Genomic DNA, 50,436 nt, shown 5'->3' with positions numbered 1-50,436 from the left:
CCAATGATTTGCGGGTGAGCCCATATACATCCTGTGGCAATTATACCCATAGGTTATTATAGTTCGGAACTCAAATCTCAAACTCGGAAATCAATTGAGGAAATTGCAAAAACAATATAATGAGGAATGAGGAAAAGGAAGTATGGTATTCATTAGGAAACGAGTAATGCTACTTTGGTCAGCAAAAGGATCCTATTCGGGCATTTACTATTTTATTCTGTTGTTCATTTACTATTTTATTTTGCAGATATATGATATTACCCCACGAAATTTGGTACGCGTGCGTGCATTTTGGAAATCCGCTGACCCGGAAAAGTATGCCGGACTTCGACAATATATAAAGAAGAATCCTGATAGTTATATAACTATCAGGATTCTCTCAAGAGCGGAAGACGGGGCTCAAACCCGCGACCCTCAGCTTGGAAGGCTAATGCTCTATCAACTGAGCTACTTCCGCAATTTTAGTGGGCAAAGATGGATTCGAACCACCGAAGGCGTAAGCCAGCAGATTTACAGTCTGCCCCATTTGGCCACTCTGGTATTTGCCCTTTTTGCTTTTGAGTAACCGGTTTAAACTTTGTTTTCTCAATTGCGGTGCAAAGATATGACTATTTTTGTAAACTCCAAGCGAAATCAACCATTTTTATTGCAGTAATTGCACATTCGTCGCCTTTATTGCCCAACTTCCCGCCGGCACGCTCCTCAGCTTGCTCCATAGTGTTGGTGGTAATTAATCCATAAATCACTGGTATATTGCCGGTTGCGTTTAATTGAGAGAGTCCTTGAGTGGTTCCCATGCAGACATAGTCGAAATGCGGCGTGTCTCCTTTAACTACGCAACCTATTGCAATCACTGCATCCACATCGCTATATTCTATGAATTGATTGGCGCCAAAAATCAGTTCAAAACTTCCCGGAACAGTTTTTACCAGGATATTTTCATCTCCGACTCCATGTTTCTTTAGGGTATTCAGTGCTCCTTCTAAAAGTTTGCCGGTGATGTTGAAGTTCCATTCGGATACGACAATGCCGAATTTCATCTCTTTCGCATCGGGAACCGAGTTGAAATCGTATTCTGAAAGGTTGTGATAAGCTGTTGCCATGGCGAAATAATTATGGATTATGAATTACGTAAAGAAGCACGGGTTACACTGATTTCACGGTTCTTTCCTTTATCCGTGTAAAATCTGTGTAACCCGTGCCTGATATATGCTATATAAATAAGGTGATAAATTACTTCTTCATCAATTGAGCTTGCTCAATGTACTTATCAATGTTCATGGCTTGATAAGAACGGAAGTATTTATCCTTAATCTTGGTATATGCTTTGATAGCATCGTCGTACTTGCCTTGCTTAACCAGGATTTCTCCGGCTTGTTGCAGATAGATGGGGCTGAGTGAATTATTGTCGGCCATATCAGCAGCTTTCAGCAATGTAGAAGCAGCCTTGTCCAGTTGATCAAGCTTTGCGTAGCAGTTGCCGATGGCGCCTTGCAGGGCGGGAGCTACCATTTGGTCTTTGCCGCTGAAGCTATCCAATGCTTTGATAGCGTTTTCGTATTGTCCCAGGTGAGTGTAGCAAATACCCATGTATGCTTTTGCCAGGTTGGCAGCCTTTGTACCGCTGTATTCGTCGGCGATTTTGGCAAAACCTACAAATCCGATGCTGTCACCGTTCAGAGCTTGTTCGTAAGCATCGGCTTCAAAGTACTCCTGCCCCTTGAATAAAGCGTTCTGTGCTTTTTCTTCACGAGGTTCTACGTAGTAGTTCTTGTACATCACTATACCGGCTATGATAACGATTATAGCTACTACAGTACCAATAATTGCTTTTTGGTTTTTAATGAGAAATGCCTCCGACTGTGTCAGTGCTTCTTCCACGTTCAAGGCTTCGTTCGGTTTCTTTTTTTCTGCCATTTTATATATTCTTTTTATTATTATGCAAAATCCGAGTAATTTCTTAGCTATTTCGACCCGCAAAAGTAACTTTTTTATGGGTATCAACGAAATTTAGCGGCATCTTTTTTTGTTTTACATCAGAAAAGCCCGAAATTCTTCCTACTTTTGTATCTGAATTTACTGTTGTTATATGATACTGAAGCGTATATCCATACTCAATTATAAGAATCTGGAGCAAGCAGAACTCTCCTTTTCGCGGAAGTTGAACTGCTTTTTCGGACAGAACGGCATGGGGAAAACTAATTTGCTTGATGCCATTTATTTCCTTTCATTTTGTAAGAGTTCAGGTAACCCTATCGACTCTCAGAATATTCACCATAATCAGGATTTTTTTGTTATCCAGGGCTTTTATGAGGCACCCGACGGCACACCGGAGGAGGTTTATTGCGGTATGAAACGCAGGCAAAAGAAACAGTTCAAGAGGAACAAGAAAGAATATACGCGCCTGTCGGATCATATTGGCTTTTTGCCGTTGGTAATGGTATCTCCTGCCGACTCGGAATTGATTTCCGGAGGAAGTGACGAACGCCGCCGCTTTATGGATGTTGTAATCTCGCAGTACGATAAAGAGTATCTGGATGCGTTGATTCGCTATAATAAGGCTATGGCACAGCGGAATACATTGCTGAAGAGCGAACAACCCGTGGAAGAAGAACTGTTTCTGGTCTGGGAAGAAATGATGGCGCAGGCGGGTGAGGTGGTTTTCCGCAAGCGGGAAGCTTTTATCAGGGAGTTCATTCCTATTTTCCAGTCGTTTTATTCTTTTATCTCACAGGATAAGGAACAGGTAGGACTGACCTATGATTCGCACGCCTGCAATGCGTCTTTGCTCGAAGTTATAAAGGGGAGCCGTGTGCGCGATCAGATTATGGGATATTCCCTGCATGGTATTCATAAGGATGAGCTGAATATGCTTTTGGGTGATTTTCCTATCAAGCGCGAAGGTTCGCAGGGACAGAACAAAACTTATCTGGTTGCCCTGAAACTGGCTCAATTTGATTTCTTGAAACGTACGGGGAGTACCGTCCCTTTGCTTTTGCTGGATGATATCTTTGATAAGCTGGATGCTTCGCGCGTGGAACAAATAATCAAGCTTGTGGCAGGTGATAACTTCGGGCAGATCTTCATCACTGATACCAACCGTGAACATTTAGACCGGATTCTTTATAAAGTGGGCAGTGACTACAAGATGTTCCGGGTTGAGCAAGGCGTTGTTACCGAACGGACAGGTGATGAAACATGAAGCATCACAGGCAGGGTCTGAAATTTGAAACATTGCATAACGGAAGAAATATATGAAACGCAACGATGCCGAACAGATTGGTAAGTTAATCCGCAACTATCTTCGTCAGGAAAGTTTGGAATCGCCGCTGAATGAACGGCGGCTTATCAACTCGTGGGCGGAAGTGCTGGGCCCCGTCATTGCATCTTATACCCGCGATGTCTATATCCGTAACCAGGTTTTATACGTGCACCTAACTTCTGCCGCCCTTCGCCAGGAGCTGATGATGGGGCGTGATTTGTTGGTTCGTAACCTGAATCGCCATGTCGGCGCACAGGTCATTACTAATATTATCTTCAGATAACGAGAAAATTCGTCTCGTGAGACAAAAAAAACCGTCCCACGAGATGAATTTTTTCGTCTCGTGAGATGAATTTTCTCGTCTCACGGGACGGATTTTTTTGTCTCATGGGATGATTTTTTGTCCCTGAAGATTCGTTCTTATCTGATTGTGATCACTGTATCCATACGGATGTCGAATGGCTCGGCAGGCACCTCTTCCATTAATTGAAACGGGAAACAAATGCCGGCTTTGAATGCCGGGAGCAGGGGAAGTAAGCGGTCGTAATACCCCTTGCCCCGTCCCAGACGGTTGCCTGCAAGGTCGAAAGCCACGCCGGGAATCACGGCGAAATCGATGGCTTGATAGTCGGTGAAACGTTCTCCGGTAGGCTCTTCAATATGATACGAACCCGTTGTAAGGTCTTGAGGCCCGGTATAAAAGCGTAGTTCCAGTTCGTTTCCTACGACAACCGGAAGCAGTATTTGTTTCTTGCGGCTCCATTTCCGGATGAACTCGTGAGTGTTCACTTCATCATTCAGAGAATAGTAGAGCAGCACGATGCGCGCTGCCCTGAAAGCCGGATGCGCTTCCAAGGCAGCGAGTATTTCAGCTGATTGATGCGTAAATGAATCCCTGTTCAGGGTCTTTAACGATGCTATATGCTTCCGCAGTTCTTTTTTCCTTTCCTTCATCTTTCGTTTCTTCCTTAGGAGTTTCCTCCGGAGCTTTGGGGAATGCTTCTCCGTTCTCCAGAATTTCCAATGCTTTCTGAACGGTAGGATCGCTTTGGTTGGCAAACTTGATGTAAGGTTCCCTACCTAACATATTATAGATGATATTGCCATACAGGTTCCTCTCAAGTAACTTGTATGATTTGTTAATCAAAATATTACGTCTCTTCACTCCCTTGCTGTCCGCAAAGCGGATGAACTGATCCACAATGCCCTGCCGGCGCAGATATTTCAGCATATCCTCTTCGTTGTCGAACTCGTTCAGTTGAGCGCGGTTACGGTCGGTGTACTGGAAACTGAATTGCAAGGTCAGTCCTTTGTTGAGCGCTTCGATCAGGTAAGAAGAAGTCCCCGTCGTGTCCTGTGGCACAAAGACATCGGGCATGATGCCGCCGCCGCCGTAAACCGGACGTCCCAAACGGGTAGAATAACGCAGGTTTTCGTCCAGCTTGATGCTGTCTTTGGAGAAAAACTCGCCATGTTCGTAGCGGGTCAGCCAGTCCATTTCATATTGGCTGTCCTTTCCGTTCTGGTAGGGCCGTTGTATGCAACGCCCGGAAGGTGTATAGTAGCGAGCAATGGTCAGGCGGATGGCGGAACCGTCGCTGAAGTCAATAGGTTGCTGTACCAACCCTTTGCCGAAGGAACGGCGTCCTACGATAGTACCCCGGTCATTATCTTGAATGGCGCCGGCAAAAATCTCGCTTGCCGAAGCCGAACCCTCGTTGGTCAGCACCACTAACGGCATCTTCTGGCAACTGCCCGTTCCGTTGGCATACTCTTCATAACGCTCGTATTTGCGTCCTTGCGCATAGACAATGAGCTGGCCTTCGGGTAAGAATTCGTTCACCATGCGTACGGCAGCCTCCATGTATCCGCCGGTATTGTCGCGAAGGTCAATAATGATTCCTTTGCAGTTCTGGTGGCTCAATTGGGCAATCGCATTCAACAGTTCTACGTGAGTGGTGCGTCCGAACTTACTGATCTGAACATACCCGAAGTCATTGTCGACCATGTATGCCGCATCAATGGTGTTTTGCGGAATATCTCCCCGGGTGATGACGAAATCAAGCAAATCTTTCTCGGTGGCGCGCTTGACACTTAACTTCACTTTCGTGCCTTTCGGACCTTTCAGCGTGCGCATAGCCTTTTCATTGGTCAGCTTGATGCCGGCGAAGAGACTGTCGTCGACCATAATGATGCGGTCGCCCGCCATCAGTCCCACTTTCTCGGAAGGACCGCCTTGGATAACGCTGTTCACATGGATTGTATCCTCTTGAATGGTAAACTGTATGCCGATACCGCTGAAACTCCCTTCCAGTTCGGAGTTTACTTCCTCCAGTTTCTGGGCGGGAATATAGGTGGAATGCGGGTCTAACTCTGCCAGTATTTGCGGCATTGCCTTTTCCACCAGACCCGTCATGTTGACGGTGTCCACGTATTGGTCTTCAATCACCCGTAACAACGCATTGAGCTTGTTGGACGAACCGTTGATGATGCCCAGCGTATTTCCTGCAAAATGTCTGGCATAAAAAGTCCCGATCAGGATACCCATCACTACGCTCACAGCAATAATGAGCGGGGTAAAACGGGAAGAGTTCTTTGTACTCATATCTATTCTTTGTTAGTAGCTATATATATTACTTCAATACCTGCGCGCGTCAATAGTTCGATGCCTTCTTCCAAGCGGTACTTCTCGGAGTAAACTACCCGCTTGATGCCTGCCTGGATAATCAGCTTGGCACATTCAATGCAGGGCGAAGCCGTGACGTACATGGTGGCACCGTCGCTGCTGTTGTTGGAGCGGGCTATCTTGGTGATAGCATTGGCTTCGGCGTGCAGCACGTAAGGTTTGGTCTGATTGTTATCATCTTCGCATACATTTTCGAAGCCGGCGGGCGTTCCATTATATCCGTCGGAGATTATCATTTTTTCCTTGACGATAAGTGCACCCACCTGGCGACGTTTGCAATACGAGTTTTCCGCCCAGATGCTTGCCATACGGATGTAACGTTTATCTAATGCCTCTTGTTTCTCTTTAGCGGAAATTGTATCCATGATTCCCTATTTTTTCACAGAGGAGTAAACCCCATGATTCTTGTTTGTTGCCCCTCGTGGTAGTAAAGAGTCAATGTATTCACATCTCCTTCATACTTATAAACATTCTCTATTGCGGCAATAAATGCTCTTGCCAGCGGGTCTGTCTCTGAACCGTTGACTCTTGCACTGATAGTCAAACTCCTGGTTTTCCCGTCTACATGCCATGTCCCGCTGGTAGTAGCCCTTATTCCTGTGGCTTCCGCCAATGTGCCTATAATTTCTCCATTCACTTCAGTACCCGTAAAAGTGAGCGTGAAAGTACCTTCCCGATTCAGTGCTTCTATACTGTTGTTGTAATCGGTTTCGTTATTCCACAAGTTGGGAAGGAATGGCTCACTGCTGTTTTCCGTGGTGAGACGGCTGAGTTTCCATGTCTTTCCGGTAAATATTTCTATCACGTCATCCTCCTGATTGCACCCGTTAAGTATGGGGAATAAGGAAAGCACCATCAATAAGTAACTGATATTTCTTATTCTTCTATTCATTTCCTGATACCGTTTCTGATTAATAATGCGTCGATGGTCGGTTCTTGTCCGCGGAAACGCTTATAGAGTACCATAGGATGCTCCGTACCACCTTTTGAAAGAATATTCTCACGGAAAGAGGCTGCCACGTCAGGGTTGAAAATGCCTTTTTGCCTGAACAATGAGAAAGCATCCGCATCCAACACCTCAGACCACTTGTAGCTGTAATATCCGGCGGAATAGCCTCCCGCGAAGATATGCGAGAATTGGGTACTCATGCAGGCATCTTCCACCACGGGGAGGATTTGGGCCTTTGCCCATGCTTTTCTTTCATACGCTTTCACGTCACCGTTGAACGGAGTTTTGCGGGTGTACCATGCCATATCCAATAGCCCGAAGCTCACTTGACGCAAGCAGGCATAAGCTGCGTTGAAGTTGGATGAGTCGACAATGCGTTGTACTAATTCGTCGGGGATTAATTCTCCGGTCTGGTAATGTCTGGCAAAGGTATGGAGGAATTCTTTTTCCGTGGCGAAGTTTTCCATGAATTGAGAGGGAAGTTCCACAAAATCCCGATACACATTGGTGCCGCTCAAGCTTTCATATACCGAGTTGGCAAATATGCCGTGCAGTCCATGCCCGAATTCGTGCAAGAATGTTTCCAGTTCATCAAACGTCAGCAAGGCGGGCGTGTCCCGGGTTGGTTTGGTAAAGTTCATAACGATGGATATGTGCGGGCGACTGTTTTCACCTGTGTTTTCGTCTATCCATTGCTCTTTGTAGGAAGTCATCCATGCGCCCGAGCGCTTGCTTTCCCTGGGGTGGAAGTCGGTGTAAAGCACGGACAGGAAACTGCCGTCCTTATCGAACACCTCGTATGCATCTGCGTCTTTGTGATACACCGGAATGTCGGTATTCTTCCTGAATGTTATGCCATACAGGCGGTTAGCGAGTCCGAAGACACCTTCCTTTACCTTGCTTAATTCAAAGTAGGGACGCAGCACTTCGTCGTCGATACTGTATGTTTGGTCTTTCAGTTTCTGGGAATAGTACGCCCAATCCCAGGGCATCACCGTGAAGTCATAGCCTTGCGTCCGGTGCGCCAATGCTTCCACTGCTGCATACTCCTGGCGGGCAGTGGGGGTGTAGGCGTCCAGCAATTGGTTCAGCAGTGTATATACGGCGTCGCTGTTTTGCGCCATCCGTTCTTTCAAGCTATATGCGGCGAGGTTGTCGTATCCCAGAAGTTGCGCGATGGCCATGCGGGTATTGACAATCTTCTTCACAATCTCCTGGTTGTTGGTTTCGTTTTCATGGCTGCATTTGGTGTTGGACGCCATGTAGAGTTCACAACGCAGGTCGCGATTGTCGGCATACATCATGAATGGAACATAGCTGGGTGCTTGCAGGGTAAATACCCATCCTTCCACGCCTTTCTCCCGGGCGGTTTCGGCAGCGGCGTCGGTGGCGCTTTGAGGCAGTCCGGCAAGCTGCGTTGTTTCTTTCAGCACCAGTTTGTATTCGTTGGTTTCTTTCAGGTTGTTTTCACCGAATTGCAGGGTAAGCAGGCTGAGGTCACGGCTCAGTTCGCGGTATTTCTGTTTGGCATCTCCTTCCAGGTTGGCGCCGTTGCGGACAAAGCCGTTATAAATCTTTTCCAATAGCTTGTTTTGTTCGGGCGTCAGATTTATCCGGTCTTTCTGCTCGTACACTGTTTTGATGCGTGCAAACAGTTTCTCGTTCAGAGAAAGGTTGTTGGAGTGTTCACTCAGTAACGGCATCAAGGTCTTGGCAAGCTCCTGCATTTCGTTGTTCGTTTGGGCGCTGAGCAGGTTGCCGAATACGTTAGTCGCCCTGTTCAGCAGTTCGCCCGATTTTTCATAAGCCTGCACTGTGTTGGCGAATGTCGGCGCTTCCGGATTGTTTGTGATGGCGTCAATCTCGGTATTCTGGCGGCTGATGCCTTCGCGGATGGCTGGCTCGTAATGTTCTGTTTTTATTTTATCAAACGGAGTTGTACCGTGCGGAGTAGAGTATTTCTCGAAAAAAGGGTTCTGAGCCTGTATCATATTCATAAGGCAAAGTGATATTAACGTTAATCTAATTTTTATCATACTTGGGTATCAGTAAAATATTTAGTTGCAAAAATGCAAAAAAATAGCTGATTCGACGAAGAACCAGCTATATTTTAACAAAGTATATTATAATTATGTTAGCCTACATTATTCATAGTGTAAGTACTTCGTAATAATTATTTTTACTATAAATGAGAATTTAGCGGTGGGAATGATCAATAGAGATACTACTATTAATCATTCCCACCGCTAAATTCTCATTTATGACGAGACACTTATGAATAATGCAAGTTAGAGCGGATTAGGACGATTACATGAAAAAAAAGCTGCACTATTGTACTGATAGATAATGAACGTAAAAAAAAGCAGGCAATCTCTCCGAAAGAGATTGCCTGCTTTAAAAGGTATATAAACTTTAATTATCCGTTTACTGAAGCCATGTGAGCAACGAGGTCAAGCACTTTGTTAGAGTAACCGATTTCGTTGTCATACCAAGATACAACCTTCACGAAAGTGTCAGTCAAAGCGATACCTGCTTTGGCGTCGAAGATAGAAGTGCGAGCATCACCCAGGAAGTCAGAAGAAACTACTGCATCTTCAGTGTAACCCAAAATACCTTTCAATTCGCCTTCAGCAGCTTCTTTCATAGCAGCGCAAATCTCAGCATAAGTAGCAGGCTTAGCCAGGTTTACAGTCAAGTCAACTACAGAAACGTCCAAAGTCGGAACGCGCATAGACATACCGGTCAGTTTACCGTTCAAAGAAGGGATAACTTTACCTACAGCCTTAGCAGCACCTGTAGAAGAAGGGATGATGTTGCCTGAAGCAGCACGGCCGCCTCTCCAGTCTTTCATAGAAGGACCATCAACTGTTTTCTGAGTAGCAGTTGTAGAGTGAACTGTGGTCATCAAACCGTCAGTGATACCCCATTTGTCGTTCAATACTTTAGCGATAGGAGCCAAACAGTTAGTAGTACAAGAAGCGTTAGAAACGAACTGAGTACCTTTAACGTAAGCGTTTTCGTTTACGCCGCATACAAACATCGGGGTGTCGTCCTTTGAAGGAGCCGACATAACTACGTATTTTGCACCTGCTTCGATGTGAGCCTGAGCTTTATCTTTAGAAAGGAATAATCCTGTAGATTCTACTACATATTCTGCACCTACTGCGTCCCATTTCAGGTCAGCAGGATTTTTTTCTGCGGTGATACGGATAGCATTACCATTTACAATCAACTTACTGTTTTCAACATCAGCTTCGATTGTTCCTTCGAACTGACCGTGCATTGTGTCATATTTCAGCATATATGCCAAATAATCTACCGGGCAAAGGTCGTTAATACCAACGATTTGAATATCGTTTCTTGTCTGAGCTGCGCGGAATACGAAACGTCCGATACGTCCGAATCCATTAATACCTACTTTAATCATTTTGCTTAAACTTTTAAGTTGTAATATTTGTTTAAATGTCTCTATCCTTTCATTGCATCTCTTTTGGAAATGCGGTGCAAAAGTAAGAAATTGTTTTTATATTCATACTTAGTTTATTAATTAATAATAGAATTTATGGGAAAAAGTTCATTTTTGCAAGATTTTAAGGCATTCGTCATGAAGGGGAATGTGGTTGACATGGCTGTCGGTGTAATTATCGGTGGTGCATTTGGTAAAATTGTGTCTTCCGTGGTTGCGGATATCATTATGCCTCCTATCGGACTGTTGGTGGGCGGTATGAATTTCGCGGATTTGAAATGGGTGATGAAGCCCGCTGAAATGGTAAACGGTCAGGAAATTGCCGCCGTGACTCTGAATTACGGGAATTTCCTGCAGGTGACGTTTGATTTCATCATCATCGCTCTCTCCATTTTCCTGTTTATCAAATTGATTGCGAAATTGTCTGCCAGGCAGCAGGAAGAAGCTCCTGCTGCTCCGCCTGCGCCGTCACAGGAAGAGGTGTTGCTGACTGAAATCCGCGATTTGCTGAAGGAGAAGAAGTAACTTTGATGTTTTTCTGTTATAAGGAAAGAGGAGTAGTGCTGCGAGGTGTGGCATTACTCCTTTTTATTTGGTATTCGTAACGCTGCCGGGGTCGGTCAGTTCTTTCACCAGAAGATGAACAGTGGTGCCGGGGTTGCAATCTGCCGGCTTTTTCCCTTCATGCGAACGAATCAACATATCTGCCCAGCGTATAAGGGGGTAGGTTGTTCTCAAAGGAGGAAAAATAATTGGGTTCGGTCTTGGTTCCTTCGCACACAATGAGGAAATAAACTCGTTTATTACGGGTTCCTACTTTCCTGCCACGTTGGGATTCATCGCGCTCAAAGCGGTGATTGAAATCCTTAATCTCTTTCCTTTTCGCCATTCTTCATCAAATTAGAAAAGTCACCAATAAACGGAATGGCGCCGTAGCGTCCTTCGATATAATCTTTTTCGTAGTTGCGGTCGTTCCGTACCTTTGTTCCTTCTACGTTGCGGAATTCTACTAATGAATAAAGATCTGTTTCTTCTTTCCTGTTTTTTTCGGTGAACCATATCTGATCACGACGAAAACAGTTGCACCCTAAGAGGTTGGTGTCGTGGGTGGCGAAGATGAGTTGTGCTCCATTCTTATTCAATTCATTGGAATGGAACATTTCAACGATCTTCTTTGTCAATAAAGGATGGAGTTTAGCATCCAGTTCGTCTATTATTAGTGTAATCCCCGATTGTAGTGCAAAAAGCAGATGCCCTGTTAAATCATATATTTTATTAGTGCCGGCAGATTCGCTTTCTACGATTTTGAAATGATGTTGCCCTTCTATATTACCTTTAACGTCATATACATTGTGGGTAGTTAAAGCTTTGTCTATCCATCCACGTTTATCAGTGATTCGATTAATGTCAATAAAACCTAATTGTAATTTTTGGAAAAAACCTTTTGTAAGTTGTGTGTTGTTTTCCATAAATATGCTGGTCATTGTTATGAGTTGATCGTGATTTACGCCAGATACAATGGTGATACTGTTTACTGCGTAGACCAGTTTTTTGGCTATTGGCACATTGAACTGATCACAAACCGACAAGAAAAGCCCATTATCACGAGTGCGCTCTTCTAATCCCGAAGCTCCCTGAAATGAATTGTTAACGGCTATACCTTCCGAATCTCGAATAAACAACAATTGTTCTTTCTTTGTATTGTGAGACGGTAGTGTGTACAACCATTCGGCATGTATCCGTTCATTGTCCAACTCGAACCCATATCTGTAGCGAGTATTATAATCATAAAATAATATTTCAAAAAAAGACGGAGACTGAGCCGTTTCTGCATTTAGTTGAAAGGAAGAAACCCCCAATTTATCCGTTGAATTCATTTTAGAGGAGTTTAAAATTGTCTTTCTCATAAACTCCATCGCCTTAATCAAATTACTTTTTCCACTGGAATTAGCCCCGTAAACAACGGCAGATTTCAATAACTTGCAATCACCTTTTACAAATGTATTTTCCGGCAGTTCCCGAATACCGGCAGCCTCCATACTCAATGTCTTCTTTTCATTAAAAGAAAGGAAGTTCCCTACTGTAAATTCTATCAGGTGTACCATATCTGTTTTCTTACTTTTGAGAGATATTCTCGTATTCCGCTTCAAATACACCCATTATTCTTGCAATAAGAATAAAAGCTTGAGATTATTTCTCAAAACAAGAACAATACTTAAAGATTTTAGGCTATTATCGGCATATAAAACGACTAATCATCCTTCCGCTGAGGGTATGAAATACCTATATCCGAACCATGCCTGCTCCTTATCTGCTCCTTATCTGCTCCCTCTCTATAGACAAGGAGTAGGTAGGGAGCAGCTACGAAATAACTGCGGGATAAATAAGAAGCGGATACAGTCAAAGGAAGCCCCCCTTTCCGCATATCAGATGAATGATTTAACCGCCGAGAGAAATTTTCTAATCTATATTCTTCCGTTATTTGCATAGTTTTTCTACTTTTGCAAATCATTTTAATTAAATCCATACAGGCTATATGCAGGAAAAGATTATCATTCTTGATTTCGGTTCGCAGACCACACAACTCATTGGGCGACGTCTTCGCGAATTGAGTATATATTGCGAGATTGTACCTTATAATAAGTTCCCCAAAGGGGATGAAAGTGTGAAAGGAGTTATACTTTCAGGCAGTCCGTTCTCTGTATACGATGAAAATGCGTTCAAGGTCGATTTGAGTGAAATTCGTGGCAAGTACCCCATTCTGGGCATCTGCTACGGTGCGCAGTTCATTGCTTATACCAATGGCGGCAAGGTAGAATCTGCCGGGAACCGTGAATACGGACGTGTACATCTGAATTCCTTTGATAAGGACAATGTGCTGTTCAAGAACGTGAAAGAGAATACACAGGTGTGGATGAGTCATGGAGACACGATTACCGCTATTCCTTCCGGTTTCAGAACAATTGCTTCGACGGAAAAAGTGGCTATTGCCGCCTACCGGATAGAAAATGAGAACGTGTGGGGCGTACAGTTCCATCCCGAAGTATTCCATACGGAAGACGGCACGCACATGCTGAAGAATTTCGCGGTAGACGTGTGCGGCTGCAAGCAAAACTGGAGCGCAGCTTCCTTCATTGAAACAACTATTGCCGAACTGAAAGAGCAAGTGGGCGATGATAAAGTTGTCCTGGGTTTGAGCGGTGGTGTAGACTCTTCTGTTGTCGCCGTACTGTTGAACCGTGCTATCGGCAAGAATCTGACTTGTATTTTTGTTGATCATGGCTTGCTTCGTAAGAACGAGTTCAAGAATGTGCTCCACGATTATGAATGTCTCGGCCTCAATGTGATTGGCGTAGATGCCAGTGCAAGGTTTTACGCCGCGTTGGCAGGAGTATCGGAACCGGAAAAGAAACGTAAGATCATAGGTAAAGGCTTCATTGACGTGTTCGATGAAGAAGCTCATAAAATAAAAGACGTGAAGTGGTTGGCGCAGGGTACGATTTATCCCGATATCATTGAATCACTGTCTATTACGGGTACGGTTATCAAGAGTCACCACAATGTGGGTGGTTTGCCCGAGAAGATGAACCTGAAACTTTGCGAACCACTTCGCTTGTTATTTAAGGACGAAGTTCGTCGCGTGGGTCGTGAACTGGGCATGCCCGATCACCTGATTACCCGTCATCCTTTCCCCGGGCCGGGCTTGGGAGTACGCATTCTGGGTGATATCACCCCTGAGAAGGTAGCTATTCTTCAAAATGCGGATGATGTCTTCGTTCAAGGTTTGCGCGACTGGAAGGTAAAAGAAGCCGATGGTAGCGAAACTTCCCTTTACCATAAGGTGTGGCAGGCAGGCGTAATTCTGCTTCCAGTGCAGTCGGTTGGTGTGATGGGAGACGAGCGTACCTACGAGCGTGCCGTTGCCCTCCGTGCGGTAACTTCTACGGATGCCATGACGGCGGACTGGGCGCATCTTCCTTATGAGTTCCTGGGCAAGGTTTCCAACGACATTATTAATAAGGTGAAAGGGGTGAACCGTGTGACTTATGATATTTCGTCGAAGCCGCCGGCAACAATCGAATGGGAATAAAATAAGCCCTTTTTAGACGATATTTGAGTAGCCTCAGCTTGTGTAAAGTTGGGGCTATTTTGTTGATACATAGCTCTGTGGGCGTTCAAAATGACTTTTTTGCAGTATTCTTAATATTTGTGAATTGTCACCAGTTCTTGTCACCACCTGCCAATCGTTAATTTCTGGAAATGATTATTTCCCAGTATCTTTGAAAAAATGTTTCAGATGATTTGGGAATTAATATTTTTTTTTGTCTATTTGCATTGGAAGTTAAAATGATGTTAGTAACTTTTTCATAACCCAAACTCTGGGAATACAATATTCATAAATTAAACTTTAAAAAGAATGGTAAGTAATGAAGTAAGCATTGCTAATAGATTTGTTATGCGAGTTAATTTTAACCTCAAAGGTATAGGGGGTAGAAGGTCACAGATATGGTTGTCAACGACCATTAATAAGGAACGTGCAAGGGTATATACAACTCTTCTGATTGAACCAGAGTTTTGGCTTAAGACGACACGGACACAAGAAGGGGGAGGTGCTGTAGAAAGTAGTACTTTAAACGCAATTCAGAATAAGTACAATAAGAAAATTAATAAAGAGCTTGAAAAAATATTGGACTATTGTAAAGAATATGGCGTAATGGTTTCTCAATCCCATTTAATGAGTAATGTGATGGAACATTCAAAAACTAATTTTGAAGCATTTCTCAACTCAAAAATCCGCGGAATAGAGGTTAAAACTAGAAAATGCCCAGAAGAGTTTGTGAAGGCTTATATTGAGAGAAAAATCAATATGGTAAATAAAGATACTCAACGTAAAATCGTGGATGGAACAATCTATAATCATCAAAACGCATTACAACGATTAGAACGCTTCTGTAGGGAAAAGAATCAGCGATTAGTGTGGGAACTGTTTAATAATAGATTGGAAGAGAACTTCACTGCTTGGCTTATGGAGCAAAACTACTCGGTTAATACCATAGCAAGTCAATATAGTATAATGAAGGTTTGGCTTAGGGAGGCTGAAATGGAAGGGTTAATCAATGATAAGTCTTTTCATAGATATACGACAAAGGCACATGATGTAGATAATATCTATCTATCGGGAGATGAAATAGAACGTCTGTATAACATTGATTTTTCGGATGCGGCTATTGCTTCTGAAATAGACGCTAAGAGTATGATAGAACAAACAAGAGACTTGTTCATAATTGCATGTTGGACGGGATTAAGATTTGGTGATTGGAAAGACTTGTCTAAAGCAGACTTAACGGCTGATACTATGACAATTACAACGAGTAAAACCAATAGAACGGTTATTATTCCACTACACCCTCTGGTAAGAAATATCATTAGAAAATATGACGGTAAGTTACCAATGGCAGTTGATAAAACTCATGCATTGAAACAAATACGTAAGTGTGGTGAATTAGCTGGTATTAATGAAGTGATGTCTTTGTCCCGTGTTGTTGGGGGAAAGACTATAATACGTCGAGAATCTAAATATCATTTTATAATGAATCATACTGCTAGACGTTCCTTTGCAACTAATATGTATTTGAAAGGCGTTCCTTCTATTAGCATTATGGCGATTACTGGTCACACGACCGAAGCAAACTTTCTAAAATATATAAAGATGTCTCAAGCGGAACATGCTGCTATTGTAGCTAAGGCTTTTGTATAGCTGTTTTTTTTGGTATATATTTTTTAAGTATAATCTAATAATGCGACTTATTACTAAGCCGCATTATTTATTTTCAACAGTATGTGTACTATTTGAATAATTATTGCTGTTTTAAAGCCATTTGTAATATATCACAACACCATCAAAATTGTCAGCTTTTAAACCGTATGGTTTAATGGTTACATTATCATATAACAATGCAATATAAGTTGAGGTGTTCTCATACACATAAATAGCACCAGAAATCAACTTATCCTCACAATCAATATTATTGGGTGTTCCATGGCAGTCAAACCATACTTTAGGACCAGTTGGATACATAATCCACCACCCTTCTTCATTCCTACCATTATTTGTGTCATCCCTATTTGATAACAATAATCCCTCTTTAAAATCATCATAAGTGTTGGGCCACCCACCCTCCCAATAAGGGACAAATTCCAAATAACCATGTTCCTCATAAAAACGAGTTTTTTTAATCCTAGGATCGACATAACATTGGAATCTTAAATCGTCACGGACTTCCCCATTAACTAGAAATGCCCTACTATCTGGTTTCTTTCCATTAAACTTTGTGCCTTCCCACAAGTTTTTTTCTTCCATGAATGGTTCATCACTACCACCCTTATCACATGAATACACTACAAACGACAGACAAATAATTGTCAAAATATATAAAATCTTTTTCATAATATAAAATCTTTTTTTTGTCTTAATTTGATTCTATTTCTTCTGTTCTTTGGATAAAATAAACATCCTTAATGCGAACAAATGAAGTGCTAAGTTTCCAATCCAAAGCAATGAAAAAAGGCTAAAGAATAAAACTAAGAAGGGTATAATTTTTGTATATATAGAACTGTCTACCATATACCAATCTTTGGGACAATAAAGAGAAAGGAATATTGGTACTAACTGTAATATGATAGCAAAGGAAAAAGAAGCACAGAGGACTTCATAAGGCTGTTCCCCATTCACTTTATCTTCTAATCGTTTTACAGTTTCCTCTTTGAGGTTTATTATTATTGCATAGCCCGCTATGGTGCATCCGACCAAACTGGGAAAGATGCTAAGAATATTACTTCTTGTTAGCTCAGATTCAAAATTGATCAACAAGGATATAGTGCTCAATAAAAAGCTTATTATCAAGCAAACCCAAAACTCCTTTTTATCAATATTGTGCCAAATATCACTACTGACCCTTCTTATAGAAACTCTTTTAGTCATATCTTCTTATAATTTTATAGAATTAGAACTTATAAGTCATACCAACACCGAACACCAACTGGTTGAAATTGCTGATTATCTGATATTTCAATTCCGCATTGACAGCCAATTTGTTTGTGAGTTGATATTCTATGCCCGCACCTAAGTTAACAGCAATTTTCCCACTTCGGGAACTCTCACTTTCTACTTCAAAGTCATCGTCATCAATTTCTATTCCACCTATTTCCCAACTTGTATAGCCAAGACCTGCTAAGGGATAAGCATTAACTTTATTGGCAACTTTGAACAAGTAATGCGCATTGAGATTAAAATCGAACATGTTAAAGCTATTTTTGCCGAAGAAATAGTTGAAAGATGGCTCAACACGAATAGCATCCGTAATGCCATACTGAAACTTTGCTCCAATACCTAAACTTTCAATCTCCGACCCATAGTTTAATTGAACACCACCAGCCATTTCACCTTTTTGTGCCATAGCTGTTCCCAAACCTACCATAAGGATGATAGCGACCGTAAAAAACTTTTTCATTGTAATTTAAAAGTGCACCTTCGGCTCAATGGTGCAAAAAAGAAATAATTGAATGGGCATATAAAGAAAGTGTGAGCCTATTTTAGTCCTTATCCCATTGATAGGCTCTCGACTGCCCTTGTAATAGATAAGAAAAAACAGCTCACACCTTTGGCTATATATGTAGAGATACATATAACACACCAAAGGAAGAACGTTCTTTGTTATTTCAATTACAAGATGAGTTGTCGAGATTCATCAACGTGAAATAAAGCTAAACGCTTCCTATATTATGTCTGCTACTATTTGTAGCGTTGCAAAATTAAGAATTATTTAGCAAAGAACGCTTTGTGAGCTGTTATTTTTTTGCAAAATTAGTTTTTTGAACTAATAACTCATAAATATATCGTAGCTTTATATACAAAACTCTGTTTTAGCCCTTTGCACCGTGCTTATGCCTCTTTTTGTTAGCTTAGCTACATTCCTAATAGAATATCCTTTTTTCAATAGTGAAATAATTTCTTTGTATTCCTCTTTTTTCTGTTCTATGCTTTTAATGCTCCCTTTCTTTCTACCGACCTTGCCGTGATTAGCTCTGAAACGTTGGTAACCACTATCTAACCGAAACTGAATGTTTTCTCTCTCTATCTGGGCGCATGTTGCCAATGTCGCCAACATGATGGGTGCAAACATGGAAGGCTTTCCTGTGTTATCCAGTAAGGTGAACTGTTCCTTTTGCATATATAGGTTAATCTTGTTATCAATCAATGTCTTCACTGTCTCCAGTACTTCAAAACTGCTCCTTCCTATTCTTGAGAGTTCACTTGTTAGGAGTATATCTACCTTATTTATTATACAGTAATCAATGGCATCTTGGAGAATGGCACGTTCATTATTCTTTTTTCCACCGCTAATGTATTCTTCAAATACTTCTGTTATTTCCATGCCTGCATACTCGGCGTAATTCTTTAGGTCTTCAACTTGGCGGTCTGTATTCTGCCGATTCCGCTCTATGGTTGAACTCACTCTGGCATATATCACTGCTCTCTTTATATTCTTAACATTTGTATTTGAACAATCCTTTGGATTTATTGGTAACACTTTTATTGGGTTATCCATATTCAATATATTATTTTTTGAACACATTTGTTTTTTGAATACATTTTCAATTTAACGAATACTCATTCAGAACCCTCTGTTCGTAATTAGCAGTCTTCTCCACCCTTGTATCAATAGCCTCAACGAGCATATCGAAATACACGTCTTCAATAGTGTCGCTTACCTTCCCGTTCTTTATGAAGTTTATATTGAATAAGTCTTTGCCCTCATTATATACAATCTCAACCGCCCCCTTAAACTTAAATCCTTGTACCTTGAAGCGCAATCCGTTTTCGATAGTTACAGGGCTATTAAAGCCCCATGACCAGACAACCATAAGTTGACCTTTCAAAATACTCATTATATATTTCGCCATTTCCATTTCCTGTGTCCTCCTTGTTGTTATGCAGCTATTGTGTAAGTTAGAGCTGTCAACGATGCAAGTGTTTCGGCTTCTTTAGTCTCGTACACGTTCAATGCTTCTTTATTAATCTCGAACATATTCTTCTTAGCCCATTCGTGACGAGCTAACCAAAGGTCTTTCAATGCTTTTCTTGTGTTGGCATCAATAGCATTGATAAACTCAACAAAGGTTACCATGTGTCTACGTGATGCTTCCCTTGCTGATGCTTCGCAATCTGCATAAATCCAAAAGAAATCATGCTCATGAATCATCTTTATGGCTTTATTTATCATATCCATTGTTGTCATATCATTGAATTGTTACTGCTTATTTCTAATTACAGCACAAAGATAGTTATTCTAATTGAATTGAAATAATATCAATGGTTAAATAATATAAAATATATTATTTAATTTCAATTTAAATAATATATCAATCAAAATAAGATAGGTAAAACAAAAAAGGAAGCTAATTTGCTTCCTTAGATAATGCAATTTTAAAATACTGAATCAGATTGTAGAACTTAATTTGATGGTTATAATTAAAATAAGATAATATTTTGAATTAATGTTGTTAATTTAATGATTATATTTTAATTTGAATAACATTTCTTGCTATATTTGCCCCAAAAGAAGAAATTATGGCAAATGGCAGTGAAAGGACAGTGATTCATCTTCAGATAGGTGACCAGCACGAGTATTTTGGCTCTCCTTCATCAATGTATGATAGGCATACAGCCGAAGAGTTGGGGATCGGTCAGGCAAGCCTCAACAACTACTTCTATAAGCTCCCTGACGGTGCGGATATGGTTTATACTAATAGCCGATGTACAATCAGAAAGGGAGTATTGTATGTCAAACCCACCACTAGAGGAAGGAAAAAAGAACCTGTTGAATGAAAAATCAATAAGAGATACACGATGAACGGTTGTTTTCCTTGTCATAATGTACTCAGAGCCATATTCCATAAAAAATATGGTTACTAAACGTGTTTATTACCTCTTTCTCTTTCATTCAAAAACTTGTTTAGTTCTTCTTTAACAATCCTTTGGAGGTAGCTTGTTCCCTCGTTCTCCAACATAATAGCTACAAAGTTGTGAGCTTGCTCAACACTGTCAAAGCCGATTGTATCCTTATGAAGACATTGATTTAATAAATCCATACGTGCTACTTTGTCGGTTCGCCCTATCGCTTGTTTCGTTTCCTCTTTTTGAAGTTGTTTCCTGATTGCTTCGTATCTTTTCTTTTGAGTATTAGAGATTTTTTTCTTCGTATCTAATGATTGTTGTTTTCCCCACATAGGATTTAAGTTCCCTTCCCTGCTGCGTTGTGGTTTGACAGCATTGCTTGTGCTATTTTCCATATATTATTTTGTTTATATTATTATTTTATATTTTACCATTATATTTATTATGAGGTAGTTGGAACTAACTTCTATATATAAATATAATTATTATATGAAATAATTTTGTTTTCTCAATTATTTTCTGTACGTTTGGCATAGTTGGAGTTGTTCGCTTATATGGATAATAGTATTCTGTTCTTATCCTCTTTTGTAACCATTAAGTAATGATTAAAAAATAACTTGGTACAGATTAAGACGGCACTGATGAGATGCAGTCTCTTTCTTTAATCAAAAACTGTCCCAACTTATTTTTTTACGCTTACTAAAATAATAATAAACCAAAATAAGATACATTTTAAATAACTAAATTATGATTTATACTATAACGACTTCTGTAAGTTGTTTTTTGGAAAAACCTAACCATGAAGAAATTAGAAAGATAGAGTATATAAGAAAGAATCTATCACTGGATGAAATTGCGAATTTCATAAAAAGCGGATATGTATTATCGGCTAACTTTACTAATGAGTACGATTTAACCATTAAACAGCATCAACGTACCTGTAATAATTTCACTGGAACACATTTTATTATGATAGACTTAGATAATGATGTTAAATGTGACTTGGGTGAATTGGTTGATATGTTGCAACTTAAGCCGACCATTGCATACACGACTTATAGTCATCAGCAAGAAGGTAAAGGAAATAGGTATAGGCTTTTGTTTTTCTTTAAGGAAGAACTTGTTAATATTGATGTATTCAGAGAGTTATATGATAAAATAGTTGATATAAATAAACTTTCTATTTCTGATAATTGTGGCAGGAATGCTGTTCAGGCTGTGTTTGGTAGTTACCATGAATGTGAGTTGATCAACACTTGTAATCTGTATTCTATAAACCAATTTCAATTGAATAATAAGAATCAAAATGGACATTCTAATCCTATAAGAAAAGAAGAGAAAAACAATATAGAAATAGAAAGTCTAATTCAGGATAAGGAATATATTAATGACTACTGGAATATGTCATATACTGATTTGATAGCCAAGTATAATGATAAGTACTACTTCTTTCAGCATACTCCATTAGAACCTGTTGATGATGATACACCTTACATTATTCTTCCACCTAACTATATAGAGATTATAAGATACTGGATATATCATACCAATTATAAGGAGGATGGAGATGTACGGAATATCACCACCAAAGTTAAGCCTATAAGAGACGGAGAGGGAAGAAGAAGGAAGTTATACTTGAACGGGATTCTACGCAGAATGATGATTGATAAACTATCCTTTGAACACTTATTGCATTGCTTGGTGAATGAGCTATATTATTATATTGATAATAGTAAAGATAAGATAGATAAAAAGCAATTGATTGATATTGCATTCCGCTCGTATAAGGCTGATTTGCAAAGGTATAAAGAAATAAATATAAGGAAGGATAAGAGAAAATATATAGTGAATGATGGCTATTGTGTTAAACATAGCCTCAACAAACGACAAGTTAGTAATCTTTCAAAGAAGTTAATTACATATAGTCAAATAGGAGAGTTATATGATGTCTCACTTACCGACAAGGCTAATGTTGAGGTCTTTAAGGAGTATGGATTAAACATTTCGACTAAGACGTTACAGCGGTTCAGGCAAGAGATGGGTATCACTAAGTATCAGAAGGGAAATGGACATTCTGATTCTATAAGAAAAGAAGAAGAGAACAATATAGAAATAGAATGTCCAATTCAAAGCGATATGGATAAACCTTACTATGATTATCAATCGGAATTGATTTTGCAAGAAATGGACAGCGATGTTCATGGTGGGTACTATGACATTAATGATAGGGATGATGTTAGGGCAATGGTCAAAACGTTCATACGAAGGGCTAAGACTGTTAACCCTAATTATGATAATGGGGAACTGATTAAGATGTTCAAAATGCACTATGAGTTAGCCTGTTAGGGGAGTATTTCCAGGATTTTCCTGGAATAAACGCTAATCCGAACTATGATATAGGGTGAGGTAGCTTCATTTGAAATGCAGATAGAAGTTACCTAGCCTACCCATATATAGAAATAACTACTTATATAGTTTGACACCAGTTTTTGTCACCAGTTGATTAGAAGTGAGTATATAGAATAAGGTTAAACTATTGATAATAAGCATAAATATTTTAACGTCTAAAGATGAAAAACAATCGAATGGGAATAAGATGTCATAAGAATGAGAATACGATGTCATATAAAAAAGCCCGGAGCATTCAATGCTCCGGACTTTTTTTAAGAAGCTCAAAACAGTTTCTTAATTGTACTCAGGAATCTACCCGATCAGTTTTTCTACTTCCGGTATCACAATCTCTCCCCGATGCAGTTCCAACAGTCCGCTTTGCTGCATACCATTCAAGGCTTTTGATACACTGAGTCGCGTGTCATTAATCACAAAGGCGAGCCTTTCCATTTTTATCTTTAGTATCTTTCCTCCCGACGGACGCTCTGAATGCGAGAGGATGAATTTGGCAATACGTGCTTCCAACTTTTCGGGCGTTGCGGCCCATAACCGGCTATAGCAAGTTTGAGCACGGTTACTAACTATATTCATGTAGTTGAGGCGGAAAATTTCGTACTTAAACAGCTCGTTCATCACGAATGTTTTACTAATGGTTAACGTACGTACTTCCGTGTGGGCCAAATAGGTAGATACATAGGACGTATTCATGCCAAACAAAGATTGTGGCTCTATCACGTAAGGCGCCCGGCTGAATTCCATAAAGGTATAAGTGTTATCGGCAGATGTTGTGGTAGAGGTGATTGCCCCATTCAGGATAAATATCAGCCATTCGCATGGCGTGCCTTTTTTTACTAATATATCTCCAGCTTTATGCTTTGTGAAGTGTAATTTCACTTTTCCTAATATGCAGGTAAGGTCTTCTTGCACAAGCCCCTGAAAGAGTGGTAGTTGCAAGAGATTATTGTACATTGTTTCCATATATCCCTTCTTCTTTTTGTTTAATAAGCAAAAGTAGAATAATCGTTATTTACTCTAATATATTTAGCCTTTCTTTTTTGTTTTTTTATTATTTCTTAAACGTGCTATTCAATCGGTACGAATAAATCTTGTGGGATGCATAAAAATCGACTATCTTTGCAAAAAAGGAGGAATATATGTTTTATGCATTTAATTTTCAACAATTAGTCAGTGCTTTTATCGTACTGTTTGCCGTAATTGATATCATTGGTTCTATTCCTATAATCATTAATTTGAAGGAGAAAGGGAAAGAAGTGAACGCATTGAAAGCTACGTTGATATCTTTTGCGTTGCTGATAGGTTTTTTCTATGCCGGCGATATGTTGTTGAAGTTGTTTCATGTAGATATTGAATCGTTTGCCGTTGCCGGCGCTTTAGTTATTTTCCTGATGTCGCTGGAAATGATTCTCGACATAGAAATTTTCAAGAACCAGGGGCCTATCAAGGAAGCTACGCTTGTGCCGTTGGTTTTCCCTTTGCTGGCAGGTGCGGGCGCATTTACCACTTTGCTGTCTCTTCGTGCGGAGTACGCCAGTGTCAATATCATCATTGCCTTGGTACTGAATATGGCGTGGGTGTATTTTGTTGTTAGCATGACCGGTCGTGTAGAGCGGTTTCTGGGCAAGGGCGGCATTTATATAATCCGTAAATTCTTTGGCATCATTCTGCTGGCTATTTCGGTAAGGTTGTTTATGGCGAATATTACGTTGCTGGTGGAGGCGTTGCAAAAATAATAGTGATTCTTACTGGTGAGATACAAAAAAACCTGCACATCTTTGTATGACGTGCAGGTTTGATTATTTAATATAGCCTGTTGAGCTTTACTTGGCGTACGAATCCTTCACGAAAGGCGCATCCAGCAAATACTCTAAACTGGTCTTGACACTTTCTTCCAAAGGCATGCTGTACTCCTCTATTTCGGCAATGATATGCTTCAATCCGGCTTTCTTGGCATTTTTAAAGATGGCATCGAAACCTACCATACCGCTTTGTCCTATCTCACGATGGTCTTTGATGTGATACACCGCAAACCGGCCGGGATATTTAGTGAAATAGTCTACCGGACTTTGCTGCCCGCGTACTACCCAGTACACATCCATCTGGAAGAAAACGTATTCGGGGTTGGTGTTCTCAATCATGTAATCATACATCACTTTTCCTTCTATTTTCTGAAATTCAAAGCTGTGATTATGATAGCCAAACGCCATACCCTGCGCTTTGCAACGCTTGCCAATCTCGTTGTAATATGCGCAATAAGTACCCAAATCTTTCAGCGTATTGGGTGTTCTCATGCTGGGGCATACAATGTAGAGCATGCCGGCAGCCTTATGGGCGGCAATGCACTGATCCCACCATTTCATCGACTCGGAGAAGTCACCCGACGCTAATTCCTCATCTGACAACCCCTTGGAGGTATGCGATGACAGCACTTTCATGCCTGCCGTTTCTACATCCTTCTTGAATTGCTGAGGAGTTCTATTGTAGAATTTCCCGTCCTGGTAGTTGGCAGCTTCAACGCCGGTATATCCCATGTTCGCCAAGCTCTTCAGCATGGCAGTATAAGCGGGATCGCACTTACCGTCTTTATTGTCTATCTTGTTGAGCACATTTCTTACGGAATAAAGCTGGATGCTGACGTCCTTTGTAGCTTTTTTCTGTGCCATCGCTGTAAACGGAATGGCGAGAAGCATGGCTACTGCACACAAATATGTCCGGTGTTTCATGTTTCCTGATTTATATTGATACATGAGTTTAATCGAGTACTTTCACACGAATGTTGCGGAACCATACTACGTCTCCATGGTCTTGCATACCGATGAATCCTTCGTGATTCTCGCCACCGCAGTTGTTGAGCAACTCAAACGCCAATGGCCATTTCTGTTCGCTGAATTTGCTGGCTTGCAGCAGGTCAGTCCATTCTTTGGTCCACAGGTGGTATTCAAGCACATTTTCGTCGTTTTGTCCGTGCACCACTGTACCTTGGTAAACCATAATCTTAGCTTTATTCCATTCGCCGAAAGGTTTGGCGTTTTGCGGTACTGCCGGAATCATGTCGTACAAGGAAGCTGCCTGGCGGTTGTTATCCTTACCCAGTTTGGCATCCGGATGGTTCTCATTGTCGAGCAACTGAAACTCGGGAGCAGAGATATAAATGTGTTCAAGTACGTCGTTGCCGTCTTTGTCCTTTGAAGTGACTTCCTGAGCCAAGTAGAAAAGGCCGGAGTTACCACCCTTAGCAACTTTCCATTCGAGTTCCAACTCGAAGTTTTTAAACTTATGGGCAAAGATCAGGTCGCCGCCATCACCAGCTTGCGCTTCACCGCCTCCGGTACCATTGAACTTGATGCAACCGTCTTCAATGACCCACTTGGAGGGTACACGGTCTTTACCGTATCCGCGCCAGCCGTTGAATGTCTCTCCGTCGAAGATGGTGATATAGCCATCGGCGTCAACCGGAAGCAGCAAACTGTCTGTTTCGGCTGCTTTCAGCGATTTAGAATAGGATAACGATACTTCGGCCGGTTGAGTGGTCTCTGCCTTTTTCTGGCCACCGCAAGAGACCAATGTCGCTGCTACGATGCAACATGCTAATGGATAAAATACTTTTTTCATGATAATAATATTTATGGGTTTTAATTGTTTAATTCTTAATCTACTCTTATCTCGGCATGTCGGGCAATCTCCAGCCTTCGCGATAGTTATGCTTCACCAGTTCGGCAGCATACTGTTGGGCATTGATCGGATTGGTCCACGACTTGTCGAACGTAGGGTGACCGTTATGAATTTTAAATCCATCCTTGATGCAAGTTCTGATGGTTTCCGTATCACCGATGTTGGTAAAGCACATGTTTGCGCCGTCCCACTCCAATATTTTGTTCAAACCTTGCAAGCGAATAGCCAATACTCCCATTACTACCATTTCGTTCAATGGGCCTGCTTCGAAGAAGTTTGAGCTGGGCTGGATGCGGCTTGACTTGTTTTCTTTACAAGCGCGTACCCAATCCATTTCATGACCACCCATGCCTTCAGGCACTCTCCGGCGTACCTTTGGAGCATTAGGTACACGACCCGACAACAAGAATGGTTTTTCACCATAGCATCCGCAAATCAGTGTATCTTTTGTTCCGTGGAAGATCGTCAGACCGCCACCGGGGCCCATCAACTGTTGTCCTTCGGGGAAGCCTTTCGGACGGTCGGGCATTAGTCCGCCGTCGTACCAGTGTACTTCAACTTCCGGCATGGCTACCTTCGGCATATTTTCGCGAGCGGGGAAAATCATTTTCACATGTTGAGCCTGTGGGGCGCAAGCATTCAGCAATAAAGTAGAGGAGCCTTCCACTTTGGTAGGATAACCTAACTTCAATGCAGTGAACGATTGCTGAATGATGTGACAAGCCATATCTCCCAATGCGCCTGTTCCATAATCCCACCATCCGCGCCAGTTCCAGGGGTGATAAATAGAGTTGTAGGGATTCAGTTTAGCCGGACCGGTAAACAAGTCCCAGTCTAATGTCTTGGGGATGCGTTCTTCCTTTTCAGGAGAATTGAGTCCTTGCGGCCAGATAGGACGGTCGGTAGCGCATTCCACCTTGGTAACTTCGCCGATTTCACCGTTCCAAATCCATTCGCATACCAGATTGGTACCTTCGCCGGATGCTCCCTGGTTACCCATTTGTGTAGCTACACCGGTAGAAGCAGCAAGTTTGGTCAGCAGGCGTGATTCGTAAACGGAGTGAGTCAGCGGTTTCTGGCAGAATACATGTTTACCCATCGTCATGGCATCTGCCGTGATGATGGCGTGGGTGTGGTCGGCTGTAGCAACAATGACTCCATCAATGGATTTGCCCATTTCGTCGTACATTTTACGGTAGTCCCAATATTTCTTTGCATTGGGGAATTCGTCGAACGCTTCCTTAGCGTATCTCCAGTCTACATCGCAGAGGGCTACGATATTTTCTGTACCTTTCACCTTATTGATATTGGAACGGCCCATACCGCCAATACCTACTGCTGCAAGGTTCAGCTTGTCGCTGGGAGGTACATGTCCATGGCTCATGCCTAAAATACTACTGGGAGCAATGGTTATGCCTGCCAATGCGGCTGCTCCGGTTTTGAGAAATTGTCTTCTTGTGAAGTCTGACATGGTAATTGTTTTTAAGGGTTAATAAATGTGGGAATATTATTTCGTCAATAATCCGTATCCGTTCGTAAGATTCCGGCGTCGTTCTCTGATTTGCTCAAGCGTACGTAAGTTGCCGATAGCGGGCAGATCGTTCTTACGGGCGTTTTGCAAAAATCTCCAGGCATATTCGGAGGCAACGGTTGAATCGTACATCAACGGCAGTTGGGGAGACCTGATACCTGTTTCTATGGAATCAGCGAACAGGTTGCATAGCACATCAATGTTCTTGCCGCCGAAAGGCCGTTCCACATGCAGTGTTTGAGTCACTCCGTGCAAGTCCACGGTGGCGGTGTTGAAGTCATGGGTCATGCGCACGATGCCTTTGGTTCCTATGATATCTACATAAGAATTATGCGTCTGGTCTTTGGACAATTGCCCGTAGACAAAGCCTTGGGTGATATCAAAGACAACTCCGTTCCGGAAAGTGCCGTGGCACTGTATCCACCAGGGATCTTTGTAGTTCCACATATTGATTCCCTGCGCATTCCATGTTTTAAACTCGCTTTCGGCATACCACCGGGTTATGTCTACATAGTGCATTCCGCAGTCATGGAAGGCAGGGCCTTCATATTCATGTCCTTCGCCCGGCGCCAGTCCGGGAGTCATGTGGCAGATACGTATGATGGCCAGTTCGCCGATTTCTCCGTTCCTGATGTACTCTTTCATGAGATTGTGGTACCACGAATTCCGCAGGTACAGGTTTACGGTAGAGAGTACATTGGCATCTTTTATCATATCTATCACTTCCCATTCCGCTTCCATCGTATCGGCAATGGGCTTTTCGGCAATGATATGTTTTCCGTACTGAATGGCTTTTTTAATTTGTCTGGCTCTGGAGTCTGCTAATGCAAAAAGTCCAACGACTTGCACGCTATTGTCGGCGAAAATTTCTTGGTCGGTAGAAACTATTTCTGATTCGGGGGATAGTTCTTTAGCTAATTGTCGGGTTGATGCATCGGCGTCGCAGATATAGGCTATATCCCATCTTCCGCTTTTCTGCATTTCCTCAAAATAAAGTCTCCCCATCCGGCCGAAGCCAATGAGAGCAACTTTTATTTTTCTATCCCGTGAGGTGTGTCTATTCATAAATGGTGTAACAGTATTAAAGTATAAGCAATGTTTATGATGTTATTTTCCCTTGGTTGACTGATGAAAAAAATAGCATTGCAAAGCTAACTAAAAAAATAACGTTTGATGCTACCCATATAACTTTGTGTAGATTGGGTAAATGTTGTTTATGCTGAATGTCAGCGATTTAAGTAGTAGTTGTAGTGGTAAAAATGTAGATTGATTGGACAGGATTTATCTTGCGGATATTACTTTTTTGAAATATTTAATTGGAAATTAATCATAAAATTATAATTTTATTTTCAAATTCGTCGCGGTCTATTGCTGCTTTGTTTCTCATCTTGGTGCGGTAGTTATAAACGGTGCTGATGGAGCAGCGGAGGAAGTTGGCAATCTTTCCGCTATCCGTAATGCCGAGACGCAACAGGGCGTAAATGCGGAGTTCTCTGTTCAACAATGCATCTTGTTTCAGAACTATTTGCTCGTCACTCTTTAGCAAAGCATTGAAGTCGTCCACAAAAGTAGGGTACAGGTCTAAAAAGACTTTATCGAAACGGGCATATAGCAGGTTCAATTCATCATCAATCAGTGCGGACGATTTCAACTTCTGAATCAGTTCATCGTAACATTTGTTGATGGCTATCTTATAGAGTCCATTCTGGTACTTCTCCATCTTATAGATATAGCTGAAACAAATATCGAAGAATTGAGCTATATAATGTTCCTTAATCATGTTGATTTCCGACAACTGATCGTTTTTCTTGTTCAGTTGGCTATTCATTCCATTGAGTTTTTCGTTGAGTTTCAGCAGTTCTTCGTTGCTTTGTACCAATGCTTGCTTTATTTTCAGTGTTTTCTTCATTTGGATATAAATGAGTATCACTAATACGATTAGCAGGAACAGCGTTACGCTGGTGGAAATGAGAAAGGTAATAAGGTTCGATTTGGACTTGGCTTCTTCCGTCTGATAGGCGGCATTGATAATGGAATAGAACTTATATATTTCCATAGCTCGGAAGTGAATGCCGGAAGAAACCACATCGTTAATAACCGATTGGGTAAACTTAAAAGCGTCCGCCAGATTATTCTCTTCGTACATCATCAGCGCCAGTGTCTGCAAAGAAGAAGTTTCGCGGGTAGCATTCCCTATATCGGCGATGGCTGACATCATCAGATACTTTTTCATTTTATCTTCATTCTTCAAGTGCCTGTTCAGCATGGCATACGAATGGGTAATCATGGCATAGTTGGGTGTGCCCACTTTCTCCATATCCAATAGTTCGCGGATAATGTTCTCCGACTTTATAGAATCGCGACTGATATAATAATATGCTCTCGACAGTTTGTAATTGAAAAGTGTTTGGTTAACAGCCAACAACGAGTCTTGGTAAATATCATATTGTTTTCTATACTGATTGTTGGGAGCAGAAATGGAATAGTATTGCCAAAAGCGGGAATGAGTATCATAATAGAGGGGCAATAATGACTGGGGCAACTCTGATGATTTGATATTCTTCAAAATGATTTCCGCCTCTCTGTACTTTCCACACATTGAGTATAGCAGGCTGTGATACAGTGAGGATTGATATATCAAGTAGTTATCATTCAATTGCCGGGCTATTTCACAATTCCTGTCTACATAGTGAAGGGCGGAATCAACTACAAACTTCTTATATTCATTATATAGTTGGGTATTAATGTTGTATTCCAATTCAGGAGTTATGGCAGAATCTCTCAGGAGATGTTTGATTTGGTTGATTCGCTGTTCTTTCTTCTCCACATACAGCGGTTTGTTGTCTATCATTTTATGCAAAGAGTCGGACAATATTTTCAGTTCATTGCTTGCATAAAGAACACTGCCGATTCCCAAAGTAATCAGCAATAGTAATATTCTTCTTTTTAGATAACTATATTTAAGTTTCATAGAGTAGCAGAAGCAGGTAAACACACAATATGCAAATTTAATAAAATCCTTCGTATTTCATGCAGATAAGCATAAAAGAAAACGATTTTTTATGCTATCTATCCGGCAAAAGGTTTATTTCTGCCGGTATCGCTATGAACTGATTCTGTTTAGCCTGTCGTTTAGTACTGATTTATAATAAATCTATCTCTGCGATTGCATAAATCTTTTCGTTCGACGGTTGTCGAATGATTATGCGATATATGTCGAATAATTATTCGACAGCTGTCGAACGCAAATTCGACAACCGTCGAACGAAAAGATTTATGCAAAACGAATATTAGTTCTTAGGGAACAAAGAACTAAATCTTAGTGAATCAACAATTAGTAATCAGCTTAAAAACAATAGGGCAACCGTATCAAAATGACTATATAAAATGTGCAGGAATAAGCTAAATGATTAGTAAAGAGTATCTCTATTAGCTTCGCTGACAGCTTCTCTGATTTCTTCCACTAAGGTACGTTCTCCTCCTCCTTTTCCTCTGTCTTCTTCTCCTCCGCTTCTTCTTTCTCTTCTTCTGTTTCTTGCTCTTCCATTTCTTCATCAGCAAACGGGTTTGGACGTTGAGGTCCATATTCCATGAATGCCACAGAACAAAGAATGCCGGCTATGGCGCCGCTAAGGTGTCCTTCCCACGAAGTTGTTGCTTTGGCAAAAAACGGAAACATATTCCATACGAGGCCGCCATAAAGAAAGGTTACCAGCAGGGAGATAGCGATAAGCGGGACATGCTTTCGCAAAATTCCGCTAAAGAACAAGAAGAACGCTAAACCGTAGATTATTCCGCTGGCGCCGACGTGCCATCCCGCTTTTCCTATAATAAAGGTAAGCGCTCCGCAACCCATCCAGATGGAAAAGAAAATGTAGGGAGCTATCTGACGGTAAAAGTAGAAGAGGCACCATGACAGAAAGAATAGCGGCAGCGTGTTTGCCAGAAGATGCCGCATACTGCCATGCACCAGCGGATGCGCAAAGATGCCGAATACTCCTTTCTTCTCCATAGGATACACCCCTAATCGCGTGAAGTCCCAATCCATGCCAATCTCAAGGAGCTTCATCAGATAGAGAACAAAAATAAGGAACAGCGGAATGACTGCCGCTAAAACAATTCGGCGTATATCATGTTTCATACACTATATCGGTTTCAGTTATTTGGGTACAATGCTACGAATATTTAAGTAAAAATGAAAATAAATGAACTTTTTATTTTGCGTGTAACCTTTAATTCGTATTTTTGGGGATAACTACCGTATCTACCATATATATAATGTGTAGGTATGGAAGATAAATACCTGAATAATTAACCTTTTAAATAATGCACAACTATGAGTTATTTACGATTTGACAAGACTCTGATGATTAATCTGGAAGAATCTCTACCAAGGGAGATACTACGGACAAATAAGTCGGGAGCCTATCATTGTACAACAATTGTAGATTGTAACACACGCAAATACCACGGATTGTTGGTGATTCCTGTCGCCAATCTCGACGATGAGAACCATGTGCTGCTATCTTCTTTGGATGAAACGGTAATTCAGCACGGAGCAGAGTTTAATCTGGGGTTGCATAAGTATCAGGGAAACCACTTTAGTCCCAACGGACATAAGTATATCCGTGGGTTCGATTGCGAAAACATCCCGGCTACAACCTACCGTGTAGGAGGAGTTATCCTCCGTAAAGAAAAGATTTTTGTACATCACGAGAACAGGATTCTGATTCGCTATACCTTGGTTGATGCCCATTCGGCAACCACGCTGCGCTTCCGGCCTTTCCTGGCATTCCGCAGTGTGCGCGAGTACACGCACGAAAATCAGCAGGTTAACCGCGATTACCAGTTGGTGGAAAACGGTATAAAAACCTGTATGTATCCGGGCTATCCCGAACTTTTCATGCAACTGAACAAGAAGAATGAGTTTCATTACCAGCCCGATTGGTACCGTGGTATCGAATACCCCAAAGAACAGGAACGCGGATACGACTTCAACGAAGACCTGTATGTTCCCGGTTATTTCGAAGTAGAGATAAAGAAAGGAGAGAGCGTTGTTTTCTCAGCCGGTGTTTCCGAATGTTCACCGCTCAAACTGAAACAAATGTTCGAGTCGGAAGTTGCCGACCGTACGCCGCGCGACAGTTTCTACCACTGTCTGAAGAATTCGGCGCACCAGTTTCATAACAAGCAGGGAGATAACCACTATATACTGGCGGGCTATCCCTGGTTCAAGTGCCGTGCGCGCGACTTGTTTATCGCTTTGCCCGGTCTTACCCTGGCGATAGATGAACAGGACGAGTTTGAAGATGTGATGGTAACCGCCGAAAAGGCTATCCGCGGATATATCAATGGAGAGCCTTCCGCATATAAGATTTATGAAATGGAAGACCCTGACGTCCTGTTGTGGGCTGTCTGGACTTTGCAACAATATGCCAAGGAAACCTCGCGCGAGCAATGTCGTAAGAAATACGGCAAACTGCTGGAAGACATCATGGAGTATATCTGCGGGCGTAAGCACGACAATCTTTTCCTTCACGAAAACGGTTTGCTTTATGCCAACGGAACAGAGAAACCCGTTACCTGGATGAACTCTACCGCCAACGGGCGTCCGGTGATTCCGCGTACGGGTTATATTGTGGAAGTAAACTCTCTGTGGTACAATGCACTGCGTTTTGTTGCCGACCTGGTACGCGAAGACGGTAATGTTCACCTGGCAGATGCGCTGGACGAACAGGCGGAACTGACAGGAAAGTCTTTTGTTGAAGTATTCCGTAATGAATACGGATATCTGTTTGACTATGTGGATGGATTTATGATGGATTGGAGTGTTCGCCCCAATATGATATTTACCGTTGCATTCGATTATTCTCCGCTGGATCGTACGCAGAAGAAACGAGTGCTTGACATTGTAACGAAAGAGCTGCTTACGCCGAAAGGTGTGCGTAGCCTCAGCCCGAAGAGCGGCGGATATAATCCGAATTATGTAGGCCCGCAGATTCAGAGAGATTATGCCTATCATCAGGGTACGGCATGGCCGTGGCTCATGGGTTTCTATATGGAAGCATACCTGCGCATTTATAAGATGAGCGGAATATCATTTGTGGAACGCTACTTGATAGGCTTCGAAGATGAAATGACGAGTCACTGTATTGGCTCGCTGCCCGAACTCTTTGATGGCAATCCGCCGTTCGAAGGTCGTGGAGCCGTATCTTTTGCCATGAATGTGGCTGAAATACTGCGCATCTTGAAGTTGTTGTCCAAGTATAATTTATAAGAGGAGGAACGAGAATGAAAGTTTTAATGTTTGGATGGGAGTTCCCCCCGCATATCTTAGGTGGATTGGGAACTGCCAGCTATGGTTTGACGAAGGGTATGTCCCAGCAGCAGGATATGGAAATAACCTTCTGCATTCCGAAACCGTGGGGCGATGAAGACCAAAGTTTCCTGCGTATCATAGGAATGAACAGTACCCCTGTCGTATGGCGCGATGTGAATTGGGAGCATGTTCAGGGACGTGTAGGTTCTTATATGAGTCCGCAACTTTACTATGACTTACGCGACCACATCTACGCCGATTTTAGATATCTGAATACCAATGACCTCGGTTGCATTGAGTTCTCCGGTCGTTATCCGGATAATCTGCACGAGGAAATCAATAACTACTCCATTGTGGCGGGAGTTGTGGCCCGCCAACAAGCGTTTGATATGATTCACTCGCACGACTGGCTGACTTATCCGGCGGGTATTCATGCCAAGCAAGTGTCCGGCAAGCCGTTGGTGATACATGTACATGCCACCGACTTTGACCGTAGCCGCGGGAATGTGAATCCTACGGTTTATGCCATTGAGAAAAATGGTATGGATAATGCCGACCACATCATGTGTGTGAGCGAACTGACCCGTCAGACGGTTATCCATAAGTATTTCCAGGACCCGCGCAAGGTTTCTACCGTACACAATGCTGTTTCCCCGCTTCCGCAAGAGATACAGGATATCGTACCGCAAAAGAAACCGAATGAGAAAGTAGTCACTTTCTTAGGACGTATCACTATGCAAAAAGGCCCCGAGTATTTTGTTGAGGCTGCCGCTATGGTATTGCATCGTACACGTGACATCCGTTTCGTGATGGCGGGCAGCGGTGATATGATGGATCAGATGATTCGGCTGGCTGCGCGGCGTGGTATTGCCGACCGCTTCCATTTCCCGGGCTTTATGAAAGGCAAGCAGGTTTACGAAGTGCTGAAAGCGAGTGACGTGTACATTATGCCATCCGTTTCCGAACCATTCGGCATTTCTCCTCTGGAAGCCATGCAGTGCAGTGTGCCTACCATTATATCCAAGCAATCCGGCTGTGCCGAGATTCTGGAGAAATGTATCAAGACCGATTACTGGGACATCCATGCTATGGCAGACGCCATTTATTCCATCTGTACTTATCCGGCTCTTTACGAATATCTACGCGATGAGGGCAAGGAAGAAGTAGATGCCATTAAGTGGGAAGATGTGGGCATGAAAGTGCGCCGCATCTATGAAGAGGTCATAAAGAGAAAATGATAAACTTAAAAAACTTATATAGATATGAGAACCATCTGTCTTTATTTTGAAATACATCAAATCATCCATCTGAAACGTTATCGTTTCTTTGATATAGGTACTAACCACTATTACTACGATGATTATGCCAATGAATTCAGCATAAATGATGTTGCTGAACGTTCGTACATCCCTGCATTGAATACACTTATTGAAATGGCCGGTAATTCCGGCGGTGCATTTAAGGTAGCTTTGTCCATTTCGGGGGTAGCTCTGGAACAATTGGAAATCCATGCTCCTGCAGTTATTGATTTACTGCATCAACTGAATGATACCGGTTGTTGTGAGTTCCTGGCAGAACCTTACTCACATGGTCTTTCTTCTTTGGCCAATGAAGATTGTTTCAAAGAGGAAGTGATGCGCCAGAGTGCTAAGATGAAACAAATGTTTGGCAAAACGCCTAAGGTTTTTCGTAATTCCAGCTTGATTTACTCGGACGAAATCGGTGCGACTGTGGCAAGTATGGGATTCAAAGGTATGCTGACTGAAGGCGCAAAACATGTTCTTGGATGGAAGAGTCCGCACTATGTATATCATTGCAACATAAACCCTAATCTGAAACTGTTGCTGCGTGACTTTAAATTATCGGACGACATCAGTCTGCGTTTCTCTAACTCCGAATGGGGTGAGTATCCCTTGTTTGCAGACAAGTATATCGGTTGGATTGACGCTTTGCCGCAAGAAGAACAAGTCATCAATATCTTTATGGAGTTGTGTGCGCTGGGTATGTTTCAGCCGCTTTCTTCCAACATTCTGGAATTTATGAAAGCGTTGCCTGCTTGTGCTAAGCAAAAAGGTATCACATTCTCTACGCCAACGGAAGTTGTCACTAAGTTGAAACCTGTATCTCAACTGGATGTTCCTTATCCGATGTCGTGGGTGGACGAAGAAAGGGATACCAGTTGTTGGTTGGGTAACACCATGCAACGTGAGGCTTTCAAGAAACTGTATAGCATTGCAGAGCGTGTACAACTGTGCGGCGACCGTCGTATTAAGCAAGACTGGGATTACTTGCAGGCAAGCAATAACTTCCGCTTTATGACCACAAAGAGCTGTGGGATAAGTATGAACCGGGGTATTTATGAATCTCCTTATGATGCTTTCACTAACTATATGAATATATTAGGTGATTTCATCAGGCGGGTAGAATCTCTTTATCCGGTGGATATTGATAACGAGGAATTGAGCGCCCTGCTGACTACCATCAAGAATCAAGGCGATGAAATTGATGAATTGCATAAAGAAGTAGAAAAGTTGCAGGCAAAGCTCGAAAAGGAAAAAGTTGCCGCAAAATCTGCTAAGGCTAAAGCTGCAACCGTATCTGAGGCTAAAGCGACATCCAAGTCTGATTCAACAGCTACATCTGAAGCCAAAGTTCCGGCAACAAAGAAGCCGGCAAAGAAAGTTGCTAAGAAAGAAGTGGTTGGCTAAGCCGCCGATAGGAGTAATACTATAAGGAAAGAGCCTTCTGTCCGGATGATAGGACAGAAGGCTCTTTTATTACATTTACTTAACGTACGTGCGTACGCAAAATCTGTTTTTAACGAGAACTATTAAATGAAGTGTAAGTAACTTCCAACTTCAGAGCGTCACCCTGCGGACCACCTTTCAGCTTGGCATATCCGGGCTTTAAGTCATTCAGAACCCCCGTCATTGTAGGCTGTTGAGTATTGGAATCATAGGTAATGGCAACAGGAACCAAAAGTACCTTATCCCAGTCCTTCGTTTCTTCATCCGTATTCCACTTGTTTTCCCATTCCGCTTCGTTCCAACTGCTGCCGGCTGCTTCTTTCGCTTTCATCCTGGCCGCTTGCTTTTCATTGAGACAAGCATCCACCAAACGGGCAATATTATTGAATGTGTACTGATTTGTAGCTACATTATTATGAGATACGGCATAAGATGTAACATTATCCGGCAGTTTGTTCCCTTCAAAGAAACTCTTGAAGTCCTGTTTACGTAGCAATAATACATAACTTGGAGCGCTCATGCTGAATTTGAATTTACTTTCCTGATTGTAATTGGTGAAAGTAAGTTTCACTGCATTCAGGGTATCACGGGGTAATTCTTTGTAGATGGCATCATAAGGCAAGGTAGCTTCCGTGAAAATTCCTGCAGGAGACTTGATATAAGTATGTCCTTCTTCTTGGGCAAGTTCTTTTATCTTCTCCGAATTAAGGAACTGATTAGCCTGAATAACTTCTTTGGTGGAGGAAAACTCTGTTCTCCATAGAAATCCGGTTTGGTATACGGTTTTAGTGATATCATTCTCATCTGCCACCATGTTTGGCAATCCGGTAGTATCATTCAGGACATAAAACTCATATTGCATTTGCAAATCTACCTGATCTGCATAAAGTATGGTTCCATCGCCATAATCGCTTTTTATATATACACCTTTTAATACATGTTCAATAAAAGCGTCGGAGTTTTTAAAATACTCAGGATGTTCTTTACTTAACTTCAATAACCTGTTCCCAAATTTTTCTTTATCAAGTGTAATAGCGACATGCGGGGAATAGATTTTATTTCCATAACTGTCCACACCAAATCTAACCGAATCAGGTATGCTTGTATCATAAGCGCTGTACGCTTTCCGTCCTAACAGAGCATTCGGATCATATTTATTATAGAACTCTGTCGGGTCAATGTTAGTGTAGCGGTTACGTTCTAACTTCTTATCCAATTGATATGCACTCATGCGGCAGGCATTCAGAGAATCTCCGAACCATGTAGAATAATAGATTATTAAACGTACCCCGGCTACCGTGTCGTCAGTCAGAACCCCGGTCTTACTGTCGAAGTCATATTTCTCGGGAAATTTAAAGTCATCTATACAGTTTAACTCCGTCAAGAAGCTGGACTCATAATATCCAAAGTCCGGATCTGTAAACCTGCCTATATAACCCGTACTGGTTTTGGCATATACGGCATCGGCAACAATAGAACGTGTAGTCACATCGAATAAAGTCGTGTGTACGGAAACACTGTCTGAGCCGGGCAACATGCCTGTTCCCAGTGTACCGGTATTGTCATCGCATCCAAAGAAAGTAAGAACTGCCGAAAGAAGCAGGGTACCTAAATACTTCACTTTCATAATTCTATTTATTATCTTTTTATTTATGTTCTGTTTCCCACACTTTGTCGTAGAACTCGTTACAAGTATCAGCAAAGGTTTCGGGAGATTGATATTCTAAAACAGGTTTTCCTGATTGACGGGCATATTCCATGACCTCTTCGTTAACTTTCTCGCTTTGCTGGATAATACCGTCGGAGTAATCAATTGCCAGCTTGCACAACGTAGCATAGTTTACCGGAAATTTCAGGTTGGCTACATCTTTCTTTATAATGCCTTTCAGCATCAGTTTGTTCACAAAATCAGGGCTGAAAGATTCCTTGAAATCATCTCCATATACGGAAAATACTACCTTCGCATCACGGAATGATGGTTCGTCCTTATATGTTCTCTTGATATATAGAGGAGCCAAAGCGGCTATCCAACCATGGCAATGGATTACGTCCGGACACCAACGCAGTTTCTTTACCGTCTCCAGTACGCCGCGTGCGTAGAAAATGGCACGGCTGTCATTATCGTCATACTCCACACCGTTCTCGTCGGCAGCTTGCAGGCGGTTCTGGAAGTAGTCATCGTTATCAATGAAGTAAACTTGCATGCGGGCTGATTGGATAGAGGCGACCTTTATGATAAGCGGATGGTCAGTATCGTCAATAATCAGATTCATACCGGAGAGACGTATCACTTCGTGTAACTGGTTTCTACGCTCATTGATATTTCCCCACTTGGGCATGAATGTTCTGATCTCTCTGCCTTTTTCCTGAATTGCTTGGGGTAAGTTTCTGCCCACAAGGGACATATCGGATTCCGGTACGTAAGGGGTAATTTCTTGTGTAATAAATAAAACCTTGTTCGCCTTTGTCATAATAACGATGTTCTCAATTATTCTGCAAAGATATAAAAAAAAACGGGGACTTGGACAAATATAACGTCTCTATAATTCCTTATGAATTGTTAACTGCTTGTGTATCAGTGATTATTTGCTCTTATATGGCTTCCTGTGCGGACAAAAGATTTGCATTAATTTGTGATATCTCTTCTTTATATCCCAAATAATAGTTTATTTTGCACCGTTTTTGCGAACAACTTAAGTTAATATACAAGCGATAAAAATGAAAATAGTACATACTATCAAGGACTTGCAGGCCGGACTTTCGGTTTTAAAAGCCCAAGGTAAGAAAGTAGGGTTGGTGCCTACGATGGGTGCTTTGCATGCCGGCCATGCGTCATTAGTGAAACGTTGTGTGGCGGAGAATGGCGTTACGGTAGTGAGTGTTTTCGTAAATCCGACACAGTTTAATGATAAGAGCGACTTGGAGAAGTATCCCCGTACGCCGGAGGCTGATTGTCGTTTGTTGGAGGCTTGCGGTGCGACGTTTGTGTTCGTACCATCGGTGGCGGAGATGTATCCCGAGCCTGATATGCGGCAGTTCAGCTATGCGCCGTTGGATACGGTGATGGAAGGGGCGTTTCGCCCGGGACATTTCAATGGTGTTTGCCAGATTGTGAGTAAGCTGTTTGATGCAGTAACCCCTGACCGTGCTTACTTCGGGGAGAAGGATTTCCAACAATTGGCTATAATCCGTGAGATGGTACGCCGGATGAATTATCCGTTGGAGATAGTGGGTTGCCCCATTGTGCGTGAAAAGGATGGCTTGGCTCTGAGCAGCCGTAACGCACGTTTATCTGCTGCTGAACGCAAAAATGCTTTAAAAATATCGCAAACGTTATTTGAAAGTCGTACCTTTGCAGCGTCTCATACTGTTGCTGAAACTCAGCAGTTTGTGGAAGATGCCATTGCAGCCGCTCCCGGCTTGCGTCTGGAATACTTCGAACTGGTGGACGGCAACACGTTGCAGAAAATTGCCTCTTGGGAAGATACGGCGTATGCCGTAGGATGCATCACGGTGTTCTGTGGTGAGGTTCGCCTGATTGACAATATCAAGTATAAAGAGTAGTAAATCTAAAAAGGGGAGTCAGACCTTATGATGATAGAAGTACTGAAATCTAAAATCCATTGCGCCCGCGTCACGGAAGCCAATCTCAATTATATGGGAAGCATTACGATTGACGAGGATTTATTGGATGCGGCCAATATGATTGCCGGCGAGAAAGTGTACATTGCCGACAACAATAATGGCGAGCGTTTTGAAACCTATATTATTAAAGGTGAACGCGGGTCGGGCAAGATTTGCCTGAATGGTGCGGCGGCGCGTAAGGTGCAGCCGGATGATATCATCATTATTATGTCGTATGCATTGATGGACTTTGAAGAAGCCAAGTCGTTTAAGCCGGTGGTGATTTTCCCTGATCCGGCAACGAACAAGGTGGTGAAATAAGGGTGGCTTTGTTCGCGTAATCTTGATGCGGTTTCGGGAGATACGATAATAATGTTTCGGGAAGTAAGATATAGCGAGAGGAGTAATGCAGATTACTCCTCTTTTTTTATGAAATTAATTTCTTAGACGCAGATGACGCAGATGACACGGCTCTCTTTTTACCTTTCGGATTGGGTAGCATAGCGCAGCATTCAAAAATCCGCGTTATCTGCGTCATCCGCGTCTAAAAAATACTTGTACACAGGAAAGGAATTCCTATTTCAATTGCTCATTCATCGCCGCCGCCGCCTTGCGACCGTCGCCCATAGCAAGGATAACCGTTGCCCCGCCACGTACAATATCACCGCCGGCATAAATCGTCGGGATGGACGATTGCATATTCTCGTTCACGGCAATCGTGCCTTTGCGTCCCATCTCCAGACCCGGAATGGACGAAGGTACAATCGGGTTAGGGGATACGCCTACGCTGACGATGGCCAGGTCAATGTCGATAGTTATCGTTGCACCCGGAATGGGGACAGGACTACGACGTCCGGAAGCATCCGGTTCGCCAAGCTCCATCTTTTGCAGAATGACTTGTTTCACTTTTCCCTGCTCGTCGGCAATGTACTCAATGGGGTTGTGCAGCGTAAGGAACTCCACACCTTCTTCTTTGGCATGTTTCACCTCTTCGATACGTGCAGGCATCTCTTCTTCAGAGCGGCGGTAGATAATCATGGCACGCTCTGCACCCAGACGGCGTGCGGTACGTACCGAGTCCATCGCTGTATTTCCACCACCGATGACGGCTACGTTCTTTCCGAAAGGCACCGGCGTGTCAGAGTCTTCACTGGCGGCGTCCATCAGGTTGACGCGCGTCAGGTATTCGTTGGACGACAGGATGTTGATGGAATTCTCGCCCGGAATGTTCATAAAGTTAGGCAATCCGGCGCCGGAGGCTACGAATACTCCTTTGAAACCGTCCTCTTCCAACTGTTCCACGCTGAGGGTTTTGCCGATGATGCAATCCTTTATAAAGCTGACACCCATCCTGGAGAGGTTGTCAATCTCTACGTCCACCACCTTGTTAGGCAGGCGGAATTCGGGGATACCATATTTTAATACGCCGCCAATCTCGTGCAGTGCCTCGAATACGGTTACGTCATAGCCGTATTTTGCCATATCTCCTGCAAAGGAAAGTCCGGCGGGACCGGAACCGATAACAGCTACCTTGATACCATTCTTTTCCTTGATTTCCGGAACGGAGATTTGTCCGCTTTCGCGTTCATAGTCGGCTGCAAAGCGTTCCAGGTAACCGATGGCTACCGGCTGCTCGTTCATTTTCAAGTGGATACACTTGGCTTCGCACTGTTTTTCCTGTGGGCAGACGCGACCGCAAACGGCAGGCAGGGCACTGGTTTCTTTCAGCGTCTTGGCGGCTTCAAGGATTTCTCCGCGTTCGATGTTCTTGATGAAGCGCGGAATGTCGATGCCTACGGGACAGCCTTCCATACAGCCCGGGTTGGCACAGTCCAGACAGCGTTTGGCTTCTGTAAGTGCCTGTTCCTCAGTCAGTCCGCGGTTTACTTCTTCCTTGCGGCTGTGCGAGCGGTATTCTGCGTCGAGTTCGTTCATCGTGACACGTGGGATGGCGGTGCGTTCTTTCGGCTTCATCGTTTTGCGAAGTTCCAGGCGCCATGCGGCGTTACGGCTTTTTTCGTCCGCCGCCGGAGTTGCTTTACATGCTTCACTATCAGTAAGTTTCTGCATTTCTTCGCGTTCGATGCTCTTGAAGGCGCCCATGCGTTTCAGCATTTCGTCGAAGTCTACCTGATGGCCGTCAAACTCCGGTCCGTCCACGCATACGAACTTGGTTTTTCCGCCGATAGTAATGCGACAGGCGCCGCACATGCCGGTACCGTCCACCATGATGGTGTTCAGTGACACGTCTGTCGGGATATCGTATTTCTTGGTCAGCAAACAAACAAACTTCATCATGATGGCGGGGCCGATGGCGAAGCATTTGTCTACTTTCTCCCGTTTGATGACTTCTTCTACGCCTTCGGTCACCAGTCCTTTGCGACCGTAGGAGCCGTCGTCGGTCATGATGATGACTTCGTCGGAGCTTTTGCGCATTTCTTTTTCGAGGATAATGAGTTCCTTGCTGCGTCCGGCAAGTACGGTAATCACGCGGTTGCCGGCAGCCTTCAGGGCTTGTACAATGGGTAGCATGGGGGCTACGCCTACGCCGCCGCCGGCGCACACTACTGTTCCGAAGTTCTCGATATGGGTGGCTTGTCCCAACGGGCCTACTACGTCGGTGATGTAGTCGCCTTCATTCAGTTGGCAAAGGCGGGTGGAGGAGAGGCCTACTTCCTGTACTACCAAAGTGATAGTTCCGCGTACGGGGTCTGCCGCAGCAATCGTCAGTGGCATACGTTCGCCTTTCTCGCCTACGCGTATAATGACAAAGTGTCCTGCTTTACGAGATTTGGCAATCAGAGGCGCCTCAATTTCCAGTTTGAATACTTTTTCAGAGAAATGTTGTTTGCTAATTATTTTGTTCATTATCTATGAAATTTGTTGGTATAATGATGTATTTGCTTTCAGATTGTTACGGCGTGCAAAGATATGGCTTATTTGGGAAAATAAAAAAGGAATTGGAGAAAACTATGTGGACGGGCAACTAATAACCATAAATAGTGTTTTTAATAAATCTTTGGAGCGTTTTTAAAGAATGTAGCCAACGTTTTTAAAGAATACGGTCAACGTTTTTAAAGAATGTGACCAACGTTTATTAATTATGCGAATCAGGAGTTAGAGTAGTTAAAGGAGTTATCAGCCCTCAANNNTATCAGTAACCAGACTATCGGCTTTAACTCCCATAACTACTGAGCGAAGCGATAACTCCTTTAACTACTGATTCACGTTAATAGCGAAAAAAGGGGCTTGAAACCTGTCACTGATATATTCCAGTGACTCTCTGCATCACGGACGAAATGGGGTGACGCGTTGATAAGGATTTGAAAAGTTCATACAGATGTGGTGGCTGTATTAATGACAGTATGCGAAGACGCCATGCAACTGCACTGAAAAAGAAGCGGTAACTTGAAAAGCAGAATTACTCCAATACCGACTTTCTGTTTAAGTCAGAATACGGGTAATGTCCTTTCTCTTTCAATTTCTCTATCAGTTTGCTGCCACCATTTTTCATTGCATATTCCATTTCATCGCGGAAAACCTCCATAACCAGCAGTAATCCATGTTTGCTATCACCTATTCTGAATTCTTTTCCGTCCGGTTTCCATTCGTCGAATATCAGGCATGTATTAGGTTCTTCTTCGTCCTGAGGAATCTCGGCGGTTTCAAGAGGTTCTAATTTTGCTTCAAAAGAGTAAAAGCCAATAGTTGTAAAAATACCACATATTCTTCTTTCTATCGGGCTAAAAGGGTGGCGTTCATCATCGGAGACCATAAGTGGCAACCGGGTGAAGGCTACTAATTCATAAGTTCCTGTCCTGTTCGGTATAGGCCCTGTTCCATCCGGGTTAATCAATTCCATTGTGGCGAATCCGGTTCCTTCTATTCCGTTGGGGAAATAATACATATCAACGGCTCCGCCTACAGAGAACGGGATGATTGCATGTCCTACACTGTCGTGCATTTTTTCCAATACGTATTCTAATCCTTCCTGTTTTTGTTCGCCATGTATTTCATATTCTTCAGGCGTGAATTCTTTCTGAATAACTTCTTTAGGGGATTTTTTGCGTCCGAATAAATTCTTTAGAAAACTCATATCGTTTCTTTGATAAGTAAATGATTGTAATTAGTTTATACTATAAGATAAGTAAACATGAGTACTTACTTTAAATAATAGTATAGATTTCCTCAGCCTTGAATTGTGGGAGCTTTTTAATCAATCATCTCGAATCCCGTGTACGGTACCAGCGCCTTGGGGATGCGGATACCTTCCGGTGTCTGATTGTTTTCCAGCAAGGCGGCAACAATGCGGGGCAATGCCAGTGCAGAACCATTCAGCGTGTGGCAAAGCTCTGTTTTCTTTTCTCCGCTGCGGTAACGGCATTTCAGGCGGTTGGCCTGGTAGGTATCGAAATTGGATACCGAACTTACTTCCAACCAGCGCTTCTGAGCTTCGGAATATACCTCGAAGTCGAAGCAAAGAGCAGCCGTAAAGCTCATGTCACCACCACAGAGGCGAAGAATGCGATACGGCAGTTCCAGCTTCTGCAACAAACCTTCTACATGTTCCAGCATCTCCTGGTGGGACTGTCTTGAATGTTCCGGCTTGTCAATCCGCACTATCTCTACTTTGGAGAACTCGTGCAGGCGGTTCAATCCGCGTACATCCTTACCATAAGAGCCTGCTTCGCGGCGGAAGCACTGTGTGTATGCGCAGTTCTTGATGGGGAGTTGTTTCTCTTCCAGAATTACATCGCGGTAAATGTTGGTCACAGGCACTTCTGCCGTTGGAATAAGATATAAATCATCTACTTCGCAATGATACATTTGGCCTTCTTTATCGGGCAATTGACCTGTACCGTAACCGGAAGCAGCATTTATCACAGTCGGCGGCATAATCTCCAGATATCCGGCTTTGCGGGCTTCGTCCAGGAAGAAGTTGATAAGAGCGCGCTGCAACTGTGCGCCTTTTCCTTTGTAAACCGGGAAACCGGCTCCTGTAATCTTCACGCCCAAGTCAAAGTCAATCAAATCATATTTCTTTGTCAGTTCCCAGTGGGGCAGTGCGTCTTTGGGGAGTTCGGTTTCCATACCTCCGGTCTTTTCCACTACGTTGTCTTCGGCGCTCTTGCCTTCGGGCACTTCATCATAAGGTACATTCGGAATGGTATAGAGCAGATTCTGCATATCTACGGCTGCCTGGTCCATCTCGGCCTGTAGGGTTTTGTTGGTTTCCTTCAGTTCGGCTACATGGTTTTTGGCAGTTTCGGCTTCCTCTTTCTTTCCCTCTTTCATCAGTTGCCCGATGGATTTGGAGAGTGAGTTTACTTCTGAGAGGTTATTATCTAATACAGCTTGGGTGCTGCGACGTTTGTCGTTATACGCAACTACTTGGTCTATTGCTTCTTTGGCATTTTTGAAATGCTTCTTTTCCAGTCCGCAGATTACTGCGTCTGTATTCTCTGTAATTTGTTTGATGGTGAGCATATCTTGACTACTTTGTTTTGATTAAAACCTTGATTTGAGAGGACAAAGATAGTGTAAATCAGAAGTAATGCAAAAGAGAAACTTGCTTATTTTTAGTATCGCGATATGGCTTGTCCTCAATTTGCTAATATTTATACGGCTTGCGTGGTTCCACTCCATCAGCTAAACAGTTTATAGCAAAGCCGGAAAAAGTTCAAAGGATAAATGCAACCGGATTTTCGGAATGCCCCAGGTCGGGTCATTCTGTTACAAGCGCAACGCTCCTATTATAAAAAGAAAGGGGATGCAACCTACCGGTTTGCATCCCTTTTTAATCTCTTATTCTGAGGCTTACGCTTCTACCTTTTCAGTAGGAACTATAGATACATAACGTCTATCTTCTCTACCTACTTTGAACTGTACAGTTCCGTCTACTAAAGCGAAAAGAGTGTGGTCTCTACCCATGCCGATGTTGTTTCCCGGATGGAATTCAGTACCTCTTTGACGAACGATGATGTTACCTGCCTTGCAAACTTCGCCACCAAATATCTTAACGCCTAATCTCTTGCTATGTGATTCGCGGCCGTTCTTAGAACTACCGACACCTTTTTTATGTGCCATTTCTTCTTACTGTTTTAAATTGATTAAGCTACTACTTCTGTAATTGTTAACTCTGTGAACTGTTGACGGTGACCGTTCAACTTGCGATGACCTTTTCTTCTTTTCTTGTGGAAAACAAGAACTTTGTCACCTTTTACCATGCTTGATACAATCTGGCAAACTACTTTTGCGCCTTCTACAGTGGGAGCGCCTACGGTGATAGCACCGTCATTGTCTACCAAAAGAACCTTGTCAAACTCTACTGTCGTACCGTTTTCTGCATTCTGAATGTGGTGTACAAACAGTTTTCTGCCAGCTTCTGCTTTAAATTGCTGACCGTTAATTTCTACAATTGCGTACATTGTCTTATAATAATGTATAAGTTAGCTCCGTCGGGTGGTCTCTAATCACTTAGAAAGCACTTTGTTGAACCCGGTGCGGAATAATCGGGCACAAAAGTACTTTTTTCCTTCGGAATGGGCAAATGTTTCTTCTCCTTTTTCTAAAGAAGTTGCATTTATATTTGAGGAAGTTATATTTATGGAGGTTTTTACCTGTGTCATTTTTACCTGCAGGTTAAAGCATCGGAACGGAATTCATCTCACGAGGCAAAGAAATCCGTCTCACGAGACAAAGAAATTCATCCCGTGAGACGAAAAAATCCGTCCCATGAGACGAAAAAATTCGTCTCGTGAGATGAAAAAATCCGTCCCGTGGGACGAAAAAATTCGTCTCGTGAGACGGATTTTCTTGTCTCATGAGAGCGCTGCTTATTCCCTGCGTAATATTGAAATCTTTGCAGAATGACAGAAGTCAATCTCCTATTTATATAGCTGACATTTTGTATTTTTAATCGGCTGAGAATGCGATATTTCCGCCCGAAGGCAGGGACGGTTGGAAATACGGAAGTAAAAATCCGTATCTGACTGACAGATAATGTGATATCGAAATCCGTACATCTCTAAAAAAATGCGAAACCCTCTTCCGGGGGGATTATAATGGCTTATTTTTATCATCAATATGTGGCTTTTGTACGGGATATATGTGGTTTTCGTACGGCATATATGTGGTTCGCGCACCGGATATATGTGGTTCACGCACGATATATATCCCGTTCGCGTACCGGATATTGCCGTTCGTGCTCCATATATTATAGTTCGTGCGGGAACAAACAATTATTGCATAAATATCGTATATCGGTTGCGATTTATACGAAATACTTGCATATATATTCACTGTCTCGTGTCTGTAGTTTCTATTTCTTCCTCTTTCAATGAAAGGGTGAGTCGGTAAAAATGCGCTTTTACTGTCTTTTTGCAAAGAAGTATTGCTTTTCTGCTTACAATTCGCCACCACTTACAAAACCTGTACCTTCTGTTCCAAAACACTCTCCTGTTCCGAGTACCCCCTTACTATATACATGCCTTTGGGCAGGAATGAAGTATCAATACTTATTTCTTCCTGCCTGAAAAGATTGCTGTACAGCATTTCTCCTGTTACGCTATACACTACGATTTGCAGGGCGTCGAATGACTTGGAGGTTTTTATAAACAGCCGCTCCCCGCGTTTTACCGGATTGGGGTAGGTGTACGATGTCTTCCTGTTACTCTCCGGCTTTTCTATTCCCGTTCCTTGGGGCGGAGTGGCAAATTTGGACAGCAATCGGATGTACGCCACCTGGTAACCGCACGACGGTTCGGTGATTGACCAGGAGTTCAGCGGCCAACTGGTATTAAAGTCCTTGTACATCTTTGCCGACGGTTCGTTTACCGGAACGGGTTCCGACAGACACATTGCGTTGTTTGCAGGAGAACCGCATCCGTTGTTATCGCAACAACCATCCCAAGTGTACGATTCATTAGGCCCGCCGGACAAATATCCGGGAGCAGGGCCGTAGGTCGATACGCCTGTTTTGTCCCACTTATCACTGTAATGGTCAAACCAGGTATGATAGATTTCCGTCAGGCTTTTGGAAGCGCCGTACTTGTTCATGTTAGTCAGGTAGGCCGTATTCAGCGGGTTCGTTCCATGAATATAGTGGATATAATCCTCGGCCGTATCATAGTAAAGATCTGATTTTGAAGGCTCTATGTCATGCGTCGCCCATAAGTAGAAAGTAAGCCCGTAATCGGATTTATATTGGTTTGAACCCCAATTATAGTCTAAGATGAAAGAACGGTATCCGTCTTTGCCTACTTTGCCCGCATAATCGTCGGATTTATTGAACGCTTGTAGCAGATGTTCCCTGATGTTGTTTTTGATTGTTGCCGAACCATACGCGGCGTTCAGGTATCGCACGTAAAGCAGATGTTGCTTGTGCCAGTATTGCCCCATGTAGGCTGACCACATAAATAGCGGGAAGTTCTTGTATTCTTTTTCAAAGACTGATAAATAAGTCGCTTCGCCGGTCAACTCATACAAATAAAGCCCTGCGGTAGATTTAAGTTCCATACGTGTGTTGCTGTTGTCGTTGTCGCCTATCTCCTGGTCGCCTGCCCCAAGCCCGGTTGAGCCGTTGGATGCGCTGTTGTTATGGAAGATTACTTTCGGGTTCTCATCCGCCCACTTCCAGGCTTTCAATGCGGCTTCTTTCAGCGTTGCGGCATATTCGTCCATTCCTATTCTATCATATACGATGGCTCCCAGTGCGAAAGCCTTGGCAGAAGTAATGGTGGCAACCGTATTTGCGGGACCGTACAGGCTTTGCCCCGTTGCTGCCGACGGCGGAAACGCGGAACTTAACCCGACGAGGCTCAACAGCGAACCGTCACTGTTCTGCATACGCAATAGCCAGTCCATTCCCCATTTGGCTTCGTCCAATATATCCGGAATGCCGTTGCCCGACTCCGGAATGTTGTAATCGTCCGCAAATACATCCGGGTTATCCTCGTAAGCCAGTAAAAACGCCTCAACATAATTTGCTGTCCAAGCCGTATATTTATTGTAGTCGCCCGCATCATACCAGCCGCCTTGCAAGTCTCTTTCGGTTGAAGCGTCGTTCTTTTTGTTATACAGCCGGCAGTTCCTGTCCTGAAGAGGGCCGACATGACTGGCGCCATCCGCCCAACCTTTTCCTGCGAAGCGTTCTTCTTTTTCAAATCCGGCGCGTTGGTAGTAGAACATGCGTATGGCATGTTTCAACACATCGTTATAAACATCTTCTTTTATAGAGAAAGAGTATGAACGCAGATTATTGCCGGCATCTTTTATATAGTAAGTACCCGGCCGTGTTACGGACGAGAAGTCGAACCACCATATCTTGTCGCCCGAAGCGCTGTCCGTACTGCCATTGTTGAACATCACCGGCGAACCCTCAAAAACAGATTGTCCGCTTTCGGTGTCTATTACCTGGTAAACACTTCCCGGGTTGATTGATTTGTTTTTGTCGGAACCTTGCTGCGGGTTTTTTATTACGGCAGTCTTCTTTGCCGGCGGGCGGTAACCGAACTGGTCGATGGTTATCAAGTCGGAGAGTTGCTGTCCGAAGCTATTCGCCGGGAAAAGCGACAGCAGGATAAGAATCCGGAAGGCTTTGAAAGGGAAGTACGTTTTCATATTCATATTATATAATAGGTGGCACATTGCAAAGCAAAGATATGGATAAATCCGTCTTGGCGGAAGAAAACACTTTGTTATCAGGGGTATGGAATGTTTCAAATATGTTATCTTATCGTATGCAATGATAACTTATGGGGAATAATAAGTAGCTGTTCATAATTAGTTTATACTAATTATGAACAGCTACTT

General features: G+C 42.7%; 46 protein-coding genes and 2 tRNA genes. 14 read left to right on the top strand and 34 right to left on the bottom strand.

The annotated features are described in order from the left end of the window. Nucleotides 1-384: 384 nt before the first annotated feature. The 4 genes from B2Z67_RS14915 to B2Z67_RS14900 all read right to left on the bottom strand — a co-directional run bounded on the left by B2Z67_RS14915 (nucleotide 385) and on the right by B2Z67_RS14900 (nucleotide 1,917). Nucleotides 385-457 (bottom strand) — tRNA-Gly (locus B2Z67_RS14915). An 8-nt stretch (nucleotides 458-465) separates the two neighbouring features. Beyond that, a tRNA-Tyr gene (locus B2Z67_RS14910) sits at nucleotides 466-548 on the bottom strand. Between the two features lie 60 nt (nucleotides 549-608). Next, nucleotides 609-1,103, bottom strand: a complete 495-nt coding sequence (gene ribH, locus B2Z67_RS14905) for a 6,7-dimethyl-8-ribityllumazine synthase (RefSeq protein WP_291530635.1) — start codon at nucleotides 1,101-1,103, stop codon at nucleotides 609-611. A 130-nt stretch (nucleotides 1,104-1,233) separates the two neighbouring features. Then, nucleotides 1,234-1,917, bottom strand: coding sequence for a tetratricopeptide repeat protein (locus B2Z67_RS14900; protein ID WP_291530634.1), 684 nt, complete (start codon nucleotides 1,915-1,917; stop codon nucleotides 1,234-1,236). A gap of 172 nt (nucleotides 1,918-2,089) precedes the next feature. Here B2Z67_RS14900 and recF point away from each other — a divergent pair, with 172 nt between their 5' ends. Together recF and B2Z67_RS14890 are read left to right on the top strand one after the other, a co-directional pair. After that, on the top strand, nucleotides 2,090-3,202 hold the full coding sequence (gene recF, locus B2Z67_RS14895; RefSeq protein WP_291530633.1) for a DNA replication/repair protein RecF: 1,113 nt from the start codon (nucleotides 2,090-2,092) through the stop codon (nucleotides 3,200-3,202). Nucleotides 3,203-3,254: 52 nt separating this feature from the next. Continuing rightward, nucleotides 3,255-3,545, top strand: a complete 291-nt coding sequence (locus tag B2Z67_RS14890) for a DUF721 domain-containing protein (protein ID WP_291530632.1) — start codon at nucleotides 3,255-3,257, stop codon at nucleotides 3,543-3,545. Between the two features lie 137 nt (nucleotides 3,546-3,682). Here B2Z67_RS14890 and B2Z67_RS14885 read toward each other — a convergent pair whose 3' ends face one another. From B2Z67_RS14885 to gap, 6 genes are all read right to left on the bottom strand, one after another. Further along, nucleotides 3,683-4,183 carry a 5-formyltetrahydrofolate cyclo-ligase gene (locus tag B2Z67_RS14885; RefSeq protein ID WP_414630820.1) on the bottom strand — a complete coding sequence of 167 codons (501 nt, stop codon included), beginning with the start codon at nucleotides 4,181-4,183 and terminating at the stop codon, nucleotides 3,683-3,685. Then, nucleotides 4,131-5,867 carry a S41 family peptidase gene (locus B2Z67_RS14880; protein WP_291530630.1) on the bottom strand — a complete coding sequence of 579 codons (1,737 nt, stop codon included), beginning with the start codon at nucleotides 5,865-5,867 and terminating at the stop codon, nucleotides 4,131-4,133. Before B2Z67_RS14880 ends, B2Z67_RS14885 begins: the two co-directional genes overlap by 53 nt. 2 nt (nucleotides 5,868-5,869) lie before the next feature. Then, nucleotides 5,870-6,313: a dCMP deaminase family protein gene (locus tag B2Z67_RS14875; protein ID WP_291530629.1), complete on the bottom strand. Its 444-nt coding sequence runs from the start codon at nucleotides 6,311-6,313 to the stop codon at nucleotides 5,870-5,872. Nucleotides 6,314-6,327: 14 nt separating this feature from the next. Then, the gene (locus B2Z67_RS14870) at nucleotides 6,328-6,840 is read right to left on the bottom strand and encodes a DUF4847 family protein (protein ID WP_291530628.1); all 513 of its coding nucleotides are present in this window, start codon (nucleotides 6,838-6,840) and stop codon (nucleotides 6,328-6,330) included. Then, entirely contained in the window at nucleotides 6,837-8,894 is a 2,058-nt protein-coding gene (locus B2Z67_RS14865) for a M3 family metallopeptidase (RefSeq protein WP_291530627.1), read from the bottom strand. The genes B2Z67_RS14870 and B2Z67_RS14865 overlap by 4 nt, the downstream gene beginning before the upstream one ends. A 419-nt stretch (nucleotides 8,895-9,313) precedes the next feature. Continuing rightward, on the bottom strand, nucleotides 9,314-10,324 hold the full coding sequence (gap, locus tag B2Z67_RS14860) for a type I glyceraldehyde-3-phosphate dehydrogenase (protein WP_291530626.1): 1,011 nt from the start codon (nucleotides 10,322-10,324) through the stop codon (nucleotides 9,314-9,316). Between the two features lie 135 nt (nucleotides 10,325-10,459). On the opposite strand from gap, the gene mscL reads away from it, so the two are divergent. Next, nucleotides 10,460-10,888 carry a large-conductance mechanosensitive channel protein MscL gene (mscL, locus tag B2Z67_RS14855; RefSeq protein ID WP_291530625.1) on the top strand — a complete coding sequence of 143 codons (429 nt, stop codon included), beginning with the start codon at nucleotides 10,460-10,462 and terminating at the stop codon, nucleotides 10,886-10,888. 63 nt (nucleotides 10,889-10,951) lie between these two features. Here the strand turns inward: mscL and B2Z67_RS14850 are convergent, their stop codons facing one another. Further along, complete coding sequence (locus B2Z67_RS14850; RefSeq protein WP_291530624.1) at nucleotides 10,952-11,101, bottom strand: hypothetical protein; 150 nt, start codon at nucleotides 11,099-11,101, stop codon at nucleotides 10,952-10,954. Nucleotides 11,102-11,229: 128 nt separating this feature from the next. Then, nucleotides 11,230-12,468: an AAA family ATPase gene (locus B2Z67_RS14845; protein ID WP_291530623.1), complete on the bottom strand. Its 1,239-nt coding sequence runs from the start codon at nucleotides 12,466-12,468 to the stop codon at nucleotides 11,230-11,232. A 431-nt stretch (nucleotides 12,469-12,899) separates the two neighbouring features. Between B2Z67_RS14845 and guaA the strand changes: the two genes are divergently transcribed. Both guaA and B2Z67_RS14835 read left to right on the top strand, forming a co-directional pair. Beyond that, nucleotides 12,900-14,453 carry a glutamine-hydrolyzing GMP synthase gene (gene guaA / locus B2Z67_RS14840; RefSeq protein WP_291530622.1) on the top strand — a complete coding sequence of 518 codons (1,554 nt, stop codon included), beginning with the start codon at nucleotides 12,900-12,902 and terminating at the stop codon, nucleotides 14,451-14,453. A 327-nt stretch (nucleotides 14,454-14,780) separates the two neighbouring features. Then, a complete protein-coding gene (locus tag B2Z67_RS14835) occupies nucleotides 14,781-16,121 on the top strand; it encodes a tyrosine-type recombinase/integrase (protein WP_291530621.1) in 1,341 nt (446 codons plus the stop codon). A 111-nt stretch (nucleotides 16,122-16,232) separates the two neighbouring features. Here B2Z67_RS14835 and B2Z67_RS14830 read toward each other — a convergent pair whose 3' ends face one another. From B2Z67_RS14830 to B2Z67_RS14805, 6 genes are all read right to left on the bottom strand, one after another. Continuing rightward, nucleotides 16,233-16,811 carry a hypothetical protein gene (locus B2Z67_RS14830; protein ID WP_291530620.1) on the bottom strand — a complete coding sequence of 193 codons (579 nt, stop codon included), beginning with the start codon at nucleotides 16,809-16,811 and terminating at the stop codon, nucleotides 16,233-16,235. 33 nt (nucleotides 16,812-16,844) lie between these two features. After that, nucleotides 16,845-17,345 carry a hypothetical protein gene (locus B2Z67_RS14825; RefSeq protein WP_291530619.1) on the bottom strand — a complete coding sequence of 167 codons (501 nt, stop codon included), beginning with the start codon at nucleotides 17,343-17,345 and terminating at the stop codon, nucleotides 16,845-16,847. Nucleotides 17,346-17,367: 22 nt separating this feature from the next. Then, a complete protein-coding gene (locus tag B2Z67_RS14820; protein WP_291530618.1) occupies nucleotides 17,368-17,874 on the bottom strand; it encodes an outer membrane protein in 507 nt (168 codons plus the stop codon). 393 nt (nucleotides 17,875-18,267) lie between these two features. After that, complete coding sequence (locus B2Z67_RS14815; RefSeq protein WP_291530636.1) at nucleotides 18,268-18,906, bottom strand: recombinase family protein; 639 nt, start codon at nucleotides 18,904-18,906, stop codon at nucleotides 18,268-18,270. Nucleotides 18,907-19,018: 112 nt separating this feature from the next. Continuing rightward, nucleotides 19,019-19,327: a hypothetical protein gene (locus B2Z67_RS14810; RefSeq protein ID WP_291530617.1), complete on the bottom strand. Its 309-nt coding sequence runs from the start codon at nucleotides 19,325-19,327 to the stop codon at nucleotides 19,019-19,021. 26 nt (nucleotides 19,328-19,353) lie between these two features. After that, on the bottom strand, nucleotides 19,354-19,647 hold the full coding sequence (locus tag B2Z67_RS14805; RefSeq protein ID WP_291530616.1) for a hypothetical protein: 294 nt from the start codon (nucleotides 19,645-19,647) through the stop codon (nucleotides 19,354-19,356). A 347-nt stretch (nucleotides 19,648-19,994) separates the two neighbouring features. Between B2Z67_RS14805 and B2Z67_RS14800 the strand changes: the two genes are divergently transcribed. After that, entirely contained in the window at nucleotides 19,995-20,252 is a 258-nt protein-coding gene (locus B2Z67_RS14800; protein ID WP_291530615.1) for a hypothetical protein, read from the top strand. Between the two features lie 83 nt (nucleotides 20,253-20,335). Here the strand turns inward: B2Z67_RS14800 and B2Z67_RS14795 are convergent, their stop codons facing one another. Next, nucleotides 20,336-20,716: an NUMOD3 domain-containing DNA-binding protein gene (locus B2Z67_RS14795; RefSeq protein ID WP_291530614.1), complete on the bottom strand. Its 381-nt coding sequence runs from the start codon at nucleotides 20,714-20,716 to the stop codon at nucleotides 20,336-20,338. Between the two features lie 352 nt (nucleotides 20,717-21,068). Here B2Z67_RS14795 and B2Z67_RS14790 point away from each other — a divergent pair, with 352 nt between their 5' ends. Then, the gene (locus tag B2Z67_RS14790; RefSeq protein ID WP_291530613.1) at nucleotides 21,069-22,667 is read left to right on the top strand and encodes a hypothetical protein; all 1,599 of its coding nucleotides are present in this window, start codon (nucleotides 21,069-21,071) and stop codon (nucleotides 22,665-22,667) included. A gap of 357 nt (nucleotides 22,668-23,024) precedes the next feature. Here B2Z67_RS14790 and B2Z67_RS14785 read toward each other — a convergent pair whose 3' ends face one another. Continuing rightward, nucleotides 23,025-23,690: a Crp/Fnr family transcriptional regulator gene (locus tag B2Z67_RS14785; protein ID WP_291530612.1), complete on the bottom strand. Its 666-nt coding sequence runs from the start codon at nucleotides 23,688-23,690 to the stop codon at nucleotides 23,025-23,027. Nucleotides 23,691-23,866: 176 nt separating this feature from the next. On the opposite strand from B2Z67_RS14785, the gene B2Z67_RS14780 reads away from it, so the two are divergent. Continuing rightward, entirely contained in the window at nucleotides 23,867-24,463 is a 597-nt protein-coding gene (locus B2Z67_RS14780) for a MarC family protein (protein WP_291530611.1), read from the top strand. A gap of 87 nt (nucleotides 24,464-24,550) precedes the next feature. On the opposite strand, the gene B2Z67_RS14775 is transcribed toward B2Z67_RS14780, so the two are convergent. The 6 genes from B2Z67_RS14775 to B2Z67_RS14750 all read right to left on the bottom strand — a co-directional run bounded on the left by B2Z67_RS14775 (nucleotide 24,551) and on the right by B2Z67_RS14750 (nucleotide 32,074). After that, nucleotides 24,551-25,453 carry a sugar phosphate isomerase/epimerase family protein gene (locus B2Z67_RS14775; RefSeq protein WP_291530610.1) on the bottom strand — a complete coding sequence of 301 codons (903 nt, stop codon included), beginning with the start codon at nucleotides 25,451-25,453 and terminating at the stop codon, nucleotides 24,551-24,553. Nucleotides 25,454-25,481: 28 nt separating this feature from the next. Beyond that, the gene (locus tag B2Z67_RS14770) at nucleotides 25,482-26,342 is read right to left on the bottom strand and encodes a 3-keto-disaccharide hydrolase (RefSeq protein WP_291530609.1); all 861 of its coding nucleotides are present in this window, start codon (nucleotides 26,340-26,342) and stop codon (nucleotides 25,482-25,484) included. A gap of 46 nt (nucleotides 26,343-26,388) precedes the next feature. Beyond that, a complete protein-coding gene (locus B2Z67_RS14765; protein ID WP_291530608.1) occupies nucleotides 26,389-27,873 on the bottom strand; it encodes a Gfo/Idh/MocA family oxidoreductase in 1,485 nt (494 codons plus the stop codon). Nucleotides 27,874-27,909: 36 nt separating this feature from the next. Then, nucleotides 27,910-28,998, bottom strand: a complete 1,089-nt coding sequence (locus tag B2Z67_RS14760; RefSeq protein WP_291530607.1) for a Gfo/Idh/MocA family protein — start codon at nucleotides 28,996-28,998, stop codon at nucleotides 27,910-27,912. A 262-nt stretch (nucleotides 28,999-29,260) separates the two neighbouring features. After that, complete coding sequence (locus B2Z67_RS14755) at nucleotides 29,261-30,904, bottom strand: DUF6377 domain-containing protein (protein WP_291530606.1); 1,644 nt, start codon at nucleotides 30,902-30,904, stop codon at nucleotides 29,261-29,263. Nucleotides 30,905-31,396: 492 nt separating this feature from the next. After that, nucleotides 31,397-32,074, bottom strand: a complete 678-nt coding sequence (locus B2Z67_RS14750; RefSeq protein WP_291530605.1) for a rhomboid family intramembrane serine protease — start codon at nucleotides 32,072-32,074, stop codon at nucleotides 31,397-31,399. Between the two features lie 195 nt (nucleotides 32,075-32,269). Between B2Z67_RS14750 and B2Z67_RS14745 the strand changes: the two genes are divergently transcribed. Genes B2Z67_RS14745 through B2Z67_RS14735 form a run of 3 tightly spaced genes read left to right on the top strand, consistent with a single transcriptional unit; the run spans nucleotide 32,270 to nucleotide 36,960 of the window. Beyond that, nucleotides 32,270-34,210, top strand: a complete 1,941-nt coding sequence (locus tag B2Z67_RS14745) for a glycogen debranching enzyme N-terminal domain-containing protein (RefSeq protein WP_291530604.1) — start codon at nucleotides 32,270-32,272, stop codon at nucleotides 34,208-34,210. A 14-nt stretch (nucleotides 34,211-34,224) separates the two neighbouring features. Then, nucleotides 34,225-35,490, top strand: a complete 1,266-nt coding sequence (locus tag B2Z67_RS14740) for a glycosyltransferase family 4 protein (protein ID WP_291530603.1) — start codon at nucleotides 34,225-34,227, stop codon at nucleotides 35,488-35,490. Between the two features lie 24 nt (nucleotides 35,491-35,514). Next, complete coding sequence (locus B2Z67_RS14735; protein WP_291530602.1) at nucleotides 35,515-36,960, top strand: glycoside hydrolase family 57 protein; 1,446 nt, start codon at nucleotides 35,515-35,517, stop codon at nucleotides 36,958-36,960. A 109-nt stretch (nucleotides 36,961-37,069) separates the two neighbouring features. Here the strand turns inward: B2Z67_RS14735 and B2Z67_RS14730 are convergent, their stop codons facing one another. Then, nucleotides 37,070-38,626 carry a DUF4270 domain-containing protein gene (locus B2Z67_RS14730; protein WP_291530601.1) on the bottom strand — a complete coding sequence of 519 codons (1,557 nt, stop codon included), beginning with the start codon at nucleotides 38,624-38,626 and terminating at the stop codon, nucleotides 37,070-37,072. 19 nt (nucleotides 38,627-38,645) lie between these two features. Next, on the bottom strand, nucleotides 38,646-39,470 hold the full coding sequence (locus B2Z67_RS14725) for a glycogen/starch synthase (protein WP_291530600.1): 825 nt from the start codon (nucleotides 39,468-39,470) through the stop codon (nucleotides 38,646-38,648). A gap of 247 nt (nucleotides 39,471-39,717) precedes the next feature. Between B2Z67_RS14725 and panC the strand changes: the two genes are divergently transcribed. After that, the gene (gene panC / locus B2Z67_RS14720) at nucleotides 39,718-40,563 is read left to right on the top strand and encodes a pantoate--beta-alanine ligase (protein WP_291530599.1); all 846 of its coding nucleotides are present in this window, start codon (nucleotides 39,718-39,720) and stop codon (nucleotides 40,561-40,563) included. A gap of 27 nt (nucleotides 40,564-40,590) precedes the next feature. Continuing rightward, nucleotides 40,591-40,944, top strand: coding sequence for an aspartate 1-decarboxylase (gene panD / locus B2Z67_RS14715; protein WP_291530598.1), 354 nt, complete (start codon nucleotides 40,591-40,593; stop codon nucleotides 40,942-40,944). A 255-nt stretch (nucleotides 40,945-41,199) separates the two neighbouring features. On the opposite strand, the gene B2Z67_RS14710 is transcribed toward panD, so the two are convergent. From B2Z67_RS14710 to rplU, 5 genes are all read right to left on the bottom strand, one after another. Further along, nucleotides 41,200-43,491: a bifunctional dihydroorotate dehydrogenase B NAD binding subunit/NADPH-dependent glutamate synthase gene (locus tag B2Z67_RS14710; RefSeq protein ID WP_291530597.1), complete on the bottom strand. Its 2,292-nt coding sequence runs from the start codon at nucleotides 43,489-43,491 to the stop codon at nucleotides 41,200-41,202. Between the two features lie 553 nt (nucleotides 43,492-44,044). After that, on the bottom strand, nucleotides 44,045-44,719 hold the full coding sequence (locus B2Z67_RS14705) for a suppressor of fused domain protein (protein ID WP_291530596.1): 675 nt from the start codon (nucleotides 44,717-44,719) through the stop codon (nucleotides 44,045-44,047). Nucleotides 44,720-44,835: 116 nt separating this feature from the next. Beyond that, nucleotides 44,836-46,110: a serine--tRNA ligase gene (gene serS / locus B2Z67_RS14700; RefSeq protein ID WP_291530595.1), complete on the bottom strand. Its 1,275-nt coding sequence runs from the start codon at nucleotides 46,108-46,110 to the stop codon at nucleotides 44,836-44,838. A gap of 330 nt (nucleotides 46,111-46,440) precedes the next feature. Further along, the gene (rpmA, locus tag B2Z67_RS14695) at nucleotides 46,441-46,710 is read right to left on the bottom strand and encodes a 50S ribosomal protein L27 (RefSeq protein ID WP_291530594.1); all 270 of its coding nucleotides are present in this window, start codon (nucleotides 46,708-46,710) and stop codon (nucleotides 46,441-46,443) included. A 23-nt stretch (nucleotides 46,711-46,733) separates the two neighbouring features. Next, nucleotides 46,734-47,051, bottom strand: coding sequence for a 50S ribosomal protein L21 (rplU, locus tag B2Z67_RS14690; RefSeq protein ID WP_291530593.1), 318 nt, complete (start codon nucleotides 47,049-47,051; stop codon nucleotides 46,734-46,736). Between the two features lie 307 nt (nucleotides 47,052-47,358). On the opposite strand from rplU, the gene B2Z67_RS14685 reads away from it, so the two are divergent. Beyond that, the gene (locus B2Z67_RS14685) at nucleotides 47,359-47,496 is read left to right on the top strand and encodes a hypothetical protein (protein WP_291530592.1); all 138 of its coding nucleotides are present in this window, start codon (nucleotides 47,359-47,361) and stop codon (nucleotides 47,494-47,496) included. 549 nt (nucleotides 47,497-48,045) lie between these two features. Here the strand turns inward: B2Z67_RS14685 and B2Z67_RS14680 are convergent. Then, entirely contained in the window at nucleotides 48,046-50,244 is a 2,199-nt protein-coding gene (locus B2Z67_RS14680) for a glycoside hydrolase family 9 protein (protein WP_291530591.1), read from the bottom strand. Between the last annotated feature and the right edge of the window lie 192 nt (nucleotides 50,245-50,436).

The sequence above is a fragment of the Bacteroides sp. UBA939 genome (assembly GCF_002293435.1).
Taxonomy (GTDB): domain Bacteria; phylum Bacteroidota; class Bacteroidia; order Bacteroidales; family Bacteroidaceae; genus Bacteroides.
The sequence above is the reverse complement of the archived record's forward strand: the minus strand, read 5'-3'. Positions and strand labels throughout refer to the sequence as shown.

What these genes read in the sequence shown, in the direction of transcription:
- B2Z67_RS14830 (WP_291530620.1), bottom strand. Translation starts at nt 16,811, where the DNA reads ATGAAAAAGATTTTATATATTTTGACAATTATTTGTCTGTCGTTTGTA.
- B2Z67_RS14780 (WP_291530611.1), top strand. Translation starts at nt 23,867, where the DNA reads ATGTTTTATGCATTTAATTTTCAACAATTAGTCAGTGCTTTTATCGTA.
- B2Z67_RS14760 (WP_291530607.1), bottom strand. Translation starts at nt 28,998, where the DNA reads ATGAATAGACACACCTCACGGGATAGAAAAATAAAAGTTGCTCTCATT.
- B2Z67_RS14800 (WP_291530615.1), top strand. Translation starts at nt 19,995, where the DNA reads ATGGCAAATGGCAGTGAAAGGACAGTGATTCATCTTCAGATAGGTGAC.
- rplU (WP_291530593.1), bottom strand. Translation starts at nt 47,051, where the DNA reads ATGTACGCAATTGTAGAAATTAACGGTCAGCAATTTAAAGCAGAAGCT.
- B2Z67_RS14890 (WP_291530632.1), top strand. Translation starts at nt 3,255, where the DNA reads ATGAAACGCAACGATGCCGAACAGATTGGTAAGTTAATCCGCAACTAT.
- B2Z67_RS14755 (WP_291530606.1), bottom strand. Translation starts at nt 30,904, where the DNA reads ATGAAACTTAAATATAGTTATCTAAAAAGAAGAATATTACTATTGCTG.
- B2Z67_RS14790 (WP_291530613.1), top strand. Translation starts at nt 21,069, where the DNA reads ATGATTTATACTATAACGACTTCTGTAAGTTGTTTTTTGGAAAAACCT.
- serS (WP_291530595.1), bottom strand. Translation starts at nt 46,110, where the DNA reads ATGCTCACCATCAAACAAATTACAGAGAATACAGACGCAGTAATCTGC.
- panC (WP_291530599.1), top strand. Translation starts at nt 39,718, where the DNA reads ATGAAAATAGTACATACTATCAAGGACTTGCAGGCCGGACTTTCGGTT.
- B2Z67_RS14735 (WP_291530602.1), top strand. Translation starts at nt 35,515, where the DNA reads ATGAGAACCATCTGTCTTTATTTTGAAATACATCAAATCATCCATCTG.
- mscL (WP_291530625.1), top strand. Translation starts at nt 10,460, where the DNA reads ATGGGAAAAAGTTCATTTTTGCAAGATTTTAAGGCATTCGTCATGAAG.
- recF (WP_291530633.1), top strand. Translation starts at nt 2,090, where the DNA reads ATGATACTGAAGCGTATATCCATACTCAATTATAAGAATCTGGAGCAA.
- B2Z67_RS14750 (WP_291530605.1), bottom strand. Translation starts at nt 32,074, where the DNA reads ATGAAACATGATATACGCCGAATTGTTTTAGCGGCAGTCATTCCGCTG.
- gap (WP_291530626.1), bottom strand. Translation starts at nt 10,324, where the DNA reads ATGATTAAAGTAGGTATTAATGGATTCGGACGTATCGGACGTTTCGTA.
- rpmA (WP_291530594.1), bottom strand. Translation starts at nt 46,710, where the DNA reads ATGGCACATAAAAAAGGTGTCGGTAGTTCTAAGAACGGCCGCGAATCA.
- ribH (WP_291530635.1), bottom strand. Translation starts at nt 1,103, where the DNA reads ATGGCAACAGCTTATCACAACCTTTCAGAATACGATTTCAACTCGGTT.
- B2Z67_RS14745 (WP_291530604.1), top strand. Translation starts at nt 32,270, where the DNA reads ATGAGTTATTTACGATTTGACAAGACTCTGATGATTAATCTGGAAGAA.
- B2Z67_RS14680 (WP_291530591.1), bottom strand. Translation starts at nt 50,244, where the DNA reads ATGAAAACGTACTTCCCTTTCAAAGCCTTCCGGATTCTTATCCTGCTG.
- B2Z67_RS14845 (WP_291530623.1), bottom strand. Translation starts at nt 12,468, where the DNA reads ATGGTACACCTGATAGAATTTACAGTAGGGAACTTCCTTTCTTTTAAT.
- B2Z67_RS14875 (WP_291530629.1), bottom strand. Translation starts at nt 6,313, where the DNA reads ATGGATACAATTTCCGCTAAAGAGAAACAAGAGGCATTAGATAAACGT.
- B2Z67_RS14705 (WP_291530596.1), bottom strand. Translation starts at nt 44,719, where the DNA reads ATGAGTTTTCTAAAGAATTTATTCGGACGCAAAAAATCCCCTAAAGAA.
- B2Z67_RS14710 (WP_291530597.1), bottom strand. Translation starts at nt 43,491, where the DNA reads ATGAACAAAATAATTAGCAAACAACATTTCTCTGAAAAAGTATTCAAA.
- B2Z67_RS14795 (WP_291530614.1), bottom strand. Translation starts at nt 20,716, where the DNA reads ATGGAAAATAGCACAAGCAATGCTGTCAAACCACAACGCAGCAGGGAA.
- B2Z67_RS14810 (WP_291530617.1), bottom strand. Translation starts at nt 19,327, where the DNA reads ATGGCGAAATATATAATGAGTATTTTGAAAGGTCAACTTATGGTTGTC.
- guaA (WP_291530622.1), top strand. Translation starts at nt 12,900, where the DNA reads ATGCAGGAAAAGATTATCATTCTTGATTTCGGTTCGCAGACCACACAA.
- B2Z67_RS14730 (WP_291530601.1), bottom strand. Translation starts at nt 38,626, where the DNA reads ATGAAAGTGAAGTATTTAGGTACCCTGCTTCTTTCGGCAGTTCTTACT.
- B2Z67_RS14725 (WP_291530600.1), bottom strand. Translation starts at nt 39,470, where the DNA reads ATGACAAAGGCGAACAAGGTTTTATTTATTACACAAGAAATTACCCCT.
- B2Z67_RS14775 (WP_291530610.1), bottom strand. Translation starts at nt 25,453, where the DNA reads ATGAAACACCGGACATATTTGTGTGCAGTAGCCATGCTTCTCGCCATT.
- B2Z67_RS14870 (WP_291530628.1), bottom strand. Translation starts at nt 6,840, where the DNA reads ATGAATAGAAGAATAAGAAATATCAGTTACTTATTGATGGTGCTTTCC.
- B2Z67_RS14900 (WP_291530634.1), bottom strand. Translation starts at nt 1,917, where the DNA reads ATGGCAGAAAAAAAGAAACCGAACGAAGCCTTGAACGTGGAAGAAGCA.
- B2Z67_RS14825 (WP_291530619.1), bottom strand. Translation starts at nt 17,345, where the DNA reads ATGACTAAAAGAGTTTCTATAAGAAGGGTCAGTAGTGATATTTGGCAC.
- B2Z67_RS14865 (WP_291530627.1), bottom strand. Translation starts at nt 8,894, where the DNA reads ATGAATATGATACAGGCTCAGAACCCTTTTTTCGAGAAATACTCTACT.
- B2Z67_RS14880 (WP_291530630.1), bottom strand. Translation starts at nt 5,867, where the DNA reads ATGAGTACAAAGAACTCTTCCCGTTTTACCCCGCTCATTATTGCTGTG.
- B2Z67_RS14785 (WP_291530612.1), bottom strand. Translation starts at nt 23,690, where the DNA reads ATGGAAACAATGTACAATAATCTCTTGCAACTACCACTCTTTCAGGGG.
- B2Z67_RS14765 (WP_291530608.1), bottom strand. Translation starts at nt 27,873, where the DNA reads ATGTCAGACTTCACAAGAAGACAATTTCTCAAAACCGGAGCAGCCGCA.
- B2Z67_RS14820 (WP_291530618.1), bottom strand. Translation starts at nt 17,874, where the DNA reads ATGAAAAAGTTTTTTACGGTCGCTATCATCCTTATGGTAGGTTTGGGA.
- B2Z67_RS14835 (WP_291530621.1), top strand. Translation starts at nt 14,781, where the DNA reads ATGGTAAGTAATGAAGTAAGCATTGCTAATAGATTTGTTATGCGAGTT.
- B2Z67_RS14685 (WP_291530592.1), top strand. Translation starts at nt 47,359, where the DNA reads ATGAGACGAAAAAATTCGTCTCGTGAGATGAAAAAATCCGTCCCGTGG.
- panD (WP_291530598.1), top strand. Translation starts at nt 40,591, where the DNA reads ATGATGATAGAAGTACTGAAATCTAAAATCCATTGCGCCCGCGTCACG.
- B2Z67_RS14770 (WP_291530609.1), bottom strand. Translation starts at nt 26,342, where the DNA reads ATGAAAAAAGTATTTTATCCATTAGCATGTTGCATCGTAGCAGCGACA.
- B2Z67_RS14740 (WP_291530603.1), top strand. Translation starts at nt 34,225, where the DNA reads ATGAAAGTTTTAATGTTTGGATGGGAGTTCCCCCCGCATATCTTAGGT.
- B2Z67_RS14805 (WP_291530616.1), bottom strand. Translation starts at nt 19,647, where the DNA reads ATGATAAATAAAGCCATAAAGATGATTCATGAGCATGATTTCTTTTGG.